Origin of the sequence: Mesorhizobium sp. M0563 (assembly GCF_040321065.1) — a bacterium.
Lineage (GTDB): Bacteria > Pseudomonadota > Alphaproteobacteria > Rhizobiales > Rhizobiaceae > Mesorhizobium.
In genome coordinates this window covers 56,958-113,021 of sequence record NZ_JAMYQV010000006.1, presented here as the reverse complement: position 1 = coordinate 113,021, position 56,064 = coordinate 56,958, and the positions used below count along the sequence as shown (strand labels likewise).

Here is a 56,064-nt window from a genome sequence, read left to right as displayed (position 1 = left end):
CATCACGCTGTCGCCCGGCCTTCAGTACCCGCCTCATAACCACCTGATGGATGCCTTGATCGGCATCTACAAGGGCAGCGAGACGAACTTCATCTATCCTGTTGCCGGCAGCGAACTCGATGTCCCCGAAAGGCAGGACATCGCAGCGCCTGCCGTGGTGCACATGGCGTCAAATACCGTGCATTCGGTTGCGAATACCGGCAGCGCGCGATCAGGTGCGCTGCATGTCTATCTCGGCGATCTCACACGAACCCACCGGCAGCTGTGGAGCCCGGAAAGCAACCAGGCCGAGCCGTTTGACAATGATCGCTACCTGGCCGGCGCACGGCCCATTCAGCAGTCCGGGCGCGAATGAGCGCAGAGGCGTCGCTGGCGGCGAAATTGGCCGTGATCAGCGAACCCGTCGGAATCGCGTCACACTTGTCACTCTCGCCAATCCGCTATCAGCCCCTATCCTATCTCACGACCCAACACGTCGCGCCGGTGCGGGCGACAAACCAGCAAGGGAGATGCACAATGACGGCACATCAGAATGGCACAGGCGAGCAGGCGACGCGGCTCGCGATGAAGACACCACCGGTCGTTTCGCCTGACGCATGGGAGGCCGCGCGCCAGCAGCTGCTCGTGAAGGAGAAGACCATGACCCGGGCTCGCGACGCACTGGCCGCCGAGCGCCGGCGGATGCCATGGGTGGCGGTGGAGAAGTCCTATACGTTCGAAGGGCCTGACGGAAAGGTGAGCCTGCTCGACCTGTTCGAGGGCCGCCGCCAGCTGGTCGTCTACCGCGCCTTCTTCGAGCCCGGCGTATTCGGCTGGCCCGACCACGCCTGCCGCGGCTGCTCGCTGGGGGCGGACCAGGTCGGCAACCTTGCCCATCTGAATGCCCGCGACACCACGCTTGCCTACGCCTCGCGCGCACCGCAGGCCGACATTGCGCGGCTGAAGGCGCGGATGGACTGGAAGATGCCCTGGTACACCATCACCGACAGCTTCGATGCTGATTTCGGCGTTGACGAGTGGCACGGCCATAACGTGTTCATCCGCGACGGCGATCGCGTGTTCCGCACCTACTTCATCAACAACCGCGGCGACGAGGCGATGGGGACCGTGTGGAGCTATCTCGACCTGTCGCCACTCGGCCGGCAGGAGGTTTGGGAGGATTCGCCCGAGGGCTATCCGCAAACGCCGACGTACAAGTGGTGGAACTGGCACGACAATTACGGCGCCGAAGCCGTTCCCGACAAAAAGTGGGTCGAAGTGTCGGACGCCGGAGAGGCTGCGTTCCGGAACCGCACTGAATAGAACGTCTCTGGCGTCGCGGAAATGCGGCTAGGACAATTGGAGGAGCGGGATGCACGGTTCATTCGACCGCATCCCGCTCGCTATGTAGGACTACGGACATGAGCGAGATTCATGCAGGCGGATCCACCGGCGATGCGAGCCCGGCCGGCCATAGCGCAGCCGATTGGCTGTCCTTTGCGGCCGCGCCGACCTTCGCAACCATGGCGCTGCTGACGTTTCTCGGCGGAGCGCCGGATATGATGTGCTCGACCGGGCAAGAGGCGTCACCGCTGGGCGGCATGGTCCCGATGTACCTGCTGATGAGCGGCTTTCATTTAGGACCTTGGTTGAAGCAGGTTTCCGGCCGACGACGCCGCCGCAAATAGAGCTGTACCGGCCGACAAAGGCCCGTTCTGGTCGGGAAGACATCCCTCACCAGATCCACTCGCCCCTTCCCAAGACCGCTACCGCATCGACAATCCGGGTAAAGCTCGAGCGGGCGCGGCCGGCCGTGTGCCTGGCGCGCAAATAGCCATGCACCAGTCCCGGCTCCTCGAACCACCAGGCGCGCCCGCCTGCAGCAATGATGCGGTCGCGATAGGCTTCGCCGTCCGACGACAGCGGGTCGCATTCGGCGGTGATCACGACGGTAGGCGGCAGATTGGCAAAGTCGGCGTCGGCGAGCGGCGACAAGGTGAGATCGCCGGTGCGGTCCTCGCCCCCGGTCCTGATGTCCCTGTAGAAAACGAGGTCGCGCACGTTAAGCATCGGCGCTTCCGCGTGGGTGACGTAGGAGCCGGCGGAGCTGTCGCCGCCAAGGCCGGGATAGACCAGAATCTGGCCGATCGGCTTGCGCGCATGGCCGCGCGTCGCGTGGCTGACGGCGGCGGCGAGATTGCCGCCGGCGCTATCGCCGCACAGCAGGATAGGACGCTCGTAGGTGGTCGACGCCCATTCGAAGGCGCTGATGGCATCGTCGACGGCGGCCGGATGAAGGTGTTCCGGCGCCAGCCGGTAGTCGACCGAAACCACTTCGTAGCCGGTGCGGCCGCAAAGCTCGGCGCAAAGGTCGTCATGGCTGTCGAGCCCGCCGAGGATAAAACCGCCGCCATGGAAATAAAGCACCATCGCCGCCGCTTCCGGCGCCGGGGCGCGGTAGACGCGGATCGGGATGTGCCAGGGTGTGGCAATGGCGGTGGTTTCCGCCGTGACGCCTTGGGGATAGCCGGCAAAGAACTCGCGGCACATCCGGTTATAGATCTCGCGCTGCTCGGCGATGGTGTAGTCGATCGTATCGGGTGGATAATAGGAATTGGTCCGCTCGATGAAGGCCCAGGTCTCGGCGTCGATGAGGGTTTTGTAGTTGGTCATGGGCGCCGAATGGGCCGCCAAGGTTGAGCTTGGACACCCCCCTCTGGCCTGCCGGCCATCTCCCCCGCAAGGGGGGAGATCGGCAGCTTTGGCCTTGCCGCTTGTCCTGCAACGCTGGAAATTGGCGAAATCCGATGCGACATCCGATCTCCCCACTTGCGGGGGAGATGCCCGGCAGGGCAGAGGGGGGTGTGAAGGATCGCCATCATCTCCGCAGCGTCACTTCCCCTTCCACACCGGGTCGCGCTTCTCGGCAAAGGCGCGAAAACCCTCGAGATTGTCCTCCGAGCCGTAGAGTGCGTCAACCGTTGGCAGCTGCCGGCGCGTCACCCGGTTCATCGCGTCCTGGAACGTCAGCGATTCTGCGACCCTGGCCGTTTCCTTGATCGCGGCGAAGACCAGCGGCGGGCCGCTGGCGAGCAGCCGCGCGATCTCCCAGACGCGGTCCTCCAGCCTGTCCTTGGGCAGCACCTCGTTGACCAGGCCCCAGCGATGCGCCTCGGCGACATCCATCCAGCGGCCGGTGAGCAAAAGGTCCATGGCGACATGGTAGGGGATGCGCTTCGGCAGCTTGATCGTCGCCGCATCGGCCAGCGTGCCGGCGCGGATTTCGGGCAGCGCGAAGGAGGAGTGGTCCGACGCATAGATGAGGTCGCAGGACAGCGCCAGCTCGAAGCCGCCGCCGACCGCCATGCCGTTGACGCAGGCTATCACCGGCTTGTTGAGGTCGCGCAGTTCCTGCAGCCCGCCGAAGCCGCCGACGCCATAGTCGCCGTCAACCGCGTCGCCGCCGGCCGCGGCCTTCAGGTCCCAGCCGGCGCAGAAGAACTTGTCGCCGGCGGTCTTGACGATGGCGACGCGCAGCTCGGGATCGTCGCGGAACGCCTTGAACGTCTCGCCCATCAGCCGCGACGTCTTCAGGTCGATGGCGTTGGCCTTGGGCCGGTCGAGCGTGACTTCGAGGATCGTGCCCTCGCGGCGGGTGGTGATGATTTCAGCCATTCTTCTTGCCTCCCAGCACCAGCAGCGCATCGGCGATCCAGGCGCCCTTGCCCTCGGCGCAGACGATCAGCGGATTGATGTCGAGTTCCTCGATCTCGCCGGCATTTTGCTGCACGAAGCCGGCAATGCCCGATATCGCCTGTATTGCCGCCGTGACATCGGCCTTCGGCCGGCCGCGATAGCCGTCGAGCAGCGGGAACAGTTTCAGCCCGCGCAAAGCGGCCTCGATGTCGTCACGGGTCGCCGGCAGCATCAGCGTGACGCTGTCGCGCAACAGCTCGACCAGCACGCCGCCGGTGCCGAGCGTCATCACCGCGCCGAACATCGGGTCGCGGGTGAAGCCGACCAGCAGCTCGGCGACGCCATCGCGCACCATGCGCTCGACATAAAGGCCGGTGCCGAGCGGGCCGAGATCATGGGCGGCGGTGCTGACGGATTCGGCATCCCTCAAATTGAGCCGGACCGCGTCGAGCTCGGATTTGTGGATGACGCCAAGAGCCTTCAGCGCTACCGGGAAGCCGAGCGCCATCGAGGAGATCACAGCCTCGACCGCGTTGCCGGCGCGCTCGCCCTTCGGCACCGGGAGCCCGGCCTCGATGAGCCGCGCTTTCGCCTCCGCCTCGTCCGGGGTGATATGGTCGCCGGCCGGCGCGCCAGACGCCGAGGTGTCGATCGGCTGCGCCAGCGGCTCGCGCCACGCCCAGCCGATGAAGGCTGCCGCCTGGGCGGCGTCCATGGCCTCGGAAATGCCGAACAGCGGCACCATGCCCCGCGCCATCAGCCCTGCAGTGTATTCCTCGGGCAGGTTCTCCGGCAGCGAGGAGACGATCGCGCCTTGCGCGCTGTTGGTCTTCAGCGCCGCTTCGAAGGCGCGCAGCGTCGCCCACCAGTCGGTGTCGGAGCAGCGGTCGGGGCGCGGAAAGTCGAGCACCAGCATGTTGAGGTCGAAGCCGCCAGACACCATGGCGGTGAAGGTGGCGGTCATCGCCGGCTCGTTGTTCCAGATGAAGGTATGGTAGTCGAGCGGGTTGGCCACCGCGACCAGCGGGCCGAGCGTCGATTTGACCTGAATGCGATGCTCGGCGGTGAGAGGCGGAAAGGTCACCCAGCGGCCTTCGGCGCTGTCGGCCATGACGGACGCCTCGCCGCCCGAACAGCTCATCGACGACAGCCGGTAGCCGGGCAGGGGACCGGTGACGTGCAGCAGCTTCAGCGCCTCGATGAAGGCCGGGATCGAATCGATGCGGGCGATGCCGAGCCGCTTCAGGAACGCGCCGGACGCTGCGTCCGAGCCGGCCAGCGACGCGGTATGCGAGACGGTCGCCTGCCGCGCCTGCTCGGAGCGGCCGACCTTCATGGCGATAACAGGCTTCTTCAGCTCTCGTGCCCGTGCCGCCAGCCTTTCGAAGCCGGCTACCGAGTCGAAGGCCTCGATATGCAGGCCGAGCGCGGTGACGCGGTCGTCCTCGATCAGGCCGAGCGCCATTTCGGAAAGCCCGGTCTGCGCCTGGTTGCCGGCGGTCATCAGAAAGGCGATCGGCAGGCCGCGCTTCTGCATCGTCATGTTGATGGCGATGTTCGACGACTGGGTGATGATGGCAACGCCGCGACCGCCTTCAGGCAGCCTGATGCCGCCATGCTGGTCGGGCCACAAAAGCGCGCCGTCGGCGTAATTGATCAGCCCATAGCAGTTCGGCCCGATGATCGGCATGGGACCCGCCGCCGCGACCAGCTCGGCCTGCAGCCGCTCGCCGTCCTCGTCATAGGCCTCGGTTTCGAGGAAGCCGGCGGCGAAGCAGACCGCACCGCCGGCGCCGCGCTCGGCCAGCGCCTTGACCACTTCGATGGTCAAGTGCCGGTTGACGCCGATGAAAGCGGCATCCGGCGCACCGGGCAATTCGGCCACCGAGCGATACGCCTTGCGGCCGGCGACCTCGTCCTTGCTCGGATGCACGGGCCAGATCTCGCCGGCAAAGCCCATCTTGATCGACTGCGCGACGACGGCAGCAGCCTGCACGCCACCGAAGACTGCGATCGTTCGTGGGCGCAAAAGCCGCTCAAGTTTGTGCATCGTCATCTTTTCGTTTGAGCATGATCTTTTCCAAAAACCGGATTCCACTTTTTGGGATCATGCTCTAGCCCCCGAACGGGCGCAGCAGCGCCCGCGAGATGATGTGGCGCTGGATTTCCGAGGTGCCTTCCCAGATGCGCTCGACGCGGGCGTCGCGCCAGATGCGTTCCAGCGGCAGATCGTCCATCAGCCCCATGCCGCCATGGATCTGGATCGCCTCGTCGGCGACGAAGGCGAGCATCTCGGTGGCCTTCAGCTTGGCCATGGCCATGTCCTGGTCGGTAACGGTGCCCTGATCGTACTTCCAGCCGGCTTCGAACACCATCAGGTCGGCGGCCTTCAGCTCGGTCGCCATGTCGGCGAGCTTGAACGACACGCCCTGGAACTTGCCGATCGGCTGGCCGAATTGCTGGCGCTGCGCGGCGTATTCGATGGCGTGGCCAAGCGCCCGTTCGGCGCGGCCGAGGCAGGTGGCGCCGACCTGCAGGCGCGTCGCGCCAAGCCATGAATTGGCGACGTCGAAGCCCTTGTGCACCTCGCCCAGAACCTGAGTGGCCGGCAGACGGCAATCGTCGAATTCGAGGATGGCATTGGTGTAGCCGCGATGCGAGACGTTGCGGTAGCCGTCGCGCACGGTAAAGCCCTTGGTGCCCTTGTCGACGAAGAAGGCGGTGATCTTCTTGCGTTTTCCACGCGAAGACTCTTCCTCCCCCGAGGCCATGAAGACGATGGCGAAATCGGCGAGGTCGGCGTGGCTTATGAAATGCTTGGTGCCGTTCAGCACCCAGTCGTCGCCGTCCTGCACGGCGGTTGCCTTCATGCCGCGCAAATCGGAGCCGGCGCCCGGCTCGGTCATTGCCAGGCAATCCCATTTTTCGCCGCGAATGCACGGGAACAGATACTTCTCGCGCTGCTCCGGCGTGCCGGCAAGGAGGATGTTGGAAGGCCGCGCCACGCAGGTCCAGTGCAGCGCGTAATTGGCGCGGCCGAGCTCCTTTTCATAGAGCAGCCAGGTCACCGTATCGAGCCCGGCGCCGCCGACATCGGCCGGCATGTTGGCGGCATAGAGACCAGCTTCGATCGCCTTGGCCTTGATCTCCTCGATCAGCTCACGGCGCAGCACGCCGGTGCGCTCCACTTCGCGCTCATGCGGGTAAAGCTCGTTCTCGACGAAGGCCCGCGTCGTCTCGACGATGAGCTTCTGTTCCTCCGAAAGACCAAAATCCATGGTCTCAGCCTTTCTTCTTTTTCTTCGGCTTTTCAGCCTTGGCCTTCTCGGCAGCCTTGGAGGCGGTGGGCTTCTTCGCCGCAAGCTTAGCCAGCTGCCTGGTATAGTCCTTATGCAGGGCGCCGGCGCCCCAGCCTTTGCCTTTGTTCTGCTTCGACAGTGCCTCCATGATCGCGACCAGATTGTCGTCGCGGATCTTTTCGAGTTCGCGGATCGACAGACCGTGCGCCTGGTCGTCCGACTGGGTCGCGATCAGCTCGACCAATTCGTCGTTGAACTCCGGCACATCCATCAGCTTGGTCCATGGCCATTTCAGGCACGGGCCGAACTGCGCCATGAAGTGGCGCATGCCGGCCTCGCCGCCGGCGACACGATAGACCTGGAACATGCCCATCTGCGCCCAGCGCAGGCCGAAGCCATAGCGCATGATGTCGTCAAGCTCCTCGACCGTGCAGATGCCGTCCTTGACCAGCCACAGCGCCTCGCGCCAGGCCGCTTCGAGCAGGCGGTCGCCGACAAAGGCTTCGATCTCCTTGCGGATCACCACCGGCTTCATGCCGATCGAGGCATACATCTCCTTGGCGACTTCGATCGCCTCGGGAAAGGTCTGTTCGCCGCCGACGATTTCGACCAGTGGCAAGAGATAGACGGGGTTGAACGGATGGCCGACCACCAACCGCTCCGGATGCTTCTTCATCGCCACCTGCATGTCGGTCGGCTTGATGCCGGAGGTGGAGGAGCCGACAATGGCGTTGGCCGGCGCATAAAGGTCGATCTCGGCCAGCACGCGGTGCTTGAGGTCGAGCCGCTCCGGCACGCTTTCCTGGATGAAGTCGGCATCGGCGACCGCCTCGGCGATCGTCTTGGCGAAAGTGAGCTTGCCCTCTTTCGGCAGGCCGCCGGGCAGCATCTGCTTGTAGGCGCGTCGCGCTCCCTTCATCACCTCGCCGACCTTGCGTGACGCCTCGGGGTCGGGATCGAAGATCGACACGTCGATGCCGTTGAGCAGCAGCCGCGCGACCCAGCCGGCGCCGATGACGCCGCCGCCGATGGCTGCCGCCTTGTTGATGATGCTCATGCGGAGGCTCCGGTTCTTGTGCTGGCTGTTGCGGGGTCGGTGAGGGCGACACGCTCGCCGGCACGGATCACGGACGCGTCATAGGCCTTGCGCGCGAACACTTCGAGCACGAAGGGCCGGAAGAAATCGATCGGCAATGTCTCGTAATCCGGGTCGAAGCTCGACTGGTCCCAGCGCTCGCAAAACTCATCGCAATCGTCGAAGTAGATGTGCCCGGCGAAACGGTCGCGGGCGTGCGGGTTGCCGCCGAGGTGATGTGCGTAATAGAGGCGCTGGAAGTCGCCGTGCTTTTCCACCACCCAGGTGCATTGCTCGCGTACAAAGGGCTTCAGGATCGACGCTGCATATTCGTCGTGATTATAGGGCGCGTAGATGTCGCCGATGTCGTGCAGCAAGGCGCAGGCAATCCAGTCGGTGTCGGCGCCGTCGCGCCAGGCCCGCGTCGCCGCCTGCACCGAATGGCCGAGCCGGGTGATCTTGTAGCCCGACAGCCCTTCGTCGAGCTGGACAAGCGCGTCGAGCAGACGCTCACCGGTCTTTGCCGCATAGTCGATCTCGTGCTCGGTGAGGAAGGCATAGTCCTCGCGGTCGCCGTCCTTCATGGCGGTGAACTTCACGGTCTTCATCGGCGGCTCCTCCCAGCCGGGTTCTTCCCGCCCTTGCTCAAAGCGGTGCGCGCTTCGTCAGGTTCAGCTTCTTGCGGACTTCGTCCGGGCCGATGACCCTTGCGCCCATGTTCGACACGATGCTGACCGCCCGCTCGACCAACTGCGCATTGGTCGCCAGCACACCCTTGTCGAGCCAGAGATTATCCTCGAGCCCGACACGGACATTGCCGCCGGCCAGCACCGCGGCAGCGGCATAGGCCATCTGGTTGCGGCCGATGGAAAAGGCCGACCAGGTCCAGCTCGACGGCACGTTGTTGACCATCGCCATGAAGGTGTTGAGATCATCTGGCGCCCCCCACGGCACGCCCATGCACAATTGCACGAGAGCATCCGGATCCAGCACCTTTTCCTCGACCAGCTGCTTGGCAAACCACAGATGCCCGGTGTCGAAGGCCTCGATCTCCGGCTTGACGCCGAGCGCCGTCATCATGCCGCCCATGGCGCGCAGCATGCCGGGCGTGTTGGTCATGACATAGTCGGCTTCGGCGAAATTCATGGTGCCGCAGTCGAGCGTGCAGATCTCCGGCAAGCACTGGCGAACATGTTCCACGCGGTTGGTCGCACCGCCCATATCCGTGCCTTTTTCGTTCAGCGGCAGGGGGGTTTCCGGTGGGCCGAATACCATGTCGCCGCCCATGCCGGCGGTCAGGTTCAAAACGACATCAACGTTTGCCGCGCGGATGCGCTCGGTTACCTCGCGGTAGAGATGCACGTCGCGCCTAGGCTTGCCGGTCTCGGGATCGCGCACATGGCAGTGCACGATCGCAGCCCCTGCCTTTGCCGCCTCGATGGCCGAATCGGCGATCTGCTTGGGCGAGCGCGGCACGTGCGGGCTGCGGTCCTGCGAACTGCCGGACCCGGTCACGGCACAGGTAATGAAAACCTCACGGTTCATCGCTAACGGCATCGGACTCTCTCCCAATAGAACGTAGGGCAAGAATGCCTGACTTGCCGGAAACTGTTTTGCGTTTTACGAAGATCATGTGACCAAAACCGAAAAACCGACGATCTTTCGTGCCGAACGTTTGCCGCTCAAGGTGACGCTGCTGGTATTCTCCGGCTCGTCGATCATGTGTGTTGCGTCGGCTGTCGATCCGTTGCGCGCCGCCAACCGCATTGCCGGTGAGACCCTTTTCGATTTCAGGCTGGTCTCGGTCACAGGCGAGGCGCCGGTCACCACATGCGGCCTGCCGGTGGCGGTCAGCGGCCGCTTCGATGCGGCTGACACAACCGACATGCTGGTCGTCGTCGCCGGCTTCGGCACGCAGAATTATGCCACTTCGGTCTTGCTGTCCGGACTGCGCCGGGCGGCGCGCGCGGCACGCGCCTGCGGCGGTGTCGAGGCCGGCACCTGGCTGGTGGCGCGCGCGGGCTTGCTGGAGGGGCGCAGCGCCACCACCCACTGGGAGGATATGGAGGATTTTTCTTCGGCCTTTCCCGGCGTCGACGTGCGCCCCGACCGCTACGTCATCGACGGTCCCGTATTCACCTCTGGCGGCGCCTCGCCGACCTTCGACCTGATGCTGCATCTGATCCGCACGCGGCTCGGCATGGCCGTGGCGCTCGATGTCGCGAGCGTCTTCATCTACGACCAGGCGCGCGCCGCGACCGACGCGCAGCCGCTGGTCTCGCTCGGCCGTCTTGACGGCTACGATCCCAGGCTGGCGCAAGCCATCCGGCTGATGGAAGCGCATGTCGACCAGCCCCTGACTGTCGCCGCCGTGGCCAAGCGCGCCGGGGTGACGGCGCGGACGCTGGAAAGTATCTTTCGCAAGTCGATCGGCGAAACGCCGGGCGCCTATTATCTCAGGCTGCGCCTCGGCGCCGCGCGCCGGCTGGTGGTCGATACGCGCATCGCCATGGCGGACATTGCCGGGCGAACGGGGTTTTCGTCCGCCGCGGCATTTTCCAGAGCGTTTTCAAGAGCGTTCGGCGAAGCGCCGGTCAGGCTGCGCCTGAGATAGTGGGGATCAGGCAGCGTCTTGGCGGACGCTGTTGCCGTCGATCTGCGAGCGCATCTGTCTCGCCAGATGGGTCTCGAAGCGGCTGGCGACCGCGCGATCCCATTCGTTTGCACTCAGCGCACCATGCTTGGGGTGCGGCAGCGCCATCAGCCGGTCGATGATCGATCCGGCCTCGCCAGATGAGAGCAGGGCGTCGATTTCGCGTTCGTGCTGCATATCGTTTCGCCTCCTTCTTTCTGATTCCCGCCACGAACCACACTATAGGAACTCCGTGACGGCTGTTTGAAGGCAAGAGCGAGGCGATTGATGGGCGATGCCGGGCAAAGTTTTGTCCGCCGCCGCCCATCTTGGGCACGATCTTTCCGACAGATCAGGCGGTGCGTCAGCCGAGCCGCATGGACAGTTCGACATCCTCGCCGAACGGCGTGGACATGTAGCCGCTTCCGGTCGAGCGCACCCGCGAGAGGTATTCGGGGCAAAGATCGGCATTGTCGGCAACGACCAAGGCGCCCGGCCTGAGGCGACTTTCAACTAGGGTCAAGACCTCGGGATAGAGCGCTTTGGCGCCATCGAGCAGCAGCAGGTCGACCGTTTCGGGAAGATCGACGCTTAATGTTTGCAGCGCGTCTCCCTCTCGGATTTCCACCATGTCGATGAGACCGCCTGCTGTGAGGTTGCTCCTGGCGCGCGCCACCTTGGATGGCTCGAACTCGCTGGTGATCAGGCGCCCGCCGCCATTGTCCCGCAAGGCTGCGGCAAGGTGCAGGGTCGAGATGCCGAACGAGGTTCCAAATTCGACGATCGTCCGGGCGCCGCTGCTCCGTGCCAGCATGTAGAGCAGCGTGCCGGTCTCTCGCGAAACGGGAAGCCAGAGATCCTTTAGCCGCCCGTAGAAATCGAGGTATTCGGTCTTGCTCCGAATGAAGCGGCTCCGCTCCTCGGCGGAGAGCTCCGCCACGGCATGGCTCGTTGCCGCAGCGGCTTCCTCGAACAGGCGGTCCAGCAGGGGCGCCAGCGGCGTTGTCGTCAGTGTGGTCATATTGGTCTCCAGTCAAAATTGAATGCGTTCTTGTGCGGCATTCAAAATACGACTAATCATTCGCATTCACTAATCGCATTGGCGCGCCTCTCAATGAGCGATCACCGAAGTCCGCGGATTTCCTCGCGAAAACAGCCCAAGCAGGCCCGCTCGGCGGAGCTCGTTGCTGCGATTTTGGAGGCTGCTGTTCAGGTTTTGGCGAGGGAAGGCGCGCAGCGCTTCACCACGGCGCGGGTGGCCGAGAAGGCCGGTGTCAGCGTCGGATCGCTGTATCAGTATTTTCCGAACAAGGCGGCGATCCTGTTTCGGCTCCAGAGCGACGAATGGCGGCAGACGACCGACTTGCTGCGCGACATCCTCGAGGATATCAGGAAACCGCCGCTTGAACGGCTGCGCGGCCTGGTCCACGCCTTCCTCCGCTCGGAGTGTGACGAGGCTGCGGTGCGTGTGGCGCTTGACGACGCCGCACCGCTTTACCGCGACGCGCCTGAGGCGCAGGCGGCAAGGGCGTCCGGAGACCGCACCATCCAGCTCTTCATGCAGGAGGCGCTGCCCAACGCCGCGCAAGCGACGCGCGAATTGGCCGGCGACCTGGTCATGACGACGCTGAGCACGGTGGGGAAGCAGTTCTCGGAGGCGCCCCGAACCCCGGCGGAGATCGAAGCCTACGCCGACGCCATGGCCGACATGTTCTGCGCCTACCTAAGAGGCCTCGATCACGGCTAGGACATATGCCAGGCCCGGTCAGCAAGCAGACCGAAAGTGTCGCACCGGGCAAACCTTGTCGGTTTCGGCCCCGCGGAAAGTCGTCAGCCGGCGGCCGCTGAACAATGCGGCCGCGAATCGGTACGCCTCAGACGTACCGGTTGACGATATTCTCGAGCAGTTCCTGGCGGCCGGATCGGGGCTGCGGCTCGATCTTCTCCTTGACGACGCGATCAGCAATTTCCTCCAGCGTGCGCTTGCCGGCAAGCATCGCCTTGGCCTCGGCCGAATCCCAGCCGGCATAGCGCTCGGCGAGCGGCGCCGACAGCGCCTTGTCCTCGACCATGCGTGCCGCTGCCTTGAGGCCTCGAGCGCAGCAATCCATGCCGCCGATATGACCGATCAGCAGATCCTGCGGATCGAGCGACTGGCGCCTGAGCTTGGCGTCGAAATTGGTGCCGCCGGTCTTGAAGCCGCCCGCCTGCAGTACGTGATAATAGGCGAGCGCCATCTCCGGTACATTGTTTGGGAACTGGTCGGTGTCCCAGCCCGATTGGTAGTCGTTGCGGTTCATGTCGATCGAGCCGAAAATGCCGAGCGCATTGGCCAGCGCCAGTTCATGCTCGAACGAATGGCCGGCCAGGATGGCGTGGCCTTGCTCGATGTTGAGCTTGACCTCGTTCTCCAGTCCGAAACGCTTGAGGAAGCCATAGACGGTGGCGACGTCGTAATCATACTGGTGCTTGGTCGGTTCCTGAGGCTTCGGCTCGATCAGGATGGTGCCTTCGAAGCCGATCCTGTGCTTGTAGTCGACGACCAGATTGAGAAAGCGGCCGGCCTGTTCCTGCTCGCGGGCAAGGTCGGTGTTGAGCAGCGTCTCATAGCCCTCGCGGCCGCCCCACAGCACGTAGTTCTCGCCGTTCAGCCGCTTGGTGATGTCGATGCAGTGTTTCACCGTCGCGGCCGAATAGGCAAAGACGTCCGGATCGGGATTGGTGGCGGCGCCCGACATGAAGCGGCGGTTGGAGAACAGGTTGGCCGTGCCCCACAACAGCTTGACGCCAGTCTGCTTCATCTTTCCCGAGAAATAATCGGCGATCTCGTCGAGCCGCGCCGCACTTTCGGAAAAGTCCCGGCCCTCCGGCCGCACATCGGCATCGTGGAAGCAGAAATAAGGCGCGCCCAGCAGCGAAAACATCTCGAAGGCGACGTCGGCCTTGAGCTTGGCCAGCTCCATCGTGTCGGTACCGCCGGCCTTGGGGAACCACGGCCGGTCAAACGTCTGGCCGCCGAACGGATCGCCGCCTGGCCAGGCAAAGGAATGCCAGTAGGCGACGGCAAAGCGCAGATGGTCTTCCAGCCGCTTGCCGGCGACGATCTCGTCGGGATTGTAGAACCGGTAGGCCAGCGGATTGGTCGAATCCGGTCCCTCATATTTGATCTGTTGGATGTCGCCGAAAAAACCGCTGGTCATGTTCTTTTCCTCTCGCATGGTTCGGCCTGATTACCTCAAGCGTAATTGGTTTCGCGCTGGCGCTGGTCGAAAAGGCTCATGTCAAGAGCATCCAACGAAGGAGACAGACCATGACCGACCTCAACACCATTGCCGAAAACTACATCGCCCCCTGGAACGAGAGTGACGCCGCGCGCAGGAAAGCCTTGCTCAAGACGACCTTCACCGAGGATGTCGGCTACCGCGATCCGATCATGCAGGGCGACGGCCATGACGGCATCGCCGCGCTGATCGAAGGCGTGCAGCAGCGCTTTGCCGGCTTCAGGTTCTCGCTGAAAGGCGAGCCGGACGGATTCGCTGACGCCATCCGCTTTTCGTGGAACCTTGGGCCGGACGGCACCGAGCCCGTCATCGAAGGCACCGATATCGGCGTCATCGAAAATGGCCGGCTGAAAAGCGTCACCGGCTTTCTCGACAAGGTGCCGGCACAGTGAGGAAATCTCGGCAAAGTGGGGGCCAAGCACCCCCCTCTGCCCTACCGTGCATCTCCCCCTCAAGGGGGGAGATTGGCTGGCCTTTCCGCCTTCGCCAATCACCGATCTTGCAAGACTTGCATAGCCGTCGACGCTGCCGATCTCCCCCCTTGAGCGGGAGATGCCAAATGGTGGCAAAGAGGGCAGGCCAGAGGGGGGTAAGCGCCAGCTCACGCGGTTACAGCCCTGATCGCCGGGTAAAGCTGGCGGTAGCGCTGATAGGCCTGCGCATAGGCGTCGCCGAGGGCGGCGACCGGCTCGACCGTGGCGTCCGTCGCCGGCGCCGTGCACACGGCGCGCGGATCGGCAGCGGTCGCCGCGATCAGGCCAAGCCGGGCCGCACCGAACGCGGCGCCGAAATCGCCCTCGGCGGGAATATCGATGGGCAGGCCAAGCGCGGTGGCGATGGCCTTCAACCAGTAGCGCGAACGCGAGCCGCCGCCGATCGCCGTCACCCGGGTCAGCGTCGTGCCGGCCTTGGCCAGAGCTTCCAGGCTGTCGCGGAAAGCGAAAGCGACGCCTTCGAGCACGGCCTGGGTCAGCGCCGCGCGGCCGGATTCGTGTGCAAGCCCCGTAAACGCGCCGCGAATGGCGGAATCATTGTGCGGCGTCCGTTCGCCTGAGAGATAGGGCAGGAAGGAGACACCGGTCGGCGCCTGCAGCGCATCGCCGAGTTCGGCGGTCAACTCGCCAGCACCTTTGCCCGCGATTGCCGATAGCCAGTTGAGCGAATCGGTTGCCGACAGGATGACGCCCATCTGATGCCAGGTGCCGGGCAGGGCATGGCAGAATGTATGCACGGCGCTTTCCGGGTTGGGCAGATAGGACGCATTGGCGGCAAAAAGCACGCCTGACGTGCCGAGCGAGACGAAAGCCTGGCCGGCACCGACCGTGCCCATGCCGCAGGCCGAGGCCGCGTTGTCGCCGGCGCCGCCGGCGATCGGGATGCCCGCCTGCATGCCCCATTTCGCAGCCAGTTCGCTGCGCAAGGCACCGGCCTTTGCCGTGCCTTCGACCAATGACGGCATCTGCCTTTCGTCGAGCGACGTGGCGGCGAGCAGTTCGGCGGACCAGGCTCGTTTGCCGACGTCGAGCCACGACGTGCCAGCCGAATCCGACATTTCCGAAATATGCTCGCCGGCGAGCCAGAGCCGCAAAAAGTCCTTCGGCAGCAGGACCTTTGCCACCTTGGCGAAAACAGCCGGTTCGTTGTTTTTCACCCAGGCGAGCTTTGGCGCGGTGAAGCCGGGAAAGACGATGTTGCCGGTCAGCTTGCGAAAGCGCGGGTCGGCGTCGAGTGCGGCCGCCTCGGCGTGGCCGCGTGTGTCGTTCCACAGGATGCAGGGGCGCAGCACCTGGTCGGCGGCGTCGAGCAGGGTGGCGCCATGCATATGGCCGGAAAGGCCGATGCCTTTGACCGCCGCGAGCTCCTTCGCATGCGCGGATCGCAGCTCGGCGATCGCCGCTTCGCAGGCGCGGATCCACTCGGCCGGGTTCTGCTCGGACCAGCCGGGATGCGGCCGCGACACGTCGAGCGGCGCATGGCCGGAACCGACGATGCTCTGCCTTGCATCGATCAGCAGCGCCTTGACGCCCGACGTGCCGAGATCGAGGCCGAGATACATGTTTCCTCCCATGTCCGTCAGGCCTGGCGGCGACGGTCTTTCTTGCTCCCCCGCCTCTGCCCTGCGACAGAGAGGCGAAGATATCCCGGCAATCGTGCCGCCGGACAAGCGCTCCGGTCAACACGTGAAGATTTTTTCGACACTCGAAAAAATCTTGCCGGGGCAGTTTTTAAGGCAAGATGTGGCCTTGGTCAATTCGCCGCGAGAGCGGTTGCGCGCCGTGAAAACAGTGCCGACAGCGGGCTGTCCGGCCGTGCCAGCGCGCGTTCCGCCGCAAGCGCCCTCGCCAGCGCGCCATCGCCCGAACGCAGTGCCGCCTCGACCAGCGTCAGGTCGATGACGTCGCGTTGGGCGTGGCTGCCGCCGAAGCGATGGGCGATTGCCCGGATCGGCCGGATCAGCCGTATCGTCTCGGCATAATTGCCCTCGCCGAACGCCTTGATCGCGAGCGTCAAGGGATGGCCGACATCCCTGGTGAAACCCACATTGTCGTCTTTGCCGCGCATCGCCTCGCGCTGCGCCTCGAGCAAGCTGCGGGCCGGCGCTTCGAGGCCGGCGCCGACAAACGCCATCATCGCGTGGGCGTCGTTGAAGGCATAGTTGCCGGCGCTGGCCTTGGGCACCCAGTTGGCGGCCAGTGCCGTCCAGCGGTCGCCGACATCGACGCCGCCGAGATGCAGCCGCCACAGGATCGCCGAGGCATCGACCATGTTGAGCGCCAGCGTCGAGCGTTCGCCATAGATCGGCCCATCATAGAGCGCCAGCACCTCGTCGGTCTCGCCGAGGTCGTAATGGAACAGCGCCAGGTGCCACCAATTGTGCACCTGCAGGAAGCTCTCCCGCGTCCACGCTTCGGGATTGGCGCGCATCCACAATATGCCGTCCTTTTGCCGGCTCTGCATCTCCATGACATGGGCAACGGCATGCTGGGCCCAGCCGTCGCGCGGCTCGATATCGACCGCCGTGCGGCCAAGTTTTTCGGCGCGCGCGTAGTCGCCCATTTCCTCCAGCCCAAAGGCCTGCATGCCGAGTATGGCGTGGTAGCCCGGCATGCCGCTCTGCCAGGACGGCAGCGCGCGGCCGATGCGGTCGCGCAGCATGCGGGCGTTGCCGGTGAAGAAGTCGATCTGGTGGCCGGTCTGCAGCGCCAGCGCATCGAGCGGGAACTCGATGGCGATATCCTCCAGCACGCGGGCGGCCTCGTGCCAGCGGCCCTCCGCAAGGTGGCCAAGCGCGGCGACATGCGCCTGCTCGCGCGTCGTCGCGGCAAGCGGCAGCGCTGCCTCGTGACATGCCTTGGCCACCGCCGTCGCTTCACGCTCGGTGGCGAGGCCAAAGAGATAACCCTTGAACACATGCGCCATGACGAAGCCGGGATCTTCGGCGATTGCCCGGTCAACGGAACCGACAGGATCGCCGATGAAGCACTGCAATTCGCGCACAGCCTGGCTGTAGGACGAAAACCCGGCCTCCGTCGCGCCAGACAGCGCTAGGCCAAATGCATCCCTGACCGCCATGGCTTGTCCTCAGTTGCCCGAGCGCATCGCCACCGTGGCGATGCCGGCGCCGACCAGCAGCGTGCCGCCGGTGCGGTTGAAGATGCGGATCGCCTTTGGATTGCGCACGACGTTGCGCGCCCTTGCGGCGATCAGCGCATAACCGAAGGCATTGGCGAAGGCGAGCGCCAGGAAGGTCGTTTCGAAGATCAGCATCTGTGTCCAGAAATCCGCATGCCGGTCGAGGAACTGCGGCAGGAAGGCGACGAAAAAGGTGATGCTTTTCGGATTGAGCGCGGTAACCAGCCAGGCATGTGCCGTCATCTTGGCCGATGACACCGCATCGGTGCGCGGTTCGGCCCGCAGCGCGCCGCCGGCGCGAAACAGCTTTATGCCGAGATAGATCAGATAGCCGGCGCCGATCACCTTCAGCACGGTGAATACGGTCGCCGACGCCGCCAGCAGCGCGCCGATGCCCAGCATCGACAGTGTCATTGCGGTGAAGTCGCCGAGCGCCACGCCGACTGCCATCGGCAGCGCGGTGCGCCAGCCCTGGCCGAGCGCATAGGACACCACCAGCAGGATGGTCGGGCCCGGAATGACCAGAAGGACTGCCGAGGCGGCGGCAAATGCGGCCCAGTTTTCGAAGGACATTTTCTTCTCCTTGAGCTCAAAGAAGAGGATAAATCCTTGGCCTCGCGAAGATGTAAAGAGGCAAAAACCGAAAAAGCCCCTCGTTAACGGCAGATGGCTGGCCTTCACGCTTTTTCAACCATGATTGGTGAAAATGCCTGCTATCCGGCCGGACCGTGTTTCCCGCCGATAGCGTAGGGTTTGGGTAAATGCGTGAGTTGCCGCACGGTCTGTCGCTGCCGCATAATGGCGACGCAATCGAAACCGAAATACAGCTTTCCCGCCGCACGGTGCTGTCCGGCGCCGGTGCGCTGGCGCTGCTCGGCGTCGCCGGCTGCAGCCAGACGCTGGATCTGCCGTCGCTCCAGCTCGACGACGTCACCACCGGCTCGATCCGGCCCGTGCGTCCGAGCATCAGCGTCGACAAGAACATCACCAGCCCCGACGTGATGTACGCTTCGCTCACCGACGGTGGCTTCAATGTACCGGAGGTGCCCTACCTCAAGGTCAAGCCGGAGTTCCGCCGCCAGATTGTCGTCGATCCGACCGGCGAGCAACCCGGCACGATCGTCGTTCACTCGCAGGAGCGGCTGCTCTATCTGGTGCAGCCCGGCGGCGAAGCGATCCGTTACGGCGTCGGCATCGGCAAGGACGGATTCCGCTGGTCGGGCCGCGCCAACATCCAGTACGGCAAGGAATGGCCGGTCTGGACCCCACCGCCCGAGATGATCGCCCGCAAGCCGGAGCTGGTGAAATGGCAGAGCGGACAGCCGGGCGGCCTCGACAATCCGCTCGGCGCGCGTGCCCTCTACATCTATCAGAACGGCAGCGATACCGGCTATCGCATCCACGGCTCGCCCGAATGGCGGAGCATCGGCCAGGCGATGTCGTCGGGCTGCGTGCGCCTGATCAACCAGGACATCATCGATCTCTACAGCCGCGTCTCCAAGAAGAATCCGGTCGTCGTCGTCTGACCGGCGGCTTCGCTTTCAGCGATCACTCTGCCGTTGCGCGATGCCGCAAGACAGGCGAATGTGCCTGCGATTTTCATCGCCCGGGAGACGTGACCAATGGCCGGAACTTTTGTCATCGCGCAAGGCGGCGGCCCAACCGCCGTCATCAACCAGACGGTGGTCGGCGCCGCGCTCGAAATCCGCAAGCGGCATCCCGGCGCCAAGGTGCTGGGATCCATCCACGGCGTGCGCGGCATTCGTGACGGCAATTACGTCGATCTTTCCGCCATCCCCGAGGACCGTTTGCGGCTGATCGCGGCGACGCCGAGCGCCGCGCTTGGTTCGACGCGCGACAAGCCGGATGCCGCCTATTGCGACCTCATCCTCAACGGCTTGAAGAAAGCCGGCGCCGACGCCTTCATCTACATCGGCGGCAACGACACGTCGGGCACGCAGCAGATCCTGACCGACGCCGCCGGCGGCAAGATCGCCTTCGTCCATGCGCCGAAAACCATCGACAACGATCTCGAGGAGAACGACCACACGCCCGGCTTCATGTCGGCGGCCGAGTTCGTCGCCGGGGCGTTTCTTTCGGTCGATCTCGATTTCCGCGCTCTGCCGGGCATCTATGTCGGCATCGTCATGGGGCGGCATGCCGGTTTCCTGACGGCCGCGTCCGCGGCATGGCAGCTCGACCAGGACAGCGGCCCGCATCTCGTCTACGTGCCGGAGCGGCCGTTCTCGGCGGCCGGCTTCATCGACGACGTGCGCGCCACGCTCGACCGCCACAAGCGCTGCATCGTTGCCGTCTCCGAAGGCGTCAGCACCGCCGACGGCAAGGCGCTGGTCGAAAGCCTGGTGCCGCCGGAAAGGCTGGAGCGCGACCAGCACGGCAACGTCAAGCTGTCGGGCAGCGACCTGCCGGCAGCCTTGGAGCGCGCGCTGGCCGAGGGATTGCCGGGCAAGCGGGCGCGCGTCGATGCGCTCGGCTACATGCCGCGCGGCTATGTCGGCGCCATCAGCGCGGTGGACGCGCAGGAGGCCTTCGACGCCGGCGCCTTCGCGGTCACGGTCGCCGACGAGGGCGGCGGTTCGGTGGCGCTGCAATATGACGGCAAGAAAACCGTGCTGAAGAAGGTGCCGCTGAAGAACGTCGCCGGCAAGACGCGCCATATGCCGGATGATTTCATGCTGCCCGATGTCAACCGGCTGTCCGATGCGGGGATGGCCTATCTGAAGCGGCTGGTCCCGCAAAAATACAAGGTCGGCAAGCCGTTCGTCTGATGCCGGCCTTGATCTGATGGACAACTGGTTCAGCAAAACCATCGTCGACGCAGAGACGACCATGCTGACCGAGCCCTTCGTGCATGAATTCGTGCGCGCCAATATCTGGCATTTGCGCGGCCGCGACGTCGACCTGCTGGTCGACACCGGCATGGGGATCTGCCCACTGGCGCCGCAGATCGACACGCCGGCCGGCAAGCCGCTGCTCGTCGTCGCCACGCATATCCATCTCGATCATGTCGGCTCGCTGCACGAGTTTCCGTTGCGGGCAGGGCCGCGCCACAGCGCCGCGCAGTTCGGCAGCATGGATGAAGCGATTACCTACGCCTACATGTTCCATGACCTGGAAGGGGCTGTCTCCAGGCTGCCGGCGGAGGGCTGGAAAGCCGCCGATTACAGGATTCCGCCGGCGCCGCTGACTAGGACCCTGGACGAGGGCGATAGGGTCGACCTCGGCGACCGCCAATTCCGCGTCCTGCATCTGCCCGGCCACTCTCCTGATTCGATCGCGCTGTTCGACGAGGCCGACGGCCTGTTCTTCGCCGGCGACGCCATCTACGACGCCACGCTGATCGACGACCTGCCGGATTCGGATCGTGCCGCCTACCGCCACACGATGCAGCGGCTGCTCGATCTGCCGATCCGCATCGGCCATGGCGGTCATGGACCGAGCTTCGACGGCAGGCGGATGCGCGAGATCGCCTCGGCGTATCTCAGGCGAACGGACGGGACAGCGGCATAGGAAGCCTCGGCAGGGGCGGTGAGGGGCGGCACAACCTGAGGCGATTTTTCTTGGGTAGCTATTTTGTTCTTGCTTTGTGCCGGCAGCTATGCTAGTAATTTGGGTATGGTGCTGATTTGCCCCAACGACCCGCCGCAAGGCGGGTTTTTGTTTTCGGCTTTCGGCGCCAGCCCGGCAAGGCGGCTGCCAGCCGGAAGTTAAATCTTCGTAATATTATCTGGAAACCACGATCGGCGCCCTAGATGCGGGGCTGTCGATTCGGTCGGCCGCCGTGCCAGGCGAGACAGGCAAGGCCGACACGCCGATGGAGCGTTCCGGTGACGGAACGCTGCGGCGCCCGATCAATCTCTCGCCCGGACAACGGCCATGTCACCAATCCAGACCCTTCGCAGACATCGCGTCGCCGCTTTGCTGGGCGCCGCGCTGATCGTCAGCCCCTTCGCCCTGCCTCTCGCTCCCAGGCTGAATGATGTCCTGGCGGCAACAGTGACGCCACCTGTCACCGGCATGACCGCTCCCAGCGGTTCGTTCGCTCCGGTCGTGGCGGCCGACAAACCGGCAGTGGTGACCATCACGACGGTCATGAAAGCCCAACAGCCGGACACCACGAGCGATGGCTCTCCCTTTGGCGGAACCTCGCCTTTCGACGATTATTTCCGCCATTTCTTCGATGACCAGGGACAGCCCGCCCCCAAGACGCCGCCGGAACAGGCGCCGCGCACCGAGGCCCTCGGCTCAGGCTTCATCGTCGGCGCCAACGGCACCATCGTCACCAACAATCACGTAGTCGACGGCGCCCAGTCGATCAAGGTGACGCTCGACGACGGCACCGAGCTTCCCGCCAAATTGATCGGCCATGACGCCAAGAACGATCTTGCCGTGCTCGAGGTCAAAGCCGGCAAGCCCTTGCCGACCGTCAAATGGGGCGATTCCGACAAGCTCATGCCGGGCGATCAGGTGCTCGCCTTCGGCAATCCTTTCGGCCTTGGCACCACCGTCACGGCCGGCATCGTCTCGGCGCGCGGCCGCGACCTGCACAGCGGGCCGTTTGACGATTTCATCCAGATCGACGCACCGATCAACCGGGGCAATTCCGGCGGCCCGCTGACGGATGTGAACGGCAATGTCGTCGGCATCAACACGGCGATCTTTTCGCCGAATGGCGGCAGCGTCGGCGTCGGCTTCGCCATCCCCTCGGACCAGGCGCAAAAGGTCGTCGCCAAGCTGATGAAGGGCGGCTCCATCCAGTACGGCTATCTCGGCGTCCAGATCCAGCCGGTGACGCCTGATATGGCGAGCGCCATCGGCCTCGATCACCCCGCCGGCGTGCTGGTCGCGCAGGTCAGCGACGGATCGCCGGCCGCCAAGGCCGGCATCGAGACCGGCGATGTCATTACCAGCTTCGCCGGCCAGGACATAAAGGATCCAAGGGACCTGTCACGCGCCGTCGCCGACATTGCGCCCGGCACGAGGGAAGCGCTCAATGTCTGGCGCAAGGGGAAGGGCCTGCAGATCTCCGTCGAGATCGGGCGCAACGAAGACGATATGGCGACGGGATCGGTGGCCGGCGATCAGGGTCAGCCGTCGACGGGGCAGGGCCTTCGCGCACCGACGCTCGGTCTCGGCCTGATGGACGTCACCCCGGATGTGCGCCAGGCAATGAACCTGGCAGGCAACCAGCACGGCGCACTGGTCGAGCGCGTCGACCCGAACAAGGCGGCATCGGCTTCCGGCATTCAGCCCGGCGACATCATCGTCGCCGTCGACCAGCATCCGGTGAGGAGCGCCAGGCAGGCTAACCAGGCGATTTCTCAGGCTGCCAAATCCGGCAAGAAATCGGTGCTGCTGCTTGTCGAGCGCGGCGACGCCCAGATGTTTGTCGCCGTGCCCTTTGCCAGTGGCTGAGGCACGCGCCGCGCTGCCAAGATCGACGTAGAGCACTGCCGCCAGGCCGAGCCAAGATTTCGGTTGCCCGCGGGCGCGTCTTCGAGAAAACTGACAAGGGTCGATTGGACCTTGCGCAAATGGATATTCTCGATGGTTACCCGAGGCTTCTCTTCCGGACGAAAGCCTCCGACGGATACGAATGCACGTATCCCGCCGGGGCAGTATCTCGAGCAAGGTTTCCCGGTCCTGTCGGCCGGCCCGACGCCGCATGTGCGCACCGAGGATTGGTCGTTCACGCTTAAGCACGGGCCGCGGCCGATCAAGAAGTGGAACTGGGCCGAGTTCAATGCGCTGTCCTTGACCAAGATGACGCGCGACATCCATTGCGTGACCGCATGGACCAAGTTCGACACCGCGTGGCAGGGCGTGCTGGTCGATGACATCCTTGCCGACGCCGGCATCGAGCCGCCCACCGCCTTCACGCTGGCGCTGGGTTTCGACGGCTATTCCACCAACGTGCCGACGAAGGATCTCACCGGCGGCAAGGCGATGGTGGCACTGCTTTACGAGGGCAAGCCGATCACCCCCGATCATGGCGGGCCGGCGCGGCTGCTCGTTCCACATCTCTATTTCTGGAAATCGGCCAAATGGCTGAACGGGCTGCAGTTCACCGAGCGTGACGAGCCGGGTTTCTGGGAGCTGCGAGGCTATCATATCTATGGCGACCCGTGGCGCGAACAGCGCTACACGAACGATCTATGAGCGACGCACCGGCGGCGCAGTCGCCCTGGCAGACAGTCACCATCACCCGCATCCAAAAGCGCACGCCGCGCGTCACCAGCTTTTTCCTACAGCCATCGCGGCCCTTCGCTTACCGTGCCGGACAGCATGTCGACGTCAGGCTGACAGCGCCTGACGGCTATCAGGCGCGCCGCTCCTATTCCATCGCCTCGGCACCGGAGACCGGCGAGACCATCGAGCTGGCGATTGAAAAACTCGAGGACGGCGAGGTCTCGCCGTTCTTTCACGAGATCGCGGCGGTGGGCGACGACGTCGAATTGCGCGGGCCGCTCGGCGGCCATTTCGTCTGGTCCGACAGCGATGGCGGACCGCTCTTGCTCGTCGGCGGCGGGTCGGGCGTGGTGCCGCTGATGTCAATGGTCCGTCACCGGGCGATGCGGGAGTCGCTGGTCGCCGCCGCGCTGGTGTTTTCCGCGCGGGTCTGGGACGAGGTGATCTTTCGCGACGAGTTGATCGACCTCGCCGAGCGCCGGGATGGCTTCGACCTGGTGCTGACGCTGACGCGCGAGCCGGCCCGCCGTCCGGCGGATTATGCGCGGCGGATCGACGCCGCGATGATGGTGCAAGCCATGACGAGGCTGCCCGCGCCGCCGAAGCTGGCCTTCGTCTGCGGCTCGAACGCATTCGTGACGGCCGCCGCCGAGGCACTGATCGATGCCGGCGTCCCGGCGGCACTCATCCGCACCGAACGCTACGGGGTCTGACCCGGTTCTGCTTGCCCGTTGCAGTCTTCGCTGCCCGGCATAAACAGGCCGAAAACAGGTAGAACGGCAAGGTCGCGTTTGGCTGAAATGGTTAACGATTCGACAAACAACCCCTGCTGCTACTTTTATCGGTTTAAAAAATCGAACCGAACGGTTCGTTTCTGTTGACAATGCGTGCAGGACGCTGTGAACGCTGCCTCTCCAAGCCACCTTGCAGCCAGACCGATGCTATGGGCTATCTACTTGATATTTAGCAATAAAATTGTGGCGGAGGGAATCTCTGGCACAATTTCAAGGTGTAGATTCTTGGTCCACACCAAACAACTTCGTGATTGGAAACTGGCCATTGGCTTTCCCACATCGGGGCTGTCCGGACGACGCGAATTCCTCCCAAGACACGCCGCTCGCCGGACGGAAAAACTGAGATACTGGAGTACTAAAATGAAAAAGATCGCTCTTGCCGCCGTCGCCGTTTTGGCCATCACCGGCAGCGCCTTCGCTGGCAGCGACAACTTTGGTTCCAAGGGTGCGAACCAGCCTGCCGCTTCGGTCGACAGCTCGTACACGGCTTCCATTCAGAAGCCGGCTCATGCTGACGAGCAGCCTGTCCAGGGCGCCGACCGTAACCTCTTCGGCAACAACTAACAGCCGATCCCAGCATCAGGGCGGCGGGCATTATCCGCCGCCTGGGACCCGAGAAATTCAGGAGTATTAAAATGAAAAAGATCGTTCTTGCTGCCGCCGCCGTTCTGGCCATCACCGGCAGCGCTTTCGCCGCTAGCGACAATTATGGTTCCAACGGTGCCAACCAGCCTGCGCCTTTCGTCGATAGCTCGTACACGGCTTCCGTCAAGACGTCGGACCATGCTGAAAAGCAGCCGGTCGTCCAGGGCGCCGACCGCAACCTCTTCGGCAACAACTAATAGCCGATCCCAGCATCAAAGCGGCGGGTGAGCCCGCCGCTTGATTCGAAAATCCAGGAGTACCCAAATGAAAAAGATTGTTCTTACTGCCGCCGCTCTCTTGATTGCCGCCGGCAGCGCCTATGCCCGCAACGACAATGTTGGCGGGACCGACATCAACAAGCAGTCGACCGTCAACGTCGACAAGACGCAGACGTTTTCGGTACGTGACACCAATTCGCCGATCTACAAACTGCTGAATTCGTCTGGCGATGTGCCCAAGTCCGCGCCTCAGGGCGCCGACCGCAACCTCTTCGGTAACAACTAACAGCCGAACTGGAATTCCAAACAAGAGCGGCGGGCCATCCCCGCCGCTCTTGTCTTTGTATGGCGGAAAAACGCCTGCTTCAAGCCGCCTTTGCTTCTGCTTCATGGAGCGCGAAAGAGCGCCCGTCGGCGTCGAAAATATGCAGGTCGCCTGCGTCCGCCGTCAGCCGCAGCGTCGCTCCGCGCTTGACCTCGACATTGCCCGGCAGCTTGGTCACCAGCGGCAGGTCGGCGCGGCCGATGTCGACATAGACGAGTTGGACCTCGCCGAGCTGCTCGACATAATCGACCGTCCCTTCGAACAAATAGTCGGCGCCGGTGGCAATCATCAGATCCTCCGGCCGCACCCCGAAGCTCACCGCAGCGCCTTTCGCCGAGGCAGGCGTTGCGATCGGCACCGTTGCCTTGCGGCCGCCGACATGGCTGACGAGCGTCGGGTTGCCGGTCTTGTCGATCGTTGCCGGCAAGATGTTCATCGCCGGCGAGCCGATGAACTGGGCGACGAACAGATTGCCGGGCCGCTTGTAGAGCTCCATCGGCGTGCCGACCTGTTCGATATGGCCTTCCTTCAGAACCACGATGCGGTCGGCCAGCGTCATCGCCTCGACCTGGTCGTGGGTGACGTAGATCATCGTTGTGGCCGGCATCGATTCCTTGAGCTTGGCGATCTCGATGCGGGTAGCGACGCGCAGCGCCGCGTCGAGGTTGGACAGCGGCTCGTCGAACAGGAAGACCTTGGGATTGCGCACGATGGCGCGGCCGATAGCGACGCGCTGGCGCTGGCCGCCCGACATCGCCTTGGGCAGACGGTCGAGATATTTGGTCAGCTGCAGGATCTCGGCCGCCTGGCGCACCCGCTTGTCGATCTCGGCCTTGCTTTCCTTGCCGATCTTCATCGAGAACGCCATGTTGTCGTAGACGGTCATGTGCGGATAGAGCGCATAGGACTGGAACACCATGGCGATGCCGCGCTTCGACGGCGGCACGTCGTTGACGATTTCGCCGTCTATCTTGAGCTCGCCCGAGGTGATCTCCTCCAGCCCGGCGATGCAGCGCAGCAAGGTCGACTTGCCGCAACCAGACGGACCGACGAAGACGATGAATTCGCCCGACTTTATGTCGAGGTCGACGCCGTGCAGAATGTTGAGATTGCCGTATGATTTCTTCACTTGCCTTAGCGTGACATCGGCCATGGTACCCTCCAGTTCTTCCTTGAATTCAGTCGATACGCCCGAACCAGGCGCCGTAGCCGCCCAGGCGGATAGTGCCGGCGTCAGTCTGTCCCGAAAACCCGTGCCCCGGCAAGGGCTGCAGTGAGCGGCCGCCAAGATCGACCTCGGCCGGCTTTGCGCCGAGATTGAAGGCGCAGACGATCTGCTCGTTGCCTTCGCGGCGCGTGAAGGCGACGGTGTCGTCGTCGCTTTCGATGAACTCGATATCACCCTTGGCCAGTGCCGGATGAGCGCGGCGGAAAGCCAGGAAGCGCCGGTAGTGCTCGAGCAGCGAGCCGTCGTCGCCCTGCTGCACATTGACCGCTTGCGCAAGATGCTTGCTGGGCACCGGCAGCCAGGGCTTTGCCGTCGAGAAGCCGCCATTGCGGGCAGCGCCGTCCCAAACCATCGGCGTGCGGCAGCCATCGCGGCCCTTGAATTCCGGCCAGAAGCGGATGCCGTATGGGTCCTGCAGATATTCAAAGCTGAGCTCGGCCTCGCTAAGCCCGAGCTCCTCGCCCTGATAGATGCAGACCGAGCCACGCAACGACATCAGCAGCGCCGAGATGACCTTGAGGTAGGCGGTCGGGTCGGGCTCGCCGGCAGCCCAGCGCGAGGCAGGGCGCATCACGTCATGGTTGGAGAAGGCCCAGCACGACCAGCCGTCGCTGGCCACCTTGCCGAAGGTTTCCAGCACCGAGCGTACCTTTGCCGCGCTGATCTTCTCCGGCGCCAGGAAGTCGAAGGAGTAGCACATGTGCACGCGCTTGCCGCCGGCCGTATAGGCCGCCACTACTTCCAGCCCACGCTGCGAATCGCCGACTTCGCCAACCGCGGCCGTCGCCGGATATTCGTCGAGCAGGGCGCGGAAGCGTTCGAGGAAGCCGAGGTTTTCAGGCCGGCTCTTGTCGTAGAGATGGTCCTGGTAGTTGTAGGGGTTGACGGCCGGCGCCGTCTGGTCGTTGCGCTGCTCGGGCGGCAGCGGCGGATTGTCTTCCAGCCCTTGGCTGTGGAAGTAGAAATTGATGGTATCGAGGCGAAAGCCATCGACGCCGCGCTCCAGCCAGAAGCGGGTGACATCGAGCAGCGCGTCCTGGACCGCGCGGTTGTGGAAATTGAGGTCGGGCTGCTCGGCCAGGAAATTATGCAGGTAATATTGCTGGCGGCTGGTGTCCCACTGCCAGGCCGAGCCGCCGAAGATCGACAGCCAGTTGTTGGGCGGCGTGCCGTCCGGTTTGGCATCCGCCCAGACATACCAGTCGGCTTTTGGATTGCTGCGGCTCGAACGGCTTTCCTTGAACCATGGATGGATGTCGGCGGTGTGCGACAGCACCTCGTCGATCATCACCTTGAGGCCAAGCCGATGCGCCTCGGCGGTCAGCGCGTCGAAGTCGGCGAGCGTCCCGAACATCGGATCGACGTCGCAATAATCCGACACGTCGTAGCCAAAATCCTTCATCGGCGATTTGAAGAATGGCGAGATCCAGATGGCGTCGACACCGAGCGAGGCGATATAGGGCAGCCGGCCGATGATGCCCCTGAGGTCGCCGATGCCGTCGCCGTTCGAATCCTGGTAGCTGCGCGGGTAGATCTGGTAGATCACGGCACCTCGCCACCAGTCGCGATCGATCGCGAGATCGGGCTTCGGGGTCGCCTTCAAAGCGGATTGCATGATCTCAACCTCCTTTCACCGAGCCGGCAAGCAGCCCGCGGACGAAATAACGCTGCAGCGAGAAGAACACGATCAGCGGCACGATGATGGTGACGAAGGCCGATGTCGTCAGGATCTCCCAGTCGCCGCCGCGCGAACCGAGCAACGCATTGAGCTTGGCGGTCAGCACGATCTGGTCGCCCTCGGTACCGAGGAAAACCATCGCCACCAGCAGATCGTTCCACACCCAAAGAAACTGGAAGATGGCGAACGAGGCCAGCACCGGGAACGACAATGGCAGCACGATCTTGACGAAGATCTCGAAATCGCTGGCGCCATCGATGCGCGCCGATTCCATGATCTCGCGTGGCAGGCCGGCGATATAGCTCCTCAACAGATAGATGGCGAAGGGCAGGCCGAAGCCGGTATGTGCCAGCCAGATGCCGAGATAGGTTTTCGACGGCACGCCGAAGAAACTGCCGACGCCGTTGTAGAGCTTCAACAGCGGGATCAGCGACATCTGCAGCGGCACGACCAGGAGGCCGATGATGACGGCGATGAGCAGCGCCCGGCCGGGAAAGCGCATCCACGCCAAAGCGTAGGCGGCGAACGCGGCGATCAGGATCGGGATCACGGTCGCCGGAATGGTGACGGTCAGCGAATTCATGAAGGAGCGGCCGATGCCTTCCGAAAACAGCACCGTGTCGTAGTTGTCGGTGGTGAATTTCGGCGGCGCCGACGAGGCGTAATAGACGCGCTGGCCGCGTTCGCTTTCGAAAGCCTTCGGCGAGGTCATGACGAAACTGCCGTCGGCATTGAGCTGCAGGGTCACGCCGTCGCCGAGATCGGCTGTCGTGCCGGCGGGATATTGCGTCGGTGCGGCCGACTTGACGCCGAAGGCGCTGATGTTGCGGGCAGGACCGTCGCCGAAGATATTGCCTTGCAGGACGAACTTGCCGTCCTTCTCGACCTGCGCCGAAGCGGGCGGCAGCCGTCCGGCTTCCGTCTGGCTGGAACTGGTGAACGAGTTCCACCAGCCCGAAGCGATGATCTGGTCCTTGTCGCGCAGCGACGAGACCAGGATGCCGAGCGTCGGGATCGTCCAGATCGCAACGAAGATGAAGACGGCGATATGGACGCCGAAACGGCTGACAAAGGACTTTCCGGTCGCCACGGCCATCTCAATGTCCCTCCGTCTCTTTGTTCGCCTGGCGGATGTTCCAGACCATGATCGGAATGACCGCGATCATGATGATGATGGCGATGGTGGCGCCGCGGCCGAAATCGCCGCCGCCGCGGAACATCCAGTCGAACATCAGATTGGCCAGCACCTGGCTGTTCCACTGGCCGTTGGTCATGGTCAGCACGATGTCGAAAACCTTCAGCACCAGGATGGTGATGGTGGTCCAGACGACGGCGATGGTGCCCCAGATCTGCGGCACCATGATCTTCCAGAAGATCTGGAAAGGATTGGCGCCGTCGATGACGGCGGCTTCCAGCGTCTCTTCCGGAATGCCGCGCAAGGCCGACGACAGGATGACCATGGCAAAGCCGGTCTGGATCCAGATCAGGATGATCATCAGGAAGAAGTTGTTCCAGAACGGCAGCGATATCCAGACCTGCGGCTGGCCGCCGAAATACTGGATGATGGCGTTGAGCAGGCCGATCTGCGTCTGGCCGTCGCCGCGGTACTCGTAGATGAATTTCCAGATGACGCTGGCGCCGACGAAGGAGATGGCCAGCGGCAGGAAGATCAGGCTCTTGGCGATGGTGCCCCACCAGATCTTGTCGGTGAGCACGGCGATGATCAGCCCGAGGAAGGTGCAGGCGGCCGGCACCACTGCCAGCCAGATGATGTTGTTGAGGATCGAGTTGCGGAACTCGCGGTCGCCGAACGCCCATTGATAGTTGGCCAAGCCGACGAAATGGCCACCGCCGCGATCGAGGAACGACAGCCTCAGCGTCTCCACCACCGGGTAGATCAGGTAGATGGTGAGGATGATCATCGCCGGCCCGACGAACAGCCACGGCCGGATCACCCCCTGCCGCCGCAGATTGTTAATCGCCGCCTTGCCGGAAACGCCGCGTGCCGGAAAGATCGTATCGAGTGCCTTGTTGGCGCCCCAGAAATAGGCGACGCAGCCGCCCACGCCGATGATGATGACGAATATCGCCGAAAAAATCTGAGCCGCCATGGGTCCCTCCCCCTGCGCACGGATCCGCCAGTCGAGAATGGCTTTGGCGACGGGATCATGCGCCGATTCAGTTGTCTGGAGCGCGACCAGCCGAAAAGCAGGTCACTGGGCGCGCATCATGCCGGAATGCGTTGTGCTCACGACAATCGACGCGACGCCAAGCACCGGATAAGGTCCGGGCCGTTTGAGGCCCGGACCGCATCACATTGGGAACGCAAGCCGGCCGCTTACTTGATCGCGTCCCAGCTTTTCTGGATATCGGTGGCGACGTCCTGGGCGGACTTGCCGCCGACCAGGTCGATCATGCCGGTCCAGAAGGCGCCGGCGCCGATCTTGCCCGGCATCAGGTCGGACCCATCGAAGCGGAAGGTCGAGGCGTTGGCCAGGATTTCGCCCTGCTTCTTCAGCGCGTCGCTGGCATAGGCGTCCTTGTTGACCGACTTGAACGGCGTCACGAAGCCACCCTGCGCCATCCAGATCTCATGAGCGAGCGGCAGCTTCAGGAATTCGATGAACGCGCGGGCACTCTTGCTATCCTTGGTGATCATGGCGAGCGTGCCGGCGCCCAGCACCGGAGTGCCGAGATCGGGCTTGGAGGCGTAGGGCGGGTAATAGAAGAAGTCGGCATCCTCGCCGATCTTGGTGCCTTGCGGGAAGAAGGTCGGGATGAATGATGCCTGGTGGTGCAGATAGCATTTTGGCGGCACCGAGAAGAGGCCCTTCGGGCTGTCGCGGAAATCGGTCGCCGCAACCGCCTTTGCACCGCCCTCGACCATTTTGTCGTCGGTCGCGATCTTGCCGAAAATGTCGATGGCGTTGACCACGGCCGGATCGTTGAACGGAATTTCGTTCTTCACCCATTTGTCGTAGGTCTCGGGCGTCTGGGTGCGCAGCATGATGTCTTCGACCCAGTCGGTCGCAGGCCAGCCGGTGGCGCCGCCCGAACCAAGCCCGATGCACCATGGCGTGCCGCCGTCGGCGATGATCTTCTTTTCGAGCTCGGCAAGCTCTTCCTGCGTCTTCGGCACCTTGTAGCCGGCTTCCTCGAAATTATCCGGCGAGTACCAGACTAGCGATTTCACGTCGGCCTTGTAGGGGAACGCGAAGAAACCGGGCTTGCCGTCCTTGTCCTTGAAGGTGCCGAGGTCGACCCAGGATTGGCCGGCGCCGTAATTGTCCTTGACCCAGGTGGCGGTGTCGTCGCCGAGCGGCGTCAAAAGCCCCTTCGATGCCAGATCCTGGATCAGACCCGGCTGCGGCAGCACGGCGATGTTGGGCGGGCTGCCGGCCTGCGTGTCGATGACGATCTGCTGCTCGTAATTCTCCGACGAGGAGTACTTGATCTCGGCGCCGGTGGCTTCGGAGAAATAATCGAGAACGGTGCGGACAAGCCCTTCGTCCTCGCCGCGCCACGGTCCGAAGATCGTCAGCGTCTCGCCCTTGAGGTCGACCTTCTTGAGCTCCTCGTAGTTGGCCCAGTTGAAACGGGGATCTTCGCCCGGCTTGAACTTCAGTTCGGCTTGCGCCGGCATGGCCAGGGCGAGCGTGGCAAACGCAGCGCCCAGCAGAAGCATTTTCTTCATCGGTATTCCCTCCCAGTGGTGACAAACACCGAACGAAACCTCCATTCCGTCCGCCGGCGCTGCAGGACTGTGACTCAGTCGGAAAGGAACTGCAACCTTTCGTAGAGTCTTCCAAAGCGCTTTGGTGATTTTGATCACGCCACTGAATTGATCCAGAGTCAAGAGAAAGCCACGCTAATCGATTTAATTTCTGCGGCCGAGTGCCAGCGAAAGTGCGCTGCAGCACAGTTTTCTGGCGGTGCAGCAGCAAATTCGGCTTCAAACCGATCCGAACCGTGCGTATGGTCATTGCGCTCGGCAAGGCGGTTCGTAGCGGCCAGCTCGATTCAGATTAAAAGCGCTTTGAGGTTTTGGAGGCCTCCGGTGAACCTCAAGCAGCTCTCCCACATGCTGGCGCTTTCGCAGACCACGGTCAGCCGCGCATTGAACGGCTACCCGGAAGTCAACGAGGAAACGCGCCGGCGGGTGGTCGATGCCGCCAAGCGTCACGGCTATCGCCCCAATCCGAGCGCGCGCCGGCTGGCGACCGGCAAGACCGGCATGATCGGCTATGTGCTGCCGACGGGGACGACCGTCGACATCGACCCGCATTTCGTCGAGTTCCTGTCCGGCCTCGGCGACTATGCGCGTTCGCACGAGCTCGACCTGGTGCTGTCACCGGCCGATGCCGACGACCAGGAGACGACCTACCGCCGTATTGTCGCCAACCGGCAGGTCGACGCGGTCTATATCTCGTCGCCGAGGCCGGCCGACCGCCGGGTGGCGCTGGTCAATACGCTCGGCATTCCTTTCATCGTCCATGGCCGCAGCGAAGGCTTCGATTTCGACTATCCCTTCACCGACATCGACAATGAGGGCGCCTTCCACGAGGCGGCCCGGCTTCTCGTCCAGCTCGGTCACAGGCGCCTGGCGCTGATCAATGGCGACGATCGCGAGACCTTCGCCATCCATCGCGAGCGCGGCGTGCGCCGCGCGCTAGCGGCAAGCGGCCTGGTGCTTGGTGATCAGCATGTCTGTTCGCTCACCATGACCGAGGAGAACGGCTACCGCGCCGCCAGGCGCTTGCTGGAACAAAGCGACGCGCCGACGGCGATCGCCTGCTCCAGCCTGATCATGGCGCTCGGCGTGGTGCGCGCGGTGCGCGATCTCGGCCTGACCATTCCGGGCGACCTGTCGCTGATCGCCCATGACGACGTCTTTCCCTGGCTGAAGCCGGAGAATTTTTCGGTGCCGCTGTCGACGACGCGTTCGTCGATCCGCCTGGCCGGCGCGCGCATCGCCGAACGGCTGGCGGCGCGGATTTCCGGCCTGGAGGAGGGGGCTCGCGGCGAGGTCTGGCCGGTCGACCTGGTGGTCAGGGGATCGGTCGCCGGCGCACCGGCCTAGAGGCAATCACTCTGAACGGCCGAGGTCGACTCTTGGCGGCTGTTGGCCAGCACCAGCGAGTGCGTCCTGGTGTCAGGCCGCAGATTTGAGGTGATCGATGAAGGCGCGCAGCTTCGGCAGGACTTGGCGCTTGCCTGGATGATAGAGGAAGACACCCGGCGTCGTCGTGGCGATGCTGTCCAGCACCGACTTGAGTTTTCCTTCTTCTATCAGACCTTCGGCGAGTGGTCGTGGTGTCTGCGCCAGCCCAACGCCCCGCGTCGCAGCCCCGACCAATGTCGAATAGTCGTGCGCGATCAGCGGGCCTGAGACGATCGCTTCGATCGCGCCATTGCCGTCGACGAAGGACCAGGGCGCGATCGCGCCATTCGAGCGGCGCAAGCGTAAGCAGGCGTGGTGGCGCAAGTCCTCGACACGCTCGGGACGGCCGTGGCGCTCGAGATAATCAGGGCTGCCGACGACCACGAACGAGAACGGCGCTGTCAGCCGCACCGCGACCATGTCGGCGGCGATGAGCTGGCCGAGGCGGATGCCGGCATCGAACCCGCCGGTCGCCAGATCAACCATCTGGTCGCTCACGGCGATCTCCAGTTCGATCTCAGGATAGGCTTGGCAGAACGACGCGAGCACCGGCTCCAACATCAATGGCACGATGGCGCGGGGCACAGACAGACGCAGCAGACCGGTCGGCCGTTGGCCGATATCGCGGGCAGCCTCGCCGGCCGCGACGAGCTCTTCGAATGCAGGGCCGGCACGGTCGAGGAACCGCTGGCCAGGCTCGGTTAAACCGACGCTCCGCGTCGTGCGGACGAACAGCGCCGTACCCAGGCGAGCTTCCAGCGCGCGCACCGCTTGGCTCACAGCGGACGGCGTCACGCCGAGATCGGCGGCAGCACGGCGGAAGTTGCGGCGCCTGGCGACGGCCAGGAACGCCTCGACGCCCTCCAGCGCACCATGTCGGACTGTGTAGTTCTGCTTCATAGGTTGTTGTGATTACACCGGATAGTCGAATTGCGGTAGCGGGCTTAAAGCCGCGTGAATCAACTGTTGAGAGAAGGCCAAATGTCCACGGAAATAGTGTTCCAAACCCATCTTGTTCTCGGCTATGTCGCATGGCTGCTTTGCTTCGGCGCATACGGTTTGCCGTGGCTCAGGTCGATGGACCGGGTCGCAGCGCAACGTGCTATCGCTACGCTGCACAGCTTCCGCTTCTTCGGGCTCGTCTTCATCGTTCCGGGCGTCGTAAGCCCCAATCTGCCCACCGATTTCGCCGTGTTTGCCGCCTACGGCGATTTCGCGACTGGCGTGCTGGCCATGCTGGCGCTGCTCACAGTGAGGATACGCCCGCTCTTCTGGCCGTTGGTCGTCGCCTTCAACGTCGTAGGGACGGTCGACCTCATCGTCGACTATTACCACGCCATTCAGATCGGCCTTCCTGCACGCGCGGGGGAACTGGGCGCAACCTACGCGATCCCGATCATCTACGTACCGCTGCTGATGATAACGCACATCGCCGCATTCTATTTTCTGGCGCGTCCTCGGCAAAACGCGACTTAAGCCATCGTAGTCGATCCGCCTGGCCGGCGCGCATTGCCGAACGGCTGGCGTCGCGAATCTCCGGCCGGAGCAGGCCGCGCGCGGCGAGGTCTGGCCGTTCGACCAGTGGTCAGGGCATCCAGGGCCGGCGCGCCGATGTAAAGGTCAAAACTCGATCACTCCCGGCGACCGAGTTCGACCCAGAGCGGCCGTCCGACCCTGCGAGCCCGATGACGCTGGCCAACCCTTAGCAGAAAACGGACTGAAGAATAGCCGCGCTGCAGCAGCAAAGGAGATCGATCGCTTCCCCAATACCACAACCGCTATCGGAGTACCGAATCGGCCGGCTGAGCCGTCGTTATCGGATCGGCATGACGATGCACAATCTTCCACAGACCATCTTCTGGGCGAAAGACGCTCGTCGCGCGTAACGCAAGAGGCGTGACATCGCTCCGACCGCCAACCTTGGACCTGAGCCGCTCCACTTCGACGATGTATGCCAGCTCAGACGTCACACACTTCGCTATGTTCTCGAAGCCGCTAGCGTCGCCGTCCCTGTAGTTCGATGCCGCCTGCTCCATCGTCTCAACGACCTGCTTCCATCCATGAGCGAAAGGGCCAAAGGGATTGCCCAGTGTTACATCGTCTCGTTGGGAAAAGAGCTTCTTCGCTGGCGCGGGGTTTCCTTTCATGAACTCATCCAGAGCCAGGTGGTATTCTTCAACTGCTTGATCGAAGCCACTGGCGTCGAGGGACACGTCATCCTCCCTGTCGTTTTTATTTCTGATCCGGACTGGCGACCACAGGTCTACATTCTGTGCGCCCGCAGCGGTGAAGCATTTTCCCTACGGCGGCGTAGTGCAGGTTGGCTTGGTCATTATAGCACGGCGTGAGACAAGTTTCGCGACAGCGTTATGAGACGGCTCGGTTCAAACACGAGACTTAGTCCTTGGCCGCCTCGGCCGCCTTGGTGTCCAGCAGCCCAAAGCCGAAATCATTGTCCCGCCCCTTGGGGCCGAGATCCTTTGCCGTGGCGGCCAGTGCTTTCTCGACCCAGTCGGCCGAACGGTCGGGCGCGGCATGCAACAGGTTGGCGACCGCGCCGGTCACGATCGCCGCTGCAAAGGACGTCCCGGTCACCACATCCGAGCCGGCGCCGCTTGGCGCCACCATCTCGACGCCGGGAGCGGAGATGAAGACGTAGGCGCCGCGATTGGCCTGCGGCATCAGCCCGTCCTTGGCATCGGTGGCCGTCACCGCGATCACGCCGTCGAAGGCGGCCGGATAACCATAGGGCGCCTTCGGCCCGTTATTGCCGGCGGCGGCGACCAGCACGATGCCGAGCGCGCGCGCATTGCGGCAGGCGATGCCGAGCAGGTCGTTCTTCGGGCCGACGAAGCTCATATTGATGATACGGACATCCTGCTCCGCCGCCCAGTCGAGCGCCGAAAGGATGACGTCCATGGTCGACTTGCCGCCCTCGAAGGCGCGGGCGTGATAGATCCTGGCGCCCGGCGCCATGCCTTTGAACGCGCCGGTGCCGGCGATCAGTCCATCGACCGAAGTACCGTGGTCGCGTGCCTTGATCGGCACGTCGGGCATGGCATCGAACTGCTCGGCGATGACACCGGAGAGCGCGGGATTGCTGTCGTCGATGCCGGTGTCGATGACGCCGACGCGGACATTCTCGCCGCTGGCTTCCTTGGCGTCGAGCGCGATGCGCTCGAACGCATAATTGACGATGCTGGCCGCCTGCTGCAGCGAATAGACGTGGTTGGCCTCACGCCGCAAAGTGCGGCCGTCGGCGGCAAGCTGCGCCAGCACGACGCCGACTGGGCGGCCATCGGGAATGCCGAAGCGCACCAGCGTGTTGCCGAGCAGCCGCGACTGCCGCTGCGAGCGTATTTCGAGGCCGAACGAGGCGGCGATCTGCTGGACCGCGCCGGCATCGCCATTGACCGTGACCAGCACCTCGTCGGGCACGAAATCGCCGATCACGGCGCGCGGCGGCTCGGTTGCGACAAGATCGGTGGGTGCTACGATCGGACCGCCCGGCGCGGCCGCCGGTATTGCGGCAGGCCCGAAGGCGGAGCGGTCGGCGGGGCCGCGGTATTGCCGGGAGGTATCGGCGCCTCGGTGACTAGGGTAGGATTGGGGAACAAGTCGACGATCAGCGCGGGAAGAAACACGGCACTCACCGTTGAAGCCTTAGCCGGCGTTTTGCCGCCGCTATCCTTCCCGTCGTCGCCGTCCTTGGCGCAGTCGGTGCCGGCGGCACTTGCCCGGTTCAGGCAGTCGATCTCCGCCTGGGTGAGGTTCGGGTCGTTGGTCTGCGCCATCGCGGACGTGGCGAAGATTGTCATCGCCGCCGTCAATCGAATGACCGCCTTAGCCGCCATCAGCCGGTTTCCTTCCCTCCAGGGCAGCTTCGGTGAAAGGCTGGGCGGCAATAAGGCCAAGCAGCTTCTGATAGTCGGCGGCGGTCTTGGCCGGAACGCCGAGGCGGAAGACACCGTCGGCGGTCGGCCCGCCGGCGATCTTCAACTGGTTCTGGTCGAGAAAAGCGACGATATCGGACAGCTTCGCATCCGGTTTGAACTTCACCAGTGCAAACGGCATTTTGGCCAGATCGTCTGCCGATCCGGCAATCTTGAAGTCGCCACCTCTGCTGCCGGTCTGGACAAAGGATTGCGCGACGACCAGGGCCAGCAGCACCGCGGCCGCGGCCCAGGCGACGCCGGCCGGCACCGCCATGAAGCGGCTCCAGGCCTGCGCCAGCCAGGGCGACGCCGCCGGCGCGCGGGCCGGGCCGGCCTCGGCGTCGAGCGCCTTGGCAAAGCGGCTGAGCGCATCGGCCGGCGGGCGGATTGCCTCGTTTGCGGCAGCAGTGCCGGAGAATTCGGCCTCGGCCTCGCCAAGCGCGGCCATCGCCGCCGGATCGCTCTCCAGCCATTCCTCGATGGCTTCCAGCTCGGCGCCTTCCAGCGAGCCGTTCAGATAAAACGGCAGCAGCATTTCCATTTCGTCGCGGCGTGACATTTTTTCAGCGGCGCTCATGGCCACCCCCTGTCGTAACCGGCGGCCTTGAGAGCTTCGCCGAGTTTCTTGCGGGCGTAGAACATCCTGGTCTTGACCGTGGCGACCGGAATACCGAGCACCTCGCCGATCTCGCTCACCGATTGCCCGTGATAATAGGCAAGGTCGATCACCGTGCGATGCTCTTCCGGCATGGCATCGATGAAGCGTCGCAAGGCAGCGGCCTTGTCTTCCTTCATCGTCACGACTTCCGGCGTGTCGGCACCGTCGGCGACCTGGGCCGCGTCATCGTCGTCGATCCAGTCTTCCTTCTTCCTGCGTAGCAGGGACAGCGCCTTGAAGCGGGCAATGCCGAGCAGCCATGTCGAGACCTCCGAGCACCCCTCGAAGGCCGGCGCCTGCCGCCAGAGCTCGAGGAACACCTCGTTCGCGATATCGTCGGCCATCAGTTCCGATCCCGTCTGGCGTGCCACGAAGCGGTAGACCCGCGCGTGGTGGCGCATGAACAGGAGCCGCACGGCTGCACGGTCGCCCTTCGCGACCCGCTCGACGAGCGCGCGATCGGTCTCCGCGGCTGTCATCGCCGGTCGAGCCGCCTGGCTCCTGCCTGCTCTGTCGCTGATCAGCCCAAAAAGGTTCACCGCCTCCGCCGGATATTTGCGGAGGCTAACCGAAGAGCGGAGAGGTTGCCAGAGGTGCGCTTTCTCCTTCTCCCTGCGGGGGAGGGAAGACGCCGCCTTTGCAAACATCGCTGCAGCGAATACGCTCCGCAAATGATCAGGAATCCCACAGTTACGGTCGGTGCATTGCTGGTGAACCACGACCGGAAGGTCTTGATGGGTCTTCGCGCTGCCTGGAAGAGCGCGTGGCCTGGGCATTGGGACACGATCGGCGGCCGCGTTGAAGCCGGAGAGACGCTGGAAGAGGCACTCGTTCGCGAGATTCAGGAAGAAATTGGAGTGACGCCAACAGATTTCGGTTGGATGCGGTGCATTGGAGAGCGCCATCCCGAGCTCTATGGGAAGGCGTTGCACCACGTTTTCAAGGTCATCGGCTGGGAAGGCGGGGATCCAAGCAACATTTGCGAGGAACACACCGAGATCCGGTGGTTTGATGTCGAGGAACTTCAGCGCCTCCCCAATCTGGTGGATTGCGATTATCGCCGGCTCGCAAAGCTCGCCGCGACGTGACCTCCCGAAAGTACCCGTTCTCGCACGTGATCCGCGCACCGATCCTCGGCATTTCCCGTGACGCGAGGGAATCCCTAGGTGCTCAATTTCCCGCGCTTGCCATCCGCCGTCCCTTGATTCGCCTTCTCCAGCCCGCCGATCTCCACTTCGGCATCTGTCGCTGATCGGCCCAAAAAGGGTTCACCGCCTCCGCCGGATATTTGCGGAGGCTAACCGAAGAGCGGAGAGGTTGCCAGAGTGTACCGTTCTCCCCCTTTTTAGCGATACTGTCTCGGCCGTCAGGCTCGCAATGACGGCGGCCACAAGGCGGCTCATAACCATCGGGTAAGGTGCAGTCGTTCAGCCTCGGGCGAGGCGTAATTGGACGCCATCGCCGTGCAGGGATTCCCGACAGTTTTGTAACTCAACAGTCCGCTGCCGGGCGACTAAGGTCCCGATCGCAAATGGCAATCCAGCCTGAAGAAACGAAATGTTATGACCAACAACAGCTTTGCGGCCGCGATTCTCGTGGATCAGTCGCCCATGGCGGTGTTCGCCGCGGTCAAGCGTCCACGCGAGTGGTGGGGCGCATGAAGCCTTGCGCGGTCGGAAGGAGCTTTCCATGAGATTGATTAGGCTGAAAGCGCCGGGAGGCTTGGAAAATCTCAAGCTGGTCGAGGAAGATTGCCCAGAACCAGGGCCGGGTGAGTTGCTTGTCAGGATACGAGCGTGTTCGTTGAATTTCCACGACAGTATGGTGGCGCTGGGAAAGAAACCGTGCGCCGATGGCCGTATCCCGCTGTCCGATGGCGCCGGAGAGGTGGTTGCGGTCTCAGACGATGTCCAAGAATTCAAGGTCGGAGATGCCGTCGTCAGCACCTATTGGCCCCATTGGCTGGCAGGCGAACCGACGCCAGCCAATAAGAAGGGCGAATTGGGAGATGATGTTGACGGCTATGCCCGCGAGTATGTGTGCATGCCCTGGCATGCCTTCACAAGGGCACCGGCAGACTTCACGCATGTGGAGGCGGCAACGCTTACTTGTGCCGGCGTCACCGCCTGGAAAGCCCTGATGGTGTGCGGCCAGGTGAAGCCTGGTGATACGGTGCTGGTCCTTGGCACGGGAAGTGTATCGCTGTTCGCGCTGCAATTCGCAAAAATTGCAGGCGCTCGGGTTATTGCCACCTCCTCATCGGAGGAGAAGCTGGAAAAGTTAAAGCGATTTGGAGCCGACATTGTCGTCAATTACAAGGCGGTGCCGGATTGGGGCCAGAAGGCAAGGGTATTGACGGACGGACGCGGCGTCGATCATGTGATCGAGGTTGGCGGGCCCGGCACATTGGCGCAGTCGATAACAGCTTGCAGGATGGGCGGCCACATCGCACTGATCGGTGTCTTGACTGGTTTTGCCGGGCAAGTTTCGATCCCGGCCCTGTTTTCCAATCAGATCAGGATCAGCGGAATCTCGATTGGCAGCAGGGCAGACCAGAACGACATGATCCGTGCCATAGAGGCCAACCGTTTGAAGCCTGCGATCGACCGCGGTTTTCCCCTGCAGGAGATCGCCAATGCCTTCAAGCACTACGAGTCCCAAAAGCATTTTGGCAAGGTCTGTCTCGAACTTTGACTCCTGTATCTGGCCTCCATTTGGCGTCGCGCATTTCGACCGGCTTTATGTTCTCCGCAAGCAAAGCAGGCCAGGCACCAATCAGTCGAGAAATGGCTTTGCCTTCATCGTCGCCGGCACCGGCACGCCGAGGCGCGCAAGCACCGTTGGCGCGAGCTGCAGCTGATCGAGCAGCGTCTTGGCTTCCGGACCCTCGCCGGATCCGAAGTAGTAAAGTGCGAAATCCTGCATCTCCTCGTCGTGGCCGCCATGATGGCCGCGATCGGTCTGGCCATGATCGGCGGTGACGATCACCTCGTAGCCGGCCTCCCGCCAGCGCGGCAGGAAGCCGGCGAGCATGGCGTCCATTGCATAGACGGCATGATCCATCTCATGGCAGTCATGGCCGAAGCGGTGGCCCATCGAGTCCAGCGTGCAGCTGTGCAGGATGCCGTAGTCGATGCCGTAGCGCCTGGTCAGCATGGTCAAGGTAGCGAACAGGTCGACGTCGCTCGGCGTCATCTGGTTCCTGGCATTATAGCCGGTCATGGTGTGGAACCGGCCGTGGCCGATCGGCCCGCCCGGCTCGTCGAACTCCATGTCCTCGACCAGGTCGAACGGACAGGCCCGGAAGAATTCGGACCAGTAGGAATGGGTGACCGCACCCGTCTTGCCGCCGGCCCTGCTGACTTCGGAAAAAATATCAGGCTGTTCGACGCGAAACCGGTTCTCGTTCGACAGGATACCGTGCACTTGGGGCGGCACGCCGGTGTGGATCGAGGCGTAGCAGGATGCCGAGGTCGACGGCAGGACGGAGCGCATTTTCCATACGCGGGCTTCGCCTGATTGCACCCAGCCTTCGAGATTGCCCATCAGCCGCCGCCAGTTCCGGTAAGGCACGCCGTCGAGGATGATGACCAAAAGTTTTGTCTTGAGCGCCACGGGAGTGTCTAATTTCCCGCGCTGGCCATGCGCCGTCCCTTGATCGCCTTTTCCAGCCAGCCGATCTCCATTTCGGGCACCGACGACAGCAAAAGATCGGTGTAGGCATCGAAGGGTGGCGTCAGCACGGTGCTCTTGGCGCCGTAGCGCACCACCTCGCCGCGATACATGACCGCGATTGAATCGGCGATCGACTTGACCGTGGCCAGGTCGTGGGTGATGAACAGATAGGCGACGTTTTCCTCTTTCTGCAGCCCGAGCAGCAGCTCCAGTATGCCATGGGCGACCAGCGGGTCGAGCGCCGAGGTCACCTCGTCGCAGATGATCAGCTTCGGCTTGGCGGCGAGCGAGCGGGCGATGCAGACGCGCTGCTTCTGGCCGCCCGAAAGCTCGGCCGGATAGCGGTCGATATAGCCTTTGCCCATTTCAATCTTGTCGAGCAGTTCGGCGACGCGTTTGTCGCGCTCGCGCCCGCGCATCCCAAAATAGAATTCCAGCGGCCGGCCGATGATGGTGCCGACCGTCTGGCGCGGGTTCATCGCCACATCGGCCATCTGGTAGATCATCTGCAATTGGCGCAGATCCTCTTTCGGCCGGTCGGCAAGCCGGTTGGCGAGCGGCCGCCCGTCGAAGGTGACGGTGCCTTGTTCGGGCGGCAAGAGGCCGGTGATGGCGCGCGCCAGCGTCGATTTGCCGGAGCCGGACTCGCCGACCACCGCCAGCGTCTGGCCCGGGAAAATATCGACCGAGACGTTCTTCAACACCTTGATGTGGCTGCGGCCATAGGCGGCGGTGATGTTCTTGACCGACAGGAACGGGCTCGTGCCGGGCTTCTGCTCCTGATGTTCGATCTCATGCACTGAAACCAGCGCGTTGGTGTATTCCTGGCGCGGCTCCTTGATGATCTGGCGCGTGCCGCCCCATTCGACCAGCCGGCCGTGGCGCAGCACCATGATCTCGTCCGATACCTGGGCGACGACGGCAAGATCGTGGGTGATGTAGAGCGCCGCGACATGCGTGTCGCGGATGGCATCCTTGATCGCCGCCAAGACGTCGATCTGCGTCGTCACGTCGAGCGCCGTGGTCGGCTCGTCGAAGACGATCAGGTCGGGCTCCGAGCACAGCGCCATTGCCGTCATCACGCGCTGCAGCTGACCGCCCGACACCTGGTGGGGGAAGCGCTCGCCGATGCTTTCGGGGTTCGGCAGGCTGAGCTTCTTGAACAGCGCCACGGCGCGCTTTTCGGCTTCGGCCCGCGTCGCCGTGCCGTGCAGCAGTGCTGCCTCGACCACCTGGTCCATCAGCCTGTGCGCCGGGTTGAAGGCAGCTGCCGCCGATTGCGCGACATAGCAGACCTCGCGGCCGCGCAATTTGCGGAACCCTTCGTTGCCGCCCTTCAGGATGTCGCGGCCATTGAGGATGACCTCGCCGCCGGTGATGCGCACGCCGCCGCGGCCGTAGCCCATCGACGACAGGCCGATGGTCGATTTGCCGGCGCCGGACTCGCCGATCAATCCGAGCACCTTGCCCTTTTCGAGCGTCAGCGAGACATCGTGCACCAGCACGATGTTCTTCGGCGCCTCGCCCGGCGGATATACCGTGGCCTCGATGCGCAGATTGCGGATGTCGAGCAGCACGCCGGACCTCGGTTGCCCGGGCTTCGGTTGCCCGGGCTTCGGTTGCCCGGGCTTCGGTTGCTTGTCAGCCATTACCCGCGTCCTCCCTTCAGGCTTGTCGTGCGGTTGAGCACCCAGTCGGCGACGAGATTGACGGAAATCGCTAGCGCTGCGATCGCCGCCGCCGGAATGAGGGCGGCGCCTATGCCGAAGACGATACCATCCTTGTTTTCCTTGACCATACCGCCCCAATCGGCGTCCGGCGGCTGTACGCCAAGCCCAAGGAAGGACAGCGTCGACAGGAACAGCACGGCATAGATGAAGCGCAGGCCGAGTTCCGAAACCAGCGGCGACAGCGCATTGGGCAGGATTTCGCGGAAGATGATCCAGCCGCTGCCCTCGCCGCGCAATTTGGCCGCCTCGACGTAATCCATGACGTTGATGTCGACGGCGACCGCCCTCGACAGGCGGTAGACGCGGGTCGAATCCAGAACGCCCATGACCAGGATCAGCGTCACCAGATTGGATGGCAGCACGGAAAGCACGACAAGGGCCATGATCAGCGTCGGGATCGACATCAGGAGATCGACGAGACGCGACAGAAGCGTGTCGAACCAGCCGCCGAAAACCGCCGCCGAGAAGCCGAGTATAGCGCCGAGCGAGAACGATAGCGCGGTCGCCAGCACCGCGATGAACAGGGTGATGCGGGCGCCATAGATCATGCGCGACAACAGATCGCGGCCCAGATTGTCGGTGCCCAGCCAATGCGCCGCCGACATCGGTTCCCAAGGGACGTCGCTGACGATCTCGGCATTGCCATGCGGCGCGATCCACGGCGCAAAAATCGCCGCCAGAACGAACAGCGCCGTCAGCACGATGCCGATCAATGCCGGGATGGGGATGCGTTTGATGACGAGCATACCCGACCCCTTCATTTCGGATGTCTAAGGCGCGGATTGGCGACGATTGCCGCTATGTCCGCGATGATGTTCAGGCTGATGTAGACGGCGGCGAAGATCAGCCCGACCGCCTGCACCACAGGCACGTCACGCTTGGTGACGTGGTCGACGAGATATTGGCCCATACCCGGATAGACGAAGATCACCTCGACAACGACGACGCCGACTATGAGATAGGCCAGGTTGAGCATTACGACGTTGATGATCGGCGCAATAGCATTGGGGAAGGCATGCCTGCGGATGACCGCGAAGGCGGAAAGCCCCTTGAGTTCGGCGGTTTCGACATAGGCCGACTGCATGACATTGAGGATCGCGGCGCGCGTCATGCGCATCATATGGGCGAGCACCACCAAGGTCAGCGCCGCCGCCGGCAGTGCTATGGCCTGGATGCGCTCGCCGAACGGCATTCCGTCATAGACGGTGGAAATGGCGGGAAACCATTGATGTTGCACCGCGAAGAAAAAGACGAGCACATAGCCGACGAAGAATTCCGGGAAGGACGTCGAGGCCAGCGCCAGTCCCGAGATCAGCTTGTCGACCCAGCCATTGCGGTAGCGCACCGCGATCAGCCCGAGGATGATCGCCAGCGGCACCGCGACGACCGCCGCCCAGAAGGCGAGGAACAGCGTGTTCCACAGCCTTCCCTTGATAGAGGTTGCGATATCCTGACCGCTCGACATAGCCGTGCCGAGATCACCGGTCAGAATGCCGCCGAGCCAGCGAAAATAACGGATGTAAGCCGGATCGTTGAGCCCGAGCTGTTCGCGCAGATTGGCGAGCGACTCCGGTGTCGCCGACTGCCCGAGAATGGCTTGCGCAACATCGCCGGGCAGGATCTGGGTGCCGGCGAAGATCAGGACCGAAACGGCCAATAGAAGGATGATGCCCAGCGCAATGCGCTGGGCCACCAGTTTCACGATGGGTGAGGACATATCCGCAAGGCCGGGCTCAGGCTTCGAGCCAGCACTTCGCGAGAGCATATCCGTTCATCAACTCCTGATGCGGATCATCCACCCAGCCGGCAACCTTGGCGCCCGTCGCGTCGATGAACTGATTGAACATCGGCAGGATCAGGCCGCCCTCGTCGCGCACCATCACAGCCATGTCGTGGTACATTGCCTTGCGCTTGGCCTCGTCGAGCTCGGCGCGAGCCGCCAGCACCATCTTGTCGAAATCCGGACGCTTGAACCGTGTGTCGTTCCAGTCGGCCGTCGACAGATAGGCAGTCGAGTACATCTGGTCCTGCGTCGACCGGCCGCCCCAGTAGGAGGCGCAGAAGGGCTGCTTGTTCCAGACTTCCGACCAGTAGCCGTCGCCCGGTTCGCGCTTGATCTCCAGCTTGATGCCGGCCTTGGCCGCGCTTTGCTGGAACAGCTGTGCGGCATCGACGGCACCGGGGAAGGCGACGTCCGACGTCCGGAGCAGGACGGCACCGTCATGGCCCGACTTCTTGTAGTGGAACTTGGCCTTGTCGGGATCGTATTTGCGCTGCTCGATCTCGGTGAATAGCGGGTACGATGCATTGATCGGGAAGTCGTTGCCGAGCGAGCCATAGCCACGCAGCACCTTGTTCAGCATCTCCTCGCGGTCGATCGCCAGCTTCAGCGCCATGCGCAAATCGTTGTTGTCGAACGGCGCGGTGTTGCAGTGCATGATGAAGACGTAGTGGCCGGGTCCCGAATGGTTGCGGATGGTGACGCCGGGCACACGCTTGATCAGGTCGACGATCTTCGGCTCGACGCGGTTGATCATGTGGACCTGGCCGCCCTGCAGGGCCGCCGTACGCGCCGTGGCGTCGTTGATGACGATGATCTCGATCTGGTCGGCATGGCCCATCTTGTCGCCCTGCCAGTAGTTGGCGAAGCGCTCGCCGCCATGGCGCACGCCGGGCTCGTTGGTGGTGACCTTGTAAGGACCCGCCGAGATGCCGGCATCGGCCTTGTCCTTGCCGCCGTTCGGCTGGATGATCAGGTGATAGTCGCTAAGCAGATAGGGAAGATCGGCATTCGGCTCCTTCAGCGTCAACACCACTTCCTTGCCGCTGGCCTTGATGCTCTCGATGCCTTTCATATAGCCGAGCGCGCCGGATTTCGACTTCTCGTCCGAATGGCGTTCGAGGGTGGCGGCCACGTCCTCTGCAGTCACTTTCTTGCCGTTGTGGAACTCGACGCCGTCGCGGATCTTCAGCGTCCAGGTCTTGGCGTCGTCCGACGAGCCGATCTCCTCGGCAATGCGGTTCTCGAGCTTGCCTTCGGGAGACAGCTCGACGATCAGTTCGCCCCACATCTTGCCGAAGGCGAACGGCACCTGCGTCATGAACAGCGCCGGATCGAGGCTGTTGGTGGATTCGCCACCGACGAGGCCGGCCTTGAGCGTGCCGCCCTTGACCGGACCCGCCGCGCGGGAAGCGCTGGAAAGCAGCGAATTGGCGAAGGTTGCGGTGACGCCGAGCGCTGCCGCCCGGCCGAGAAAATCGCGACGGCTCAGCTTGCCGGACGCAACGCGCCGGCTCAGATATTCCAGTTCGTTCGACATGTTGAGTTCCTCACTCTGTTGGTCCGACCTTATGGTCGTTTTTTCTCATTTCAATCGGGAGAATAATGACCGTAAGGGAAAGGGGTAAGCAAGACCGAATGCGACATGCCGTGGCGTAAATCGTGCGTCGCAATTGGACCAATCGCTATAAGTGCTCAAAGCAGTACCCGCGGGATATTCTCCTCGAAGTCGCGCTCGAAGACCAGTTTCTCGCCTTCATAGGCTTCAATTCTGGCGCTAACCATGAAGCTTTGCGCGTCGGAGCGCATTTCGGCGAAGGTTTCGGTGCGCACCGACCATTCATTTCGCGACAGCGTCTGGGTCCAATGCGTCTTGCCCAAGGCTGACAGCGGATCGTCAGGATGGATCGCCCACGTCTCTCTCGCGATGCTGCCATTGGCAAGGCTGTGTTCCAGGTCGCGCACCTCACCGAAATCGTCGACGATGGAAAGCGTGATCATTCCGGTCTTTTCGTCGCGATCGACATGACGCTCGGAATTGGCGGCGCGGACCGTTTCGGTTGCCCAGGGCGTGGCGCCTTGGGGGGCGGGGAAGGTGACCTCGTCGCCTGTCGCCGGCGGGCGCAGCGGCAGCATCAATGTCGCGGCCGACAATTCCAGCCGGACCGGCTCCGGCGACGGCCAGATCATCGGCCAATAGCTGTTGGAAATGGCCACACGCAAGCGGTGACCGGCCGGCACGCGATAGGCGCATTGGTCGAGCACCACCCGGGCGTTGACGATTTCGCCGGGCACCAGCGCTTCGGGAAATTCGTGCGAGTTGCGATGCGTCAGGTTGAGCACGCCGTAGGAGATCAGCTCCGACGCTCCGTCCGGATGGACGTCGCACAGCCGAACCGCGATGTTCGCCTGGCGCCGGTCCGCCGAGCCCCTGACCGCAACTTCGGGAGCACCGACGATGTCGATCGCTTCGTTCAGCACCGGCTGGTCGAAACACACCGACAGCGCATCGTCGGGGCGCTGGTCACCCGGCAGTTCCGGTCCAAAGGTGAAGGGGAAATATTCGCCACCGGCAAGGCCGCAGCTTTGCGGCGAAGTGACGATAGCGTGGTTGCCTTCAGCGATAAGCTCAACCTCTTGCGTCTTGATGTTGGGTGACGGCCATTCCGTTTCAGCGACCCAGCGGCCCGGCCGCTCGGGATGCCAGCGCGCCGGACGCACGCTGTCCATCACATAGGCGCGGTAGGCCGGGTCGGCCTCTACGCCGGTGTCGAGGTCCTTCAGCCAGCGGTCCCACCAGCGCAACGCCTCCTGCAGGAAGCCGATGCGCGGTTCGGGCGCGGCGTAATGCGGGTATTTGTGGATCCACGGGCCGACGATGCCCTTGACCGGCGCCTCGATATTGGCGGCGAGATGGGAAATCGTATTGCGATAACCGTCATGCCAGCCGCCGATCGACAGCACCGCGGCATGAATGGCGGAATAGTCCTCGCAGATCGAGCCGCGCTTCCAATAGGCGTCGCGATGCTGGTGCTTCAACCACAGCGGCGCCAGGAAGGGCTGGTTCTCCAGCCGGGTCAGCCACAGCTCGCGCCATCTGTTGTCGCCGGCCAGCAACGGATCCGGCGGCCGCGACGAATAGGACAGCATGGTCGAAGCCCAGCCGAAATTCTCGATCAGCAGGCAGCCGCCCTTGTAGTGGATGTCGTCGGCGTAGCGGTCGACTGTCGAACAGAGACTGATAACCGCCTTCAGCGCCGCCGGCTGCTTGGCTGCTACCTGCAGGCAGTTGAAGCCGCCCCACGAAATGCCCATCATGCCGACATTGCCGTTGCACCAGGGCTGCGCCGCCGCCCAGGCTATGACGTCGCAAGCGTCCTGCAATTCCTGCTCGGAATATTCATCGTCCATCAGCCCTTCGGAATCGCCGTTGCCGCGCATGTCGACGCGGATCGAGGCGTAGCCGTGGCCTGCGAAATAGGGATGCGTCAGCTGATCACGATAGATCGTGCCGTCGCGCTTGCGATAGGGCAGATGTTCGAGGATTGCCGGCACCGGATCGTCGGCGGCATCGGCCGGCATCCACACCCGCGCCGACAGCCGGCAGCCGTCCGGCATGACGATCCCCATATCCGGAAATTCGACGATCTTTCGTGGGAATTCAGTGACGATTTTCATGCCGGCAGACTCCAGGAGCGCCAGATGATGGAGTCCGCAGGATGTCGTCGTGGGCCAGCCAACGAATTCGGCTGGTCAATCCGCGTCAATTCAACGGGATGTCGTTTTCGGCCTTGCTCGCCTGGTAAGCGCCGGACAGTTCGTCGTAGATTGCAGAGATGGCGCTGATCCGCGCCTCCAGCCGCTCGCGCTCAGGCCCCGACAGCGATCGTACCAGTCTGCGGATCGAAAAGCTCTTCCAATAGGCATTCTCGGCATTGTAGCCGCCGGGATCGAGGGTGAAGACCTCTTTCAGGATCTTCAAATCGTGCGGGATAGCGAAACTGTCGCGCGAATCCTCGTGGCTGAACAGATAGTAGAAATTGTCGAAGCCGGTCCAGGTGATCGCCGACAGGCAGAGCGAGCAAGGTTCGTGCGTGGCGAGAAAGATGGCATCCGCGGTGTCGACGCGCTCGGCCTTCGGCATTTCGTAGAAGCGCTTCAGGCAATGCACCTCGCCGTGCCACAGCGGGTTTTCCGTCTCATTGTTGGTTTCGGCAAGCACCAGCGAGCTGTCGTCCTTGCGCAGGATCGCCGCGCCGAACAACTTGTTGCCATGCGCGACACCCTTCGCCGTCTTCGGCACGATGTCGTGCTCTATGACGTCGAGCAGGCGGTCGATCAGCGAAATGTCAGCCATCACCGGCTCCCATCGGGAAGATGAATCTCATAAGCGTGCGAGAAGTGGCACTCTTCGAGGTTGGAGCCGTCGCCGCCCCGGTCGACGACCAGGAAGTCCTGGGGCTCGCCGATCGGCGTCAGCACGCCGTGCCACAAATTGCGCGGATAGTTGACGCCTTGCCCGGGCGCGGTGATGAACGCATGCGGCTCGCCCGGGCCTTCCTCGCCGTCATGGCAGACGATGACCAGGAACGGCCGTGGTGACAGCGGAATGAAGGCCTGGCTGCCAAACGGATGGCGCTCGACCATGGTAAGCTTCAACGGCAGCTCATAGGGCGTGCCACGCACCATCGAGATCAGCACGTGCGCATTCGGCCCTCGTGCTTCAGCGGTGGCGAGATCGTGATAGCGCTCGGCCTTGCCGCCATTGATCGGATAATGGTTGTCGCCGCCCATATCGATGACGTCGCCGAATTCGGCGAAATTCTCGCGGGTCAGCGGCCGCGCGACGATGCGGATCACCGCGCGCGACCCTCGATGCCCACACCGCCGAGCTTGGCGTGGCGGTTCACGTCCTTGTAGAGGAGGTAGCGGAATTTGCCTGGCCCGCCGGCATAACAAGCCTGCGGGCAGAAGGCGCGCAGCCACATATAGTCGCCGGCCTCGACTTCGACCCAGTCCTGGTTGAGACGGTAGACCGCCTTGCCCTCCAGCACATAAAGCCCGTGCTCCATGACATGCGTCTCGGCGAAGGGAATGACCGCGCCCGGCTCGAGCGTCACGATGGTGACATGCATGTCGTGGCGGATGTCTTCAGGATCGACGAAGCGCGTTGTTGCCCAGCGGCCTTCGGTACCTGGCATCGGCGTCGGTACGATATCCTGTTCGTTGGCGAAGAACGCTTGCGGCAGCTCGATGCCGTCGACCGCATCGTAAGCCTTTCGGATCCAGTGGAAGCGGACGGCAGCGCCGCTTTCGTTGCGCACCGTCCACCCGCTCGCTGGCGGCAGAAACGCGAACCCGCCCGGCCTGAGCACATGCTTCTTTCCGGCTAGCGACACGCTCAGCTCGCCTTCAACCACGAATATCGCGCCCTCGGCATCATCATCCGGTTCTGGCCGGTCGCTGCCGCCGCCGGGCGCGAGCTCGACGATGTATTGCGAAAACGTCTCGGCAAAACCCGACAGCGGCCGCGACAGCACCCAGACCCGTGTCCCATCCCAGAACGGCAAGGCGCTGGTGACGATGTCCTGCATCACGCCTTTGGGGATTACGGCATAGGCCTGTGTGAACACGGCGCGTCCGGTCAGCAATTCACTCTGGCCGGGATGTCCGCCCTGCGGCGCATAATAGGTTCGCTCGGCCATTTTCATCATATCCATAAATTCAAGCCTGTTGCGGAAGCCAGGGCCCATCGCGGCAGCCAAAGCCTATTGTGGAAGCATGTCCTTGAGACGAAGCAGCGCGATGCGCTCGACCTGTCTGCAGGCGGTTTCGAATTCGACATCGCGGCTGTTGCCGATACGCGTTTCGAACTCGGCCAGGATGTCCTCCTTGGTCTTGCCCTTCACCGCAATGATGAACGGGAAACCGAAACCGGTGACGTAGGCGGCATTGAGCTTTGCGAACAGCTCGCGCTCGTTGTCGGTCAGCGCGTCTAGCCCGGCCGAAGCCTGTTCCCTGGAGGATTCCGCGGTTAGCCGCTTGGCCTGCGCCAGTTTTCCGGCAAGGTCGGGGTGGGCATTGAGCACGGAAAGCCGCTCGGCCTCGCTGGCCGCGCGAAAGACGCGGCAGAGCGCGTTGTGCAGGCCGCCGGCACTGTCATGCGCCGGGCCGAGTTCCAACTCGTAGGCGCGCTCGGCAATCCACGGCGAATGTTCGAAGACGCCGCCGAATGCGTGGACGAAGGCCTCGAATTCCATTTTCGACGGGCGCAATGCCGGCAACCGGAACGGATGCGTCTCCTGCCAATGTTTTGCAATGTCGATGCGCCGTGCCAGCCAGACCTTGTCGTGTGATTTGACGTAGTCGATGAAGCGCTTCAGTGCCGCGACCCGGCCCGGCCGCCCAACGAGGCGGCAGTGCAGGCCGATATTCATCATGCGCGGCCGCCCTGCCTTGCCCTCGGCATAGAGCGTGTCGAAACTATCCCTGAGATAGGCAAAGAACTGGTCGCCGGAGTTGAAGCCCTGCGGCGTGGCAAAGCGCATGTCGTTGGCGTCGAGCGTATAGGGGATGACCAGCTGCGGCTTCGCCGACCCGTTCGGTGTCACATGCTCGAACCAGTAGGGCAGTTCGTCGTCATAGGTGTCCGACACATAGTCGAAGCCGCCCTCTTCCGCCGCCAGCCGCACCGTGTTGATCGAGGTGCGGCCGGTGTACCAGCCGGTCGGCCGCGCGCCTGTGACCTCATAATGCAGCCGGATCGCCGCTTCCATGTCGCGGCGCTCGTCTTCTGGCGCATGGTCGCGGTAGTCGATCCATTTCAGCCCGTGCGAGGCGATCTCCCAGCCGGCCTCCTGCATCGCCGCAACCTGATCGGGCGAACGCGCCAGGGCCGTGGCGACGCCGTAGCAGGTGACCGGCACTTGCGCCGCGCTGAACAGGCGCAGCAATCGCCAGAAGCCGGAACGGGCGCCGTATTCGTAGATCGATTCCATGTTCCAGTGGCGCTGGCCGGGCCAGGGCGCGGCGCCGACGATCTCCGACAGGAAAGCCTCCGAAGCCTTGTCGCCGTGGAGGACGCAATTCTCGCCGCCCTCTTCGTAATTGACGACGAACTGCACCGCGACATGCGCCCCGCCGGGCCATTTCGGATCCGGCGGATTGGCTCCATAGCCCCGCATGTCTCGTTCGTAACGCATTCTCGCTCCTGCCGGAAATTGTGATCAGGATAGTCGAAAGGAGTGCCTGCGCATTCCCCCGAAATTTTTGAAAGTGTTTTTGTCGCGCTCCGCTCGACCGGGACTTATGCATCGCCTTTAATTGGCGCACAATTCATGAATAGTGTTCGACTGTGCAGGGAATGGAGCAGCCAGTGGCGGAAACGTCGAAAGCCGAAGGCGGGCGCCTGACGACCCACGTCCTCGACACTGCGGCCGGCAAACCGGCGGCCGGTCTGTCGATCGAGTTCTATCATCTTGACGGTCAGGCCCGGACGCATCTGAAAACGGTCGTCACCAATGATGACGGCCGTTGCGATGCTCCGCTGCTTGCCGGCGCGGAATTCCGTACCGGCGAATACGAGCTGGTCTTTGCGGCTGGCGATTATCTGCGCCGGCAAGGGACAAAACTGCCGGAACCGGCCTTCCTCGACCATGTGCCGATCCGCTTCGGTATGGCCGAGCCGGTGCACTATCATGTGCCGCTGCTTCTGTCCCCGTACGGCTATTCGACTTACCGGGGAAGCTGAGATGGCCGGGATCAAGACACGCAACGAAATCCGGTTCATCCTCAATGGCGAGGACGTCGCGCTCAGCACGGTTGCACCCGACCAGACCCTGCTCGATTGGCTGCGGCTCGACCGCTCGCTGCGCGGCACCAAGGAGGGTTGCGCCGAGGGCGACTGTGGCGCTTGCACGGTGCTGGTCGGCAGGCTCTCCGGTGGAACACTGGTCTATGAAAGCGTCAATGCCTGCATCCGCTTCCTTGGCTCGCTAGACGGCACGCATGTCGTTACCGTCGAGCATCTGCGCGGCGACGCAGGAAAACTGCATCCCGTGCAGCAGGCGATGGTCGATTTCCACGGCTCGCAATGCGGCTTCTGCACACCGGGTTTCGTCATGTCGCTTTATGCTCTGTGGATGCGGACGCCGGAGCCGTCGGACGCCGCCATCGAAAAGGCGCTGCAAGGCAATCTCTGCCGCTGCACCGGCTACGAGGCGATCATGCGCGCCGCACGTGCCATCTCCAGCTACAGCCCGGCGGCAAAGGATCCGCTGGCGGCGGAGCGCAAGTCAGTCACGGCTAAGCTCGAAGCGATGAAGGACGGTTCGCGCATCGAGATCGGCTCCGGCAGCATGCGGCTGATCGTGCCGGCCAATGCCGACGATCTGGCCGGCGTACTCGTCAAGGAGCCGGGCGCCACTATCGTCGCGGGTTCGACCGATGTCGGCCTTTGGGTGACCAAGCACATGCGCGATATTGCGCCGGCGGTTTTCATCGGCAATCTCGATGGTCTGTGCGGGATTTCCGAGGACAAGGGCGTCGTCTCGATCGGCGCCGGTGTCACCTATAGCGAAGCCTTCTCGACGCTGGCGAAACGCATCCCGGCGCTCGGCCCGCTGTTCGACCGCATCGGCGGCGATCAGGTGCGCAACATGGGCACCATCGGCGGCAATATCGCCAACGGTTCGCCGATCGGCGACACGCCGCCGCCGCTGATCGCACTCGGTGCCCGCCTGACGCTGCGCCGCGGCAACAAGCGTCGAACGATCCCGCTCGAGGAGTTTTTCATCGCCTATGGCAAGCAGGACCGGCAGCCCGGCGAATTCGTCGAGGCCGCACATGTTCCGGTGCCAGGTAGCGAGACGAAATTTGCCGTCTACAAGATCACCAAGCGCCGCGACGAAGACATCACAGCAGCGCTAGGCGCGTTTTTCCTGAAGCTCGCCGAGCATGGCACGGTGGCGGATGTGCGCATCGCCTATGGCGGCATGGCGGCAACGCCGAAGCGAGCCTTTGGCGTCGAAAAGGCATTGCTTGGCAAGCCCTGGACGGAAGCGACGGTCGAGGCGGCGATGGCCGCGTATGCCGACGATTTCACGCCGCTGACCGACATGCGGGCAAGCGCCGAATACCGGGCGCTGGCGGCGCGCAACCTGCTGCTGCGCTTCTTTGCCGAAACCACCGGTACCCGGGCGCCGATCCAGGTATCACGGCACGAGGCGGCATGATGAACAAGCACGCCACCCCCAACCTGAAGGCGCAAAAAATCGCCGGCGGCGTCGCCACCGACCAGCGCCATGATTCCGCGCACAAGCATGTCAGTGGCACGGCCGTCTATATCGACGACATGCCGGAACCGGCCGGCACGCTGCACGGCTGCCTTGGGCTTTCGACGGCGACGCATGCCACCATCACCAGCATGGACCTGTCGGCGGTGCGCGCGGCACCCGGCGTCATCGACGTGCTGACGGCGAGCGACGTGCCAGGCGAGAACGACATTTCGCCGACCGGCCGTCACGACGAGCCGGTGCTGGCCGACGGCAAGGTGCAATTCTTTGGCCAACCGATCTTCTGCGTCATTGCCGAAACCCGCGAGCAGGCGCGCCGTGCAACGAGGCTGGCCAAGGTCGAATACAAGGAATTGCCGTTCGTCGCCGATGTCGGTGAGCTCGATCCCCGGAAAGATAAGCTGGTCACGCCGCCGCTGACGCTGAAGCGCGGTGATGCAGCGGCTGCGATCAATGCGGCGCCGCGCCGGCTCAAGGGAAAAATGCGCATAGGCGGCCAGGAGCATTTCTATCTCGAAGGTCATATCGCCTTGGCCATCCCCGGCGAGGACCACGACGTGACCATCTATTCCTCGACCCAGCACCCGAGCGAAATCCAGCACATGGTCAGCCATGCGCTGGGTGTGCCGAGCCATGCGGTGACGGTGGAAATCCGCCGGATGGGCGGCGCTTTCGGCGGTAAGGAAACGCAAGGCAATCAGTTTGCGGCATTGGCCGCTATCGCCGCGAAGAAACATCATCGGGCCGTGAAAATCCGGCCCGACCGCGACGACGACATGATCGCCACCGGCAAACGCCACGATTTCCTCGTCGACTACGAGGTCGGCTTCGACGACCAGGGCAATATTCTGGGCGTAGATTTCATGTTCGCGGCGCGCTGCGGCTTCTCGGCCGACCTCTCCGGCCCGGTCACTGACCGCGCGCTGTTCCATTGTGACAACACCTATTTCTGGCCGGCGGTGCACGCGCAATCGGCGCCGCTCTACACCAACACGGTATCGAACACTGCCTTTCGCGGCTTCGGCGGCCCGCAAGGCATGGTCGGCGCCGAGCGCGTCATCGACGAAGTCGCGTTTGCCGTCGGCAAGGACCCGCTCGAAATCCGCAAGAAGAATTTCTACGGCACCAGCGACCGCAAC

General features: G+C 63.5%; 56 protein-coding genes (2 of these 56 running past the window's edge). 22 read left to right on the top strand and 34 right to left on the bottom strand.

Annotated features, from left to right (window positions below; all coding sequences use genetic code 11):
- The 3 genes from NKI50_RS10730 to NKI50_RS10720 all read left to right on the top strand — a co-directional run.
- Positions 1-355, top strand: the 3' portion of a protein-coding gene (locus tag NKI50_RS10730; RefSeq protein ID WP_352716490.1) for an autotransporter. Its footprint begins 200 nt before the window's first position; the window shows 355 of its 555 coding nt (coding positions 201-555); its start codon lies off the left edge, out of view; it ends in the stop codon at positions 353-355.
- Between the two features lie 161 nt (positions 356-516).
- Positions 517-1,302 carry a DUF899 domain-containing protein gene (locus NKI50_RS10725; RefSeq protein WP_352716488.1) on the top strand — a complete coding sequence of 262 codons (786 nt, stop codon included), beginning with the start codon at positions 517-519 and terminating at the stop codon, positions 1,300-1,302.
- A 98-nt stretch (positions 1,303-1,400) separates the two neighbouring features.
- Positions 1,401-1,667 carry a hypothetical protein gene (locus tag NKI50_RS10720; protein WP_352591846.1) on the top strand — a complete coding sequence of 89 codons (267 nt, stop codon included), beginning with the start codon at positions 1,401-1,403 and terminating at the stop codon, positions 1,665-1,667.
- Between the two features lie 46 nt (positions 1,668-1,713).
- Here the strand turns inward: NKI50_RS10720 and NKI50_RS10715 are convergent, their stop codons facing one another.
- From NKI50_RS10715 to bcoG, 7 genes are all read right to left on the bottom strand, one after another.
- Positions 1,714-2,652: an alpha/beta hydrolase gene (locus NKI50_RS10715; RefSeq protein WP_352716486.1), complete on the bottom strand. Its 939-nt coding sequence runs from the start codon at positions 2,650-2,652 to the stop codon at positions 1,714-1,716.
- A 219-nt stretch (positions 2,653-2,871) separates the two neighbouring features.
- The gene (locus tag NKI50_RS10710; protein ID WP_352716484.1) at positions 2,872-3,654 is read right to left on the bottom strand and encodes a carnitinyl-CoA dehydratase; all 783 of its coding nucleotides are present in this window, start codon (positions 3,652-3,654) and stop codon (positions 2,872-2,874) included.
- A complete protein-coding gene (locus NKI50_RS10705) occupies positions 3,647-5,725 on the bottom strand; it encodes an acetate--CoA ligase family protein (RefSeq protein ID WP_352716574.1) in 2,079 nt (692 codons plus the stop codon). Before NKI50_RS10705 ends, NKI50_RS10710 begins: the two co-directional genes overlap by 8 nt.
- A gap of 64 nt (positions 5,726-5,789) precedes the next feature.
- The gene (locus tag NKI50_RS10700; RefSeq protein ID WP_023718315.1) at positions 5,790-6,953 is read right to left on the bottom strand and encodes an acyl-CoA dehydrogenase family protein; all 1,164 of its coding nucleotides are present in this window, start codon (positions 6,951-6,953) and stop codon (positions 5,790-5,792) included.
- Between the two features lie 4 nt (positions 6,954-6,957).
- A complete protein-coding gene (locus NKI50_RS10695) occupies positions 6,958-8,031 on the bottom strand; it encodes a carnitine 3-dehydrogenase (protein WP_352716482.1) in 1,074 nt (357 codons plus the stop codon).
- Complete coding sequence (locus NKI50_RS10690; RefSeq protein WP_352716480.1) at positions 8,028-8,657, bottom strand: HD domain-containing protein; 630 nt, start codon at positions 8,655-8,657, stop codon at positions 8,028-8,030. Before NKI50_RS10690 ends, NKI50_RS10695 begins: the two co-directional genes overlap by 4 nt.
- Positions 8,658-8,694: 37 nt before the next feature.
- Positions 8,695-9,606, bottom strand: coding sequence for a 3-dehydrocarnitine:acetyl-CoA trimethylamine transferase BcoG (gene bcoG, locus NKI50_RS10685; protein WP_352716478.1), 912 nt, complete (start codon positions 9,604-9,606; stop codon positions 8,695-8,697).
- Between the two features lie 76 nt (positions 9,607-9,682).
- Between bcoG and NKI50_RS10680 the strand changes: the two genes are divergently transcribed.
- Entirely contained in the window at positions 9,683-10,663 is a 981-nt protein-coding gene (locus NKI50_RS10680; RefSeq protein ID WP_352716476.1) for a GlxA family transcriptional regulator, read from the top strand.
- Between the two features lie 6 nt (positions 10,664-10,669).
- Here NKI50_RS10680 and NKI50_RS10675 read toward each other — a convergent pair whose 3' ends face one another.
- Both NKI50_RS10675 and NKI50_RS10670 read right to left on the bottom strand, forming a co-directional pair.
- Positions 10,670-10,879, bottom strand: a complete 210-nt coding sequence (locus tag NKI50_RS10675; protein WP_023718320.1) for a hypothetical protein — start codon at positions 10,877-10,879, stop codon at positions 10,670-10,672.
- Positions 10,880-11,045: 166 nt separating this feature from the next.
- Complete coding sequence (locus NKI50_RS10670; RefSeq protein ID WP_352716474.1) at positions 11,046-11,702, bottom strand: O-methyltransferase; 657 nt, start codon at positions 11,700-11,702, stop codon at positions 11,046-11,048.
- Between the two features lie 93 nt (positions 11,703-11,795).
- Between NKI50_RS10670 and NKI50_RS10665 the strand changes: the two genes are divergently transcribed.
- Complete coding sequence (locus NKI50_RS10665) at positions 11,796-12,428, top strand: TetR/AcrR family transcriptional regulator (protein WP_352716472.1); 633 nt, start codon at positions 11,796-11,798, stop codon at positions 12,426-12,428.
- A gap of 127 nt (positions 12,429-12,555) precedes the next feature.
- Here NKI50_RS10665 and xylA read toward each other — a convergent pair whose 3' ends face one another.
- A complete protein-coding gene (gene xylA / locus NKI50_RS10660; protein WP_023718323.1) occupies positions 12,556-13,881 on the bottom strand; it encodes a xylose isomerase in 1,326 nt (441 codons plus the stop codon).
- A 110-nt stretch (positions 13,882-13,991) separates the two neighbouring features.
- Here xylA and NKI50_RS10655 point away from each other — a divergent pair, with 110 nt between their 5' ends.
- The gene (locus NKI50_RS10655) at positions 13,992-14,354 is read left to right on the top strand and encodes a nuclear transport factor 2 family protein (RefSeq protein WP_352716470.1); all 363 of its coding nucleotides are present in this window, start codon (positions 13,992-13,994) and stop codon (positions 14,352-14,354) included.
- A 209-nt stretch (positions 14,355-14,563) separates the two neighbouring features.
- Here the strand turns inward: NKI50_RS10655 and xylB are convergent, their stop codons facing one another.
- The 3 genes from xylB to NKI50_RS10640 form a co-directional block, all read right to left on the bottom strand.
- A complete protein-coding gene (gene xylB / locus NKI50_RS10650; RefSeq protein WP_352716468.1) occupies positions 14,564-16,018 on the bottom strand; it encodes a xylulokinase in 1,455 nt (484 codons plus the stop codon).
- Positions 16,019-16,209: 191 nt separating this feature from the next.
- Positions 16,210-17,535: a tetratricopeptide repeat protein gene (locus NKI50_RS10645; RefSeq protein ID WP_352547958.1), complete on the bottom strand. Its 1,326-nt coding sequence runs from the start codon at positions 17,533-17,535 to the stop codon at positions 16,210-16,212.
- 9 nt (positions 17,536-17,544) lie between these two features.
- On the bottom strand, positions 17,545-18,168 hold the full coding sequence (locus NKI50_RS10640) for a LysE family translocator (protein ID WP_023718327.1): 624 nt from the start codon (positions 18,166-18,168) through the stop codon (positions 17,545-17,547).
- A 188-nt stretch (positions 18,169-18,356) separates the two neighbouring features.
- Between NKI50_RS10640 and NKI50_RS10635 the strand changes: the two genes are divergently transcribed.
- The 9 genes from NKI50_RS10635 (at position 18,357) to NKI50_RS10595 (ending at position 25,748) form a co-directional block, all read left to right on the top strand.
- Positions 18,357-19,121: a L,D-transpeptidase gene (locus NKI50_RS10635; protein WP_352484715.1), complete on the top strand. Its 765-nt coding sequence runs from the start codon at positions 18,357-18,359 to the stop codon at positions 19,119-19,121.
- A gap of 96 nt (positions 19,122-19,217) precedes the next feature.
- Positions 19,218-20,384: a diphosphate--fructose-6-phosphate 1-phosphotransferase gene (locus NKI50_RS10630; RefSeq protein WP_352451606.1), complete on the top strand. Its 1,167-nt coding sequence runs from the start codon at positions 19,218-19,220 to the stop codon at positions 20,382-20,384.
- Between the two features lie 16 nt (positions 20,385-20,400).
- Positions 20,401-21,126 (top strand): MBL fold metallo-hydrolase, encoded by a 726-nt coding sequence (locus NKI50_RS10625; RefSeq protein ID WP_352495226.1) that lies wholly within the window; start codon positions 20,401-20,403, stop codon positions 21,124-21,126.
- 366 nt (positions 21,127-21,492) lie between these two features.
- A complete protein-coding gene (locus tag NKI50_RS10620) occupies positions 21,493-23,031 on the top strand; it encodes a DegQ family serine endoprotease (protein ID WP_023718332.1) in 1,539 nt (512 codons plus the stop codon).
- Between the two features lie 132 nt (positions 23,032-23,163).
- Complete coding sequence (locus tag NKI50_RS10615; RefSeq protein ID WP_352495225.1) at positions 23,164-23,775, top strand: molybdopterin-dependent oxidoreductase; 612 nt, start codon at positions 23,164-23,166, stop codon at positions 23,773-23,775.
- Positions 23,772-24,518 carry an FAD-binding oxidoreductase gene (locus NKI50_RS10610; RefSeq protein WP_352495224.1) on the top strand — a complete coding sequence of 249 codons (747 nt, stop codon included), beginning with the start codon at positions 23,772-23,774 and terminating at the stop codon, positions 24,516-24,518. The genes NKI50_RS10615 and NKI50_RS10610 overlap by 4 nt, the downstream gene beginning before the upstream one ends.
- Positions 24,519-24,959: 441 nt before the next feature.
- On the top strand, positions 24,960-25,163 hold the full coding sequence (locus NKI50_RS10605) for a DUF680 domain-containing protein (protein WP_023718335.1): 204 nt from the start codon (positions 24,960-24,962) through the stop codon (positions 25,161-25,163).
- A 71-nt stretch (positions 25,164-25,234) separates the two neighbouring features.
- Positions 25,235-25,441, top strand: coding sequence for a DUF680 domain-containing protein (locus NKI50_RS10600; protein WP_352495223.1), 207 nt, complete (start codon positions 25,235-25,237; stop codon positions 25,439-25,441).
- Between the two features lie 67 nt (positions 25,442-25,508).
- Positions 25,509-25,748, top strand: a complete 240-nt coding sequence (locus NKI50_RS10595) for a DUF680 domain-containing protein (RefSeq protein WP_352495222.1) — start codon at positions 25,509-25,511, stop codon at positions 25,746-25,748.
- Between the two features lie 79 nt (positions 25,749-25,827).
- Here the strand turns inward: NKI50_RS10595 and NKI50_RS10590 are convergent, their stop codons facing one another.
- From NKI50_RS10590 to NKI50_RS10570, 5 genes are all read right to left on the bottom strand, one after another.
- On the bottom strand, positions 25,828-26,940 hold the full coding sequence (locus NKI50_RS10590) for an ABC transporter ATP-binding protein (protein WP_023718338.1): 1,113 nt from the start codon (positions 26,938-26,940) through the stop codon (positions 25,828-25,830).
- Between the two features lie 25 nt (positions 26,941-26,965).
- Positions 26,966-28,630, bottom strand: coding sequence for a beta-galactosidase BglA (bglA, locus tag NKI50_RS10585; protein ID WP_352591831.1), 1,665 nt, complete (start codon positions 28,628-28,630; stop codon positions 26,966-26,968).
- A 4-nt stretch (positions 28,631-28,634) separates the two neighbouring features.
- A complete protein-coding gene (locus NKI50_RS10580) occupies positions 28,635-29,789 on the bottom strand; it encodes a carbohydrate ABC transporter permease (protein ID WP_023718340.1) in 1,155 nt (384 codons plus the stop codon).
- Position 29,790: 1 nt separating this feature from the next.
- Positions 29,791-30,804: a carbohydrate ABC transporter permease gene (locus NKI50_RS10575; RefSeq protein WP_023718341.1), complete on the bottom strand. Its 1,014-nt coding sequence runs from the start codon at positions 30,802-30,804 to the stop codon at positions 29,791-29,793.
- 227 nt (positions 30,805-31,031) lie between these two features.
- Positions 31,032-32,387, bottom strand: a complete 1,356-nt coding sequence (locus tag NKI50_RS10570; RefSeq protein WP_352495220.1) for an ABC transporter substrate-binding protein — start codon at positions 32,385-32,387, stop codon at positions 31,032-31,034.
- Positions 32,388-32,750: 363 nt separating this feature from the next.
- Here NKI50_RS10570 and NKI50_RS10565 point away from each other — a divergent pair, with 363 nt between their 5' ends.
- The gene (locus tag NKI50_RS10565) at positions 32,751-33,773 is read left to right on the top strand and encodes a substrate-binding domain-containing protein (RefSeq protein WP_352495219.1); all 1,023 of its coding nucleotides are present in this window, start codon (positions 32,751-32,753) and stop codon (positions 33,771-33,773) included.
- Between the two features lie 72 nt (positions 33,774-33,845).
- Here NKI50_RS10565 and NKI50_RS10560 read toward each other — a convergent pair whose 3' ends face one another.
- Positions 33,846-34,754: a LysR family transcriptional regulator gene (locus tag NKI50_RS10560; RefSeq protein WP_352716465.1), complete on the bottom strand. Its 909-nt coding sequence runs from the start codon at positions 34,752-34,754 to the stop codon at positions 33,846-33,848.
- Positions 34,755-34,835: 81 nt separating this feature from the next.
- Between NKI50_RS10560 and NKI50_RS10555 the strand changes: the two genes are divergently transcribed.
- Positions 34,836-35,330 (top strand): DUF8737 domain-containing protein, encoded by a 495-nt coding sequence (locus tag NKI50_RS10555; RefSeq protein ID WP_352716463.1) that lies wholly within the window; start codon positions 34,836-34,838, stop codon positions 35,328-35,330.
- A 302-nt stretch (positions 35,331-35,632) separates the two neighbouring features.
- Here the strand turns inward: NKI50_RS10555 and NKI50_RS10550 are convergent, their stop codons facing one another.
- The 5 genes from NKI50_RS10550 to NKI50_RS10535 form a co-directional block, all read right to left on the bottom strand.
- On the bottom strand, positions 35,633-36,067 hold the full coding sequence (locus tag NKI50_RS10550; protein ID WP_023718345.1) for a YybH family protein: 435 nt from the start codon (positions 36,065-36,067) through the stop codon (positions 35,633-35,635).
- A gap of 184 nt (positions 36,068-36,251) precedes the next feature.
- Positions 36,252-37,307 carry a S8 family serine peptidase gene (locus NKI50_RS10545; protein ID WP_502900358.1) on the bottom strand — a complete coding sequence of 352 codons (1,056 nt, stop codon included), beginning with the start codon at positions 37,305-37,307 and terminating at the stop codon, positions 36,252-36,254.
- 38 nt (positions 37,308-37,345) lie between these two features.
- On the bottom strand, positions 37,346-37,708 hold the full coding sequence (locus tag NKI50_RS30555; RefSeq protein WP_502900356.1) for a hypothetical protein: 363 nt from the start codon (positions 37,706-37,708) through the stop codon (positions 37,346-37,348).
- Positions 37,698-38,366, bottom strand: a complete 669-nt coding sequence (locus NKI50_RS10540) for an anti-sigma factor (protein ID WP_352484363.1) — start codon at positions 38,364-38,366, stop codon at positions 37,698-37,700. The genes NKI50_RS30555 and NKI50_RS10540 overlap by 11 nt, the downstream gene beginning before the upstream one ends.
- Entirely contained in the window at positions 38,363-38,926 is a 564-nt protein-coding gene (locus NKI50_RS10535; RefSeq protein WP_352716461.1) for a sigma-70 family RNA polymerase sigma factor, read from the bottom strand. The genes NKI50_RS10540 and NKI50_RS10535 overlap by 4 nt, the downstream gene beginning before the upstream one ends.
- A 192-nt stretch (positions 38,927-39,118) precedes the next feature.
- Between NKI50_RS10535 and NKI50_RS10530 the strand changes: the two genes are divergently transcribed.
- Both NKI50_RS10530 and NKI50_RS10525 read left to right on the top strand, forming a co-directional pair.
- Positions 39,119-39,535, top strand: a complete 417-nt coding sequence (locus NKI50_RS10530) for an NUDIX hydrolase (RefSeq protein ID WP_031193706.1) — start codon at positions 39,119-39,121, stop codon at positions 39,533-39,535.
- A 601-nt stretch (positions 39,536-40,136) separates the two neighbouring features.
- A complete protein-coding gene (locus NKI50_RS10525) occupies positions 40,137-41,141 on the top strand; it encodes a zinc-dependent alcohol dehydrogenase family protein (RefSeq protein ID WP_352547952.1) in 1,005 nt (334 codons plus the stop codon).
- 81 nt (positions 41,142-41,222) lie between these two features.
- Here NKI50_RS10525 and NKI50_RS10520 read toward each other — a convergent pair whose 3' ends face one another.
- The 10 genes from NKI50_RS10520 to puuE form a co-directional block, all read right to left on the bottom strand.
- The gene (locus tag NKI50_RS10520; protein WP_352716459.1) at positions 41,223-42,062 is read right to left on the bottom strand and encodes an alkaline phosphatase family protein; all 840 of its coding nucleotides are present in this window, start codon (positions 42,060-42,062) and stop codon (positions 41,223-41,225) included.
- Between the two features lie 8 nt (positions 42,063-42,070).
- The gene (locus NKI50_RS10515; RefSeq protein ID WP_352640562.1) at positions 42,071-43,771 is read right to left on the bottom strand and encodes an ABC transporter ATP-binding protein; all 1,701 of its coding nucleotides are present in this window, start codon (positions 43,769-43,771) and stop codon (positions 42,071-42,073) included.
- Positions 43,771-44,598: an ABC transporter permease gene (locus tag NKI50_RS10510; RefSeq protein WP_023718087.1), complete on the bottom strand. Its 828-nt coding sequence runs from the start codon at positions 44,596-44,598 to the stop codon at positions 43,771-43,773. The genes NKI50_RS10515 and NKI50_RS10510 overlap by 1 nt, the downstream gene beginning before the upstream one ends.
- An 11-nt stretch (positions 44,599-44,609) precedes the next feature.
- Positions 44,610-45,569, bottom strand: coding sequence for an ABC transporter permease (locus NKI50_RS10505; protein WP_023718086.1), 960 nt, complete (start codon positions 45,567-45,569; stop codon positions 44,610-44,612).
- Between the two features lie 16 nt (positions 45,570-45,585).
- Positions 45,586-47,172 carry an ABC transporter substrate-binding protein gene (locus NKI50_RS10500; protein WP_352464554.1) on the bottom strand — a complete coding sequence of 529 codons (1,587 nt, stop codon included), beginning with the start codon at positions 47,170-47,172 and terminating at the stop codon, positions 45,586-45,588.
- A gap of 155 nt (positions 47,173-47,327) precedes the next feature.
- Positions 47,328-49,310, bottom strand: coding sequence for a CocE/NonD family hydrolase (locus NKI50_RS10495; RefSeq protein WP_352716456.1), 1,983 nt, complete (start codon positions 49,308-49,310; stop codon positions 47,328-47,330).
- An 85-nt stretch (positions 49,311-49,395) separates the two neighbouring features.
- Positions 49,396-49,989 carry a nucleoside deaminase gene (locus tag NKI50_RS10490; RefSeq protein WP_023718083.1) on the bottom strand — a complete coding sequence of 198 codons (594 nt, stop codon included), beginning with the start codon at positions 49,987-49,989 and terminating at the stop codon, positions 49,396-49,398.
- Entirely contained in the window at positions 49,989-50,492 is a 504-nt protein-coding gene (locus NKI50_RS10485) for an ureidoglycolate lyase (RefSeq protein WP_023718082.1), read from the bottom strand. Before NKI50_RS10485 ends, NKI50_RS10490 begins: the two co-directional genes overlap by 1 nt.
- Complete coding sequence (locus NKI50_RS10480; RefSeq protein WP_023718081.1) at positions 50,489-51,337, bottom strand: bifunctional allantoicase/(S)-ureidoglycine aminohydrolase; 849 nt, start codon at positions 51,335-51,337, stop codon at positions 50,489-50,491. The genes NKI50_RS10485 and NKI50_RS10480 overlap by 4 nt, the downstream gene beginning before the upstream one ends.
- Before the next feature lie 63 nt (positions 51,338-51,400).
- Entirely contained in the window at positions 51,401-52,834 is a 1,434-nt protein-coding gene (gene puuE, locus NKI50_RS10475) for an allantoinase PuuE (protein WP_352716454.1), read from the bottom strand.
- 173 nt (positions 52,835-53,007) lie between these two features.
- Between puuE and uraH the strand changes: the two genes are divergently transcribed.
- The 3 genes in view from uraH to xdhB are tightly spaced (at most 1 nt apart) and all read left to right on the top strand, a layout consistent with a single transcriptional unit that may run on beyond the window.
- On the top strand, positions 53,008-53,382 hold the full coding sequence (uraH, locus tag NKI50_RS10470; protein ID WP_352614350.1) for a hydroxyisourate hydrolase: 375 nt from the start codon (positions 53,008-53,010) through the stop codon (positions 53,380-53,382).
- A gap of 1 nt (position 53,383) precedes the next feature.
- A complete protein-coding gene (gene xdhA / locus NKI50_RS10465) occupies positions 53,384-54,865 on the top strand; it encodes a xanthine dehydrogenase small subunit (RefSeq protein WP_352716452.1) in 1,482 nt (493 codons plus the stop codon).
- On the top strand, positions 54,865-56,064 hold the 5' portion of the coding sequence (gene xdhB / locus NKI50_RS10460) for a xanthine dehydrogenase molybdopterin binding subunit (RefSeq protein ID WP_352716571.1). It continues 1,152 nt past the right edge of the window; 1,200 of the gene's 2,352 nt are visible here — the first part of the coding sequence; the start codon lies at positions 54,865-54,867; the stop codon falls past the right edge of the window. The genes xdhA and xdhB overlap by 1 nt, the downstream gene beginning before the upstream one ends.

Excerpts from the sequence above, each read along its gene's own strand:
- NKI50_RS10515 (WP_352640562.1), bottom strand. The coding sequence starts at position 43,771 with ATGGCTGACAAGCAACCGAAGCCCGGGCAACCGAAGCCCGGGCAACCG.
- NKI50_RS10555 (WP_352716463.1), top strand. The coding sequence starts at position 34,836 with ATGTCCACGGAAATAGTGTTCCAAACCCATCTTGTTCTCGGCTATGTC.
- NKI50_RS10705 (WP_352716574.1), bottom strand. The coding sequence starts at position 5,725 with ATGCACAAACTTGAGCGGCTTTTGCGCCCACGAACGATCGCAGTCTTC.
- xylB (WP_352716468.1), bottom strand. The coding sequence starts at position 16,018 with ATGTATCTCGGCCTCGATCTCGGCACGTCGGGCGTCAAGGCGCTGCTG.
- NKI50_RS10575 (WP_023718341.1), bottom strand. The coding sequence starts at position 30,804 with ATGGCGGCTCAGATTTTTTCGGCGATATTCGTCATCATCATCGGCGTG.
- NKI50_RS10570 (WP_352495220.1), bottom strand. The coding sequence starts at position 32,387 with ATGAAGAAAATGCTTCTGCTGGGCGCTGCGTTTGCCACGCTCGCCCTG.
- NKI50_RS10610 (WP_352495224.1), top strand. The coding sequence starts at position 23,772 with ATGAGCGACGCACCGGCGGCGCAGTCGCCCTGGCAGACAGTCACCATC.
- NKI50_RS10625 (WP_352495226.1), top strand. The coding sequence starts at position 20,401 with ATGGACAACTGGTTCAGCAAAACCATCGTCGACGCAGAGACGACCATG.
- NKI50_RS10615 (WP_352495225.1), top strand. The coding sequence starts at position 23,164 with ATGGTTACCCGAGGCTTCTCTTCCGGACGAAAGCCTCCGACGGATACG.
- NKI50_RS10490 (WP_023718083.1), bottom strand. The coding sequence starts at position 49,989 with ATGGCTGACATTTCGCTGATCGACCGCCTGCTCGACGTCATAGAGCAC.
- NKI50_RS30555 (WP_502900356.1), bottom strand. The coding sequence starts at position 37,708 with ATGGCGGCTAAGGCGGTCATTCGATTGACGGCGGCGATGACAATCTTC.
- NKI50_RS10645 (WP_352547958.1), bottom strand. The coding sequence starts at position 17,535 with ATGGCGGTCAGGGATGCATTTGGCCTAGCGCTGTCTGGCGCGACGGAG.
- NKI50_RS10630 (WP_352451606.1), top strand. The coding sequence starts at position 19,218 with ATGGCCGGAACTTTTGTCATCGCGCAAGGCGGCGGCCCAACCGCCGTC.
- NKI50_RS10530 (WP_031193706.1), top strand. The coding sequence starts at position 39,119 with ATGATCAGGAATCCCACAGTTACGGTCGGTGCATTGCTGGTGAACCAC.
- NKI50_RS10670 (WP_352716474.1), bottom strand. The coding sequence starts at position 11,702 with ATGACCACACTGACGACAACGCCGCTGGCGCCCCTGCTGGACCGCCTG.
- NKI50_RS10665 (WP_352716472.1), top strand. The coding sequence starts at position 11,796 with ATGAGCGATCACCGAAGTCCGCGGATTTCCTCGCGAAAACAGCCCAAG.
- NKI50_RS10590 (WP_023718338.1), bottom strand. The coding sequence starts at position 26,940 with ATGGCCGATGTCACGCTAAGGCAAGTGAAGAAATCATACGGCAATCTC.
- NKI50_RS10700 (WP_023718315.1), bottom strand. The coding sequence starts at position 6,953 with ATGGATTTTGGTCTTTCGGAGGAACAGAAGCTCATCGTCGAGACGACG.
- NKI50_RS10715 (WP_352716486.1), bottom strand. The coding sequence starts at position 2,652 with ATGACCAACTACAAAACCCTCATCGACGCCGAGACCTGGGCCTTCATC.
- NKI50_RS10725 (WP_352716488.1), top strand. The coding sequence starts at position 517 with ATGACGGCACATCAGAATGGCACAGGCGAGCAGGCGACGCGGCTCGCG.
- NKI50_RS10535 (WP_352716461.1), bottom strand. The coding sequence starts at position 38,926 with ATGACAGCCGCGGAGACCGATCGCGCGCTCGTCGAGCGGGTCGCGAAG.
- NKI50_RS10620 (WP_023718332.1), top strand. The coding sequence starts at position 21,493 with ATGTCACCAATCCAGACCCTTCGCAGACATCGCGTCGCCGCTTTGCTG.
- NKI50_RS10510 (WP_023718087.1), bottom strand. The coding sequence starts at position 44,598 with ATGCTCGTCATCAAACGCATCCCCATCCCGGCATTGATCGGCATCGTG.
- bcoG (WP_352716478.1), bottom strand. The coding sequence starts at position 9,606 with ATGCCGTTAGCGATGAACCGTGAGGTTTTCATTACCTGTGCCGTGACC.
- NKI50_RS10600 (WP_352495223.1), top strand. The coding sequence starts at position 25,235 with ATGAAAAAGATCGTTCTTGCTGCCGCCGCCGTTCTGGCCATCACCGGC.
- NKI50_RS10505 (WP_023718086.1), bottom strand. The coding sequence starts at position 45,569 with ATGTCCTCACCCATCGTGAAACTGGTGGCCCAGCGCATTGCGCTGGGC.
- NKI50_RS10640 (WP_023718327.1), bottom strand. The coding sequence starts at position 18,168 with ATGTCCTTCGAAAACTGGGCCGCATTTGCCGCCGCCTCGGCAGTCCTT.
- NKI50_RS10690 (WP_352716480.1), bottom strand. The coding sequence starts at position 8,657 with ATGAAGACCGTGAAGTTCACCGCCATGAAGGACGGCGACCGCGAGGAC.
- NKI50_RS10495 (WP_352716456.1), bottom strand. The coding sequence starts at position 49,310 with ATGAAAATCGTCACTGAATTCCCACGAAAGATCGTCGAATTTCCGGAT.
- bglA (WP_352591831.1), bottom strand. The coding sequence starts at position 28,630 with ATGCAATCCGCTTTGAAGGCGACCCCGAAGCCCGATCTCGCGATCGAT.
- NKI50_RS10540 (WP_352484363.1), bottom strand. The coding sequence starts at position 38,366 with ATGAGCGCCGCTGAAAAAATGTCACGCCGCGACGAAATGGAAATGCTG.
- NKI50_RS10675 (WP_023718320.1), bottom strand. The coding sequence starts at position 10,879 with ATGCAGCACGAACGCGAAATCGACGCCCTGCTCTCATCTGGCGAGGCC.
- puuE (WP_352716454.1), bottom strand. The coding sequence starts at position 52,834 with ATGCGTTACGAACGAGACATGCGGGGCTATGGAGCCAATCCGCCGGAT.
- NKI50_RS10480 (WP_023718081.1), bottom strand. The coding sequence starts at position 51,337 with ATGGCCGAGCGAACCTATTATGCGCCGCAGGGCGGACATCCCGGCCAG.
- NKI50_RS10500 (WP_352464554.1), bottom strand. The coding sequence starts at position 47,172 with ATGTCGAACGAACTGGAATATCTGAGCCGGCGCGTTGCGTCCGGCAAG.
- NKI50_RS10720 (WP_352591846.1), top strand. The coding sequence starts at position 1,401 with ATGAGCGAGATTCATGCAGGCGGATCCACCGGCGATGCGAGCCCGGCC.
- xylA (WP_023718323.1), bottom strand. The coding sequence starts at position 13,881 with ATGACCAGCGGTTTTTTCGGCGACATCCAACAGATCAAATATGAGGGA.
- NKI50_RS10695 (WP_352716482.1), bottom strand. The coding sequence starts at position 8,031 with ATGAGCATCATCAACAAGGCGGCAGCCATCGGCGGCGGCGTCATCGGC.
- NKI50_RS10525 (WP_352547952.1), top strand. The coding sequence starts at position 40,137 with ATGAGATTGATTAGGCTGAAAGCGCCGGGAGGCTTGGAAAATCTCAAG.
- xdhA (WP_352716452.1), top strand. The coding sequence starts at position 53,384 with ATGGCCGGGATCAAGACACGCAACGAAATCCGGTTCATCCTCAATGGC.
- NKI50_RS10595 (WP_352495222.1), top strand. The coding sequence starts at position 25,509 with ATGAAAAAGATTGTTCTTACTGCCGCCGCTCTCTTGATTGCCGCCGGC.
- NKI50_RS10605 (WP_023718335.1), top strand. The coding sequence starts at position 24,960 with ATGAAAAAGATCGCTCTTGCCGCCGTCGCCGTTTTGGCCATCACCGGC.
- NKI50_RS10580 (WP_023718340.1), bottom strand. The coding sequence starts at position 29,789 with ATGGCCGTGGCGACCGGAAAGTCCTTTGTCAGCCGTTTCGGCGTCCAT.
- NKI50_RS10710 (WP_352716484.1), bottom strand. The coding sequence starts at position 3,654 with ATGGCTGAAATCATCACCACCCGCCGCGAGGGCACGATCCTCGAAGTC.
- NKI50_RS10655 (WP_352716470.1), top strand. The coding sequence starts at position 13,992 with ATGACCGACCTCAACACCATTGCCGAAAACTACATCGCCCCCTGGAAC.
- NKI50_RS10560 (WP_352716465.1), bottom strand. The coding sequence starts at position 34,754 with ATGAAGCAGAACTACACAGTCCGACATGGTGCGCTGGAGGGCGTCGAG.
- NKI50_RS10635 (WP_352484715.1), top strand. The coding sequence starts at position 18,357 with ATGCGTGAGTTGCCGCACGGTCTGTCGCTGCCGCATAATGGCGACGCA.